The organism is Methanolinea mesophila, assembly GCF_017873855.1.
Taxonomy (GTDB): Archaea; Halobacteriota; Methanomicrobia; order Methanomicrobiales; family Methanospirillaceae; genus Methanolinea_B; species Methanolinea_B mesophila.
Map to the genome: position 1 here is coordinate 1,374,888 of NZ_JAGGKR010000001.1, position 57,182 is coordinate 1,432,069.

A 57,182-nucleotide genomic window follows, 5' to 3' on the forward strand; every position below is an offset into this window, starting at 1 on the left:
GTGGAGATCGGCAAAACGTCCGAAGTACTCGGCAGCCTGACCGATGAGGAACGCGAAGTCATGGGGAAGGGTGAAGCGACGGGTGGGGAATGATCACCGTCCAGGTCGACGGGGAGTTCCGGAAGGTTCCGAAAGGCAGCACGCTTGCTGATATCATCCCCTCCCCGGACCCCGATTGCGTGGTGGCGGTCATCAGGCCCGGCGCACAGGAATCTGCGACCACCAGGAGTTTTCGTATCCTGACCACTGCGGGGGAGGTGGTGGTGGAAGCGCTTCCCTCGGGAAACGAGGTCTTCTCCCTCCCTGCACTCGGCGAGGGAGCCGGGCTCCACTGGACTGACCGGTACGCTGCTGCGTTCGGTCCTTTTCCGCAGCAGTTCGCTCCCGCGAGGAAACCGTTCCTCTACGAGCGGGGGGATGTTATCCTCGGGTGCGGAGGGTACGACCCTACCCGTTCCTACCTCATTTTTGCAAAGATGCGCCATTCTTCCGACCTCGGCGCTCCCGAGGGCGGAGGAGTGCTGGGAAAGGTGACCAGCGGGAGGGGCGTGATCGACCGGTGGGCCACCGGCGACCGGATAACCGGGATCGCCCCGGTAATCAGCTGGGCCGATACCACGCAGTCCTTTACCACCCGGGAGATGGCCACGCCCCTGGAAGAAGGGATGCAGGTGGTGACCTTCGCGGCGATCAATGCGGACGGATACAGGGATGATGAGATCGACACCGGCAGCGCGTCGAGCGTCGAGAAGATGCTCCTGGCCCTAAAAGACGGGCACTTCATCGTTGAACGGGCCGCGAGCACCTACATCGAGGACCAGAGGAGCGCGGGGACCGATGTCCCCGAGGAGAACCCGGTGGGCCGGATGGAGGGGAGCGTGACCCTCCGCACCAGGGGGAAGTCGCGGGGAAGCGTATACATCTATACCACGGACATCCCCTCCGTGCCGAGTCATACCGTCGCAGGCCAGGTCGTCCACGGGATCGAACTGGCAAAGCTCGCCCGGCAGGGGGACACTCTCTGCGTAAGGGTTATGCCGGACCGGTTCGATCTCATCGGAGTGCCGCTGGACGAGGCGATCCGGATTGCGGAAACACGGGGAATAGCTCTTGAATATGAGCCCGCCAACCACCCCCGTGTGGTGGTGGACCAGGATCCCGGAACTACCCTCGAATGCCTCGCCGCCCGGGCGGCCGCACTTACCGCTATCCCGGAGGAACATGTGATCGATATCCGCCTGGACGACGCGAATGCCCCCGAATCGTGCGAGATCTTCCGAAGGATCACCGGTCTCGACCTCCACGGGGTCGGGAGGATCCCGTTCCTGTTCAATTTCGAGGAGGTATATTTATTCAAGCCCTCCTTACCCCATGGAACGAGGATTAATCCGGAGAATGCACCGAAAGAGGTTGTTCCCGCGGGGAGCCTTGCCATCACTAACGATTCGAGGAAAGGCGCCGGCCTTGTAGGGGTCCGGCTTGCGGAAAACCGGGAGTTCGGGCCCACCTCCGAGCCGTTCGAGGGGACGAACCTTATCGGGTGGGTGATCGATACGGAGAAACTGAAAGGACTGAAAGAGAATGAAACGGTGTACATCCGGGAGGTTGTGAATGGCTGAGTACAAACCCCGCTATGTAGGGACAGTGACCAAATATGTCTTTGTCGATTCCCCGGACATGACCCCCTCCGACCTGGCACTCCGTGCATACGAGATCTCCCTTGGGGTGATGATCAAGGAGACCTGCTTCGGGCTGCAGATTACCGGGAAAGAATCCGAGGTAGACGAGATCATCAACCGGCTCAGGTCGCTCGACCCCGTCCACATATTTGTAAAAGACCGCGGGTTCCCTCCGGGGGACCCCCGCAGGTGCAGGGCAAATCTCGGAGGGGCCCGGCCCGGATACTACGGGCACGAGTACGAGTTGACCCTGATAAAAAATGTCTCGAAGGGGCTGGAAAAACTCCCCTCCAGGCCGCCCGGTGCAGTGCCGGAACCTCCCGTGCCGAAGACCGAGAAAAAACTGGATGTCCATACATTGAAGAAGATCATCGAATCCCAGGAGTCCTGAAATGGCAAAAGTGTTCATATATCCCGTAACGAGCCTGATCCTCTCCGACCTGGTGGCCAGGTTCGGCCATAAACCGCTGAGTGCGGCGATGCAGATACGGGAACGCATCCAGACGGCCGGCCTGGAGTCCCCTCCTTTGCAGGTTACCCCGGAAGACCCCAAGAAAGGACTGAAATATGCCGCGGTCGAAGTCCCGTCGGGCGTCCGGGGGAGGATGGCGCTCTTCGGCCCCATGGTCGAGGACGCCGATGCCGCGATCGTGGTGAACGATGCGGACTTTTCCTTCGGGTGCATGGGATGCGCAAGGACCAACGAGCTGCTCGCGTTCCTTATCCGCACCCGGGGGATCCCCGTTCTGGACCTGGTCTATCCCCGTACTGAAGAGGAAGGTATCGAATTCGTGGCTGCCATAAGGGATTTCCTTGCCGGCCTGGAGGGTAAATGACTACGAAGGTGAGGATAGCCCAGCTCTCCTGCGGGCCTGAGTACAGCGGGGTGCAGAAGGAGATCGAGGAGGCGGCGGGCGCGGTGGACGCCGAGATCTTCTTCCCTGACCTTAAACTCTCGGATATCCAGAGGGATAACGCCCTGTTCGGGCTCGACGTCCGGAGCCCCGACCTGAAGCTCTCCATCGCCCGGGCCAGGGCCCTGGTGGACGGGCGGGTCGAGGCCGACGCGGTGTTCATCGCCACGTGCTTCCGGTGTGCCGAGGCCGCCATCGTTCGGAACGAGCTCCGCCGCTATATCCACGAGAACTCGAACCTCCCGGTGGTGAGCTATTCGTTTACCGAACGGACCACGGCGGGAACCCTTCTCACCCGTATGGAGGCCCTCACCACCATCGCACGACGCAGGGCGCTCCTCGCGAGGGAGGTGCAGGAGGGGATCACCATGGGGGTGGACAGTGGTTCGTCTACCACCAAGGCAGTCGTGATGCAGGACAACAGGATCGTCGGTACCGGCTGGCTCCCCACCACCGAGGTGCTCAAGAGCGCCGAGCAGGTCATCGAGCTCGCGCTCCAGGAATCGGGGATTTCCAGGGATCAGATCCAGGCAATAGGAACGACCGGATATGGGAGGTTCCTGGTGGGGCAGCATATCGGCGCCGACCTCATCCAGGAGGAACTCACGGTCAACTCCAAGGGTGCGGTATACCTTGCCGACGCCCAGCACGGCCCCTCGACGGTCATCGACATCGGTGGGATGGACAACAAGGCCATCAGCGTCCAGGACGGGATCCCGGGCACGTTCACCATGGGCGGGATCTGCGCCGGTGCGAGCGGGAGGTTCCTGGAGATGACCGCGAAGCGCCTGGGGGTGGACATCACTGAGCTCGGCCCCCTTGCGATGAAGGGGATGTCCCGGGAGGTGCCGATGAACAGTTATTGTATCGTGTTCGGGACCCAGAGCCTGGTGAACGCTCTCGCCGCGGGAAGCTCGAGGGAGGACGTGGCCGCCGCCGCCTGCCACAGCGTTGCCGAGCAGGTATTCGAGCAGCAGTTGCAGGAGGTGGATATCAAGGACCCGGTGATCATGGTGGGAGGGACCTCGCTGATCAAGGGCCTTGTCAGGGCCATGGGAGACCTGCTCCAGACCGAGATCGTGGTCCCGCACCACTCCCAGTACATCGGGGCGGTGGGATCGGCCCTTCTTGCCTCAGGGTACATCAAAGGAGAATGAATGGATTCGGTGGAGTATTTCGAGGTCGAGTGTCCCGAGGCCGCAGGGAAGGAGTACTACCGGAAGATCGCGGACATCGTCCTTCTCGATCATAACCTGATCAGGGTCATCCGGAAACTTCACATCTTCATCGATCCCCGGGTGCCCCTGTTCATTGCCGTGGGGGTCACCAAGAAACTTCCCGGCCCGGTGAAGGTCAGGGATTTTGCCGACGTCAATATCCAGGACCGCCAGGTGACCATCACCATCGGGGACGAGGCGTACCTCGCGGCCCTGTTACACCTCCTCTGGGAGAAGTTCGGAAAGGAACGGGTCGATCAGCCCGACCGGTTTACTATCCTGCTGGACCTCGCTCCCGAAGAACAGGCCGGGCTCGAGGATCTCGTGGTAATGGACCCGAGTGTTACCCTCTACAAGGACCTGATCTACGCGCTGCAGGTGATACAGCCCGAGGGGTTCAAGGTCCGGAGGCAATATTACGCGGGGGGTAAGTTCTACCTTGTCGCGAGCGAGGATACGCTCCCCGAGGATATCGAGGACCTCGTTCGTCGGAAATTTGCGCTCATGGGGGAGCAACTATGATTCTCGAGCCGGTGACCTACAAGGGCGGCCTTTACCGGAACGACGAGATCGTGGACCTGATCGAGGACGTGGGAGGGTACATCATCCAGAAGCAGATGGTCGCAACGGAGGTGGTGATCCAGGCCCTTGTACCCCGGGACGATATCGCGCTCATCCGGGAAGTGGCCAAACCTCTCGCCGGGGAGATCACGCCCTCACCCCTGGTAGGGACCGAGATTGCGGTGGTCACTCCCAGCCTCGAGATCCACCATCTTCCCCACGCATCCTGCGATGTCGCAGAGTACATCCGCCGGTTCGGTGCCAAGACCAACATGGTAGGGCTTGCCCGGGGTTTTGGGAAACGGATCGCGCAACTGAACGACGAGGAACGGGACGTAATCAACGAGCACGACCTCGCGATTTATCTGCTCGGCGATTTCGAGGAATGTATCCGGCACAAGTTCCCGGTGCTGCGGAGGGGGATCGAGGTCCCCATCGTGGTATCGGGAGGACCCTCGAAGGAGACCCTGCAGAAGATCATCGACCCTCCGGTGGACGGGTATGTAGGTGAAGTGGGGAGGTTCATGCACCGTACCAAGGAGTCGGAGGAGATCGACAAGCTGGAAGAGGTGGTTGCGGAGATCACCCGGGTCGTCTCGAAAAAGAGGGAGGAGATCGCAAAGGACCCCCTCTCCGTATCCCCCGCCAGGCTTATGGATATTATCCGGGAGCAGGTGGAAGAGATCCACCGGGTGCTCTCCCCAACCCCGATCACGGTCCAGATGACCGGTCTCCGGGTAAAACTCCCGTACGACACCTTCTCAACAGTCCTGAAAAAACTGGAGATCGAACGGGGGGTTACCATCGGGGACCTCGCGGATATCAGGCCTTCCAGGATGAGGGATTATATCCTCCTTAAAATTCGCCCGTTCTCCGACACGAACATCATGATCTGATGGAGCTCAAGTCTTTTTTTGTAACGTTCGCGAATCGCGGCTTAATTTTACCGGTGACCTGATGATAACCCTGTGAGTGAACCAAGGAATACTCCCTCAGGCGGAAGTTGGAGAACATCCGCTCAGGGATGTGCTCCTGGCGCTGCCGGAAACGACACAAAATGGAGCCTTAACCGAATCGGTGTGCCGACAGAGCCGGTCAAAAAAATTATGCGGTAAAGATGTCTGCCAGTTCATTGAACTGGTACCCGCTCGCATCGAAACTGTTGGTCCGGAATACCCAGGTCTTTCCGGCGGGGAGGAAATAGGCGCTTGCGACCGCGTTTCCAATGAGCGCCCCATTCGCATTGAAGAGATTAAAAGTCACTTCGATATATTCGACCGTATACTCGCTGTCGTTCTTGATCCTTCCGGTAAGGTAGAGTCTGCCTGAACTATCCGTCTCTACCCTGGTCTCCTGGAGCGTGGCATGGAGTGCCGGGTTGGGAACAAACTTTTCGTAGCCCCATGGCCTGGTCACGAACATCTCGCTCCCCTCGGGGAGCACTATCACACCTTCGGGAGCGGTCCCCGTTCGGGTCGTTTCGGTTCCGACCGGGCTGATGGTGGGGGTCTCTGTCGCCTGTGCCGGACCGCCCGGGACTCCGGGGGCCAGGCATCCGCACACGAGGAGCGTGAAGCTCAGTATCATAATCGCGGAGAATATTCCGGCCCATTTTGTTCTGGCTGAGTTCATTCTAGATTCCTCCTGATGAACACATTCGGAGAGCGTGCTATTTAAGGTATTTCGTGAAATTCTAAAAAAAGCCCGGCCGGGGGGTTTTTAGTTGCCCCCGCGCCGGTTACCGGAAAAGTATCTGGAGTTTCCTGTTTACATGGTCTGAGACCGGAATCGCATCGGACTCGATATGATCGGGACATTCGCGGACTGCCACCATGATATCATGCTCTGTGATACCGAGCAGTTCGTGATCCACCACCTCCGACAGGTAACGGGATTCGGATTCAAGGCATCGAAGGAGAACAGGTTCTCCGTTTCGGTGCCCGATGAAGTACCGGTACGATCCGAGCTGCAGCCCCGGGGGTTCGGTGAGCTGATCTGAGCCCTCCTGGCCCTCCTGAAATGGAGGGGTTCGCGGGGTGATTTCATATACCATTCCCGGGGCCGGTCCTGCCCTTGTCATTCTTTTCACCTCTGAATCTGACTATTCGTAAGGATACGCGGGAATGCCGGGCCATCGAAATGCCCCGGCACGCCAGGATTCGCACAAATCTTCCCTTATGACCGCAGCACCTCCTGTCCCTATATTATGGACGGAAGGATTTATCCTTCTGAATTATTTAAAATTTTTTATAGCGGCATCGTGCATCGGCCCTGGTCTTGCGGAATCACTTTTTAAAATTCCCTGCAAGGGCCATCAATAAAGGTCTAATTTGCTTTGTATAATGCTCCAGATGCCCTGCCCCGCCGCTTTTTCGCTCCTACGAAATATGCCGGGACCATTTTTTAGTCTGGTATCCTTTACCGATGAGTTTTGCGATATCAGCCAGGGTTGAACTTTTCCAGAAACCACCGCACCGCGCTGCCAGAGCGGCGGGGGCGAAGGGCCGGGAACATCAGGAATAAGGATCTCAACAAAGTCGAAAATATGAAAAAAAATAGCCGGGTAAAAAAATTAATGAAGCGGGGGCGCCACGTCGTCCGGCGCATTCTCGCCGACGAGGGTGCCCAGCATCTCGATCAAGGGCTGCAGTGATTCCGGAACTCCGGTATCCACGGAAGTGACGGTTTTTCCTTCATATGTCACCGTGTAGGTGAAATAATCCGCTCCGGGTGCCGCGGGAGGATATTCGGGCAGCAGCGTGCTGAACGCCGCGTCCTGCAGGAGTTGCCGTATCGTCGAGAGCTCCCCGGCAGACAGGGTAATCCCCCGGGTAAACTCCTTCCGGGTCACGGTTGCGGTCCCGTCCTGATAGACGGTGAGCGCGTCATTGAATCCGGCAAACCCTCCGGTCCTGGTAAATTCGACGAGTATGGGTTTTTCTTCTCCGGCGTCGGGAGCTCCTCTCACGAAGTGGAGGATCTCAGTGCCCCTGGCATCGAAGACCTGGAGATCATCCCCCTGAACCCTGAACCCCGCGGCTGCCGAAAGGAGGTCCAGGTATGTGTCCTCCTGTTCCATTACACCGTCCGGGGTGCAGTACATTTCGGTCCTTCCCGCTGCTCCCACGGTCAGTGTGTCCCCCGAGACCAGGTATTCGGCAAAATAATGATTACATCCGGCGGTCCCGGTGAGCCGGTTCTCGCTCCCGAATTCGGCCGAGACTGCAGTCCCGGGGACTACCGTACGCGGTGATCCGTCGGCAATGTACCAGACGAGTGTCCAGACGCCCGAAACGGGGGAGTTCCCCGCGGGTGTGTCGAGCGGCTCAACCGAGAGGAGCGTGACCGGGACTCCCCACATTGCAATTGTGGCGACATCCTCCTCCGTGGCGGTGAAGCGGATCCTCGCCCCGTCCGCGGCATACGCCGCGGGGAGGTTCAACGGATAGTAATGTGCCCCGTCATCCGCGACAATCCCATAGAACCCGCCCTCGAGGTCGAAGTACCGCACCGTCCCGGAGGCAGAGATCCCGCTTCCGGAGGTGCACGGTTCGAGGGAGTTCAGGCGCAGCGGTGTTCCCCACATCCTGACATTGGCCGCGGGTTGTCCTGCGATCCCGGTAAAGGAGACCTTAAGTCCGTCGACCTGGTATTCTTCAGGCAGGGAATCCGGGAGGTAATGCGTACCGTCATCGGCGATGATCCCGAAAAATCCGTCCTCAAGGTCGATGAACCGGATCACCCCGGTTCCGGAGACCACAGTGAACGAGCCCGGGTTTGTTCCCGGCAGAAGGAGACCCGAGAGCCGATTCTCGACAAGCTCACGGAACGACGCTGTCTTACTGTCGCCCTGGAACGGTCCGAAGGACGAGAGTGCGGTGATCCTAAAGATCCCGGCAGTATCTCCATCTGAATTGTGGAAATACTTCACTATTGCCGAATTTCCGGAAAATTCCCGGTTGTTACCCTCATCGAACCGGGAGATTAGGTCCGATGCGACGGTGCCCCGGGCAGCCCCCGTGTTCTGGTGGTATTCCTGAAGCGTTGCAGACGATATTTCGGTAAAAGAACCGCCGCTCGATATAAGAGCCGCCTCTGCGGTGCCGGCGACTCCAAAACAACACGCCAGGACCAGCAGGAGGGCCATGGCGCGGCTGCCTGCGATGTGATATTTCATATTGATCCGATTCCTCGGTTCGCGTGGAACCACGCTTAGATATGAAAGCATTTTGATAAATATCCTTCTTATACTGCGAAAATTTTCGCAACTACGGATCGCACGGTCCGGCCTTGCAGGATGACAAAGTTATGTCAGGGCGAAGAGAGAGATCTGGTACAGGTGAGATCGTCGATGAAGGAGCTGGAAGACTTTGAAGAGACCCTGCACCAGATACTCGAAAAAGGCGGCGAAGATACCGCGGCCCAATGGATGCAGGACATAGAACGGGAATACGGGAGGACCCCCCTGATATTCCAGAGAATGTCGGAGCGTCCCGAGGTCCTTATCTCCCACCTCCTCTATAAGGGAGCGGTTACCAAGACCAGTTCCCTTGATCCCAAGTACGTGGAGCTTATCAGCCTGGCGGTTGGGGCGGCGCTCCGCTGCAAGCACTGCACGGGGTACCATATGCAGGCCGCGATGAAAAAAGGAGCGTCGTGGGAGGAAATTCTCGAGGTAATCCTCCTTGCAGGTCTGATATCGAACTCCTCGGTCCTGGCCAACGCCTACCGGATCATCGATGAAAAGATGTCCCGCTGCATCCCCTGCGCAAACGAGGGCGTGGACCTTCCGCCCTGTGACGACCTGTAAATATTTTTTTGGAACTATGGCTTCTGTTGACATCCTTTCTTCCTAGACATTTCCGGGGGCTTCGCCCCCGCCGCTGCGGCGGCCCCGGCGCGATATCTCTGGCATATGGTTAACCATGACTGATATCGGTTCGATAGCAAAGATAAGAAGATCCCGGACCTGCGCCAGTCCGGGCATATCCCATATTCATCCTCCGATGGAGATCAAGGAATTCAACAGAGCCTGAATATCTACAGATACTTCCCCCGGGGCGCATGATGAGTCCGGTTTGACGTAAGTGCATCGCAGATTCGCATAACGATAAGAGAGAGAGGATCTCAGCATCAAAAAAAATCCTATTTCTTCGCTGTTTTCGATGTACTTCGCCGGATCTTTGCTGTCCCGGGGATCAGGCAATCTGCACCCGGACCAATGAGATCCTCTCTCCCCGCACCCCGGAGCCCTTCCTCCACCAGTGCCCGGTTGGCCGGTTCGCGGTAATGGAGAATCGCTCGCTGGATCTTCTTCTCCCTTCCCCGGGGGATGTGGACCTCCTTCATGGTGAACGGGTTTATCCCCGTGTAGTACATGCAGGTGGAAGGGCTCATAGGGGTGGGGGTAAAATCCTGGACCTGCTCGGTATAGAGCCGGTGGTCCCGGATGTACTCCGCAAGTTCGATCATGTCCTCTATGGTGCATCCCGGATGCCCCGACATGAAGTAGGGGAGAAGGTACTGCTTCTTCTTCCCGCTGCTTCCGATAGCGGAGAAGCGCGCCCTGAACCGGTCGAACACTGCACGGTCCGGCTTGTTCATAAGTTCCAGCACGCGCTCCGAGACGTGTTCGGGCGCGACCTTGAGGTGCCCCGACACATGGTGCCTGCAGAGCTCCTCCAGGTAGGGAGCGGGATCGGCCATTACCAGGTCGAACCGTATTCCGGAACCGATAAAGACCCACCTGACCCCGGGGACCTCCCGCAGTTTCGCCAGGAGCTCCATCTGGGCCTGGTGGGAGAGCACCAGCCCGCCGCAGGCCGGGGAGCAGTGCCGGTCCGGACAGGTCCCGGCGGTTTCCCAGCGACTGCACCGAGCCCCCCACATGTTCGCAGTCGGCCCCCCTACGTCGGTGATCACCCCGGAGAATCCGGGGAGTTTCGCGATCCTCCGGACTTCGCGTTCGAGAGACTCCACGCTCCGGGACTGGATGATCCTTCCCTGGTGATGGGTGAGAGCACAGAAGGCGCATTCCCCGAAACAGCCCCGGTGGCTGGTGACCGAGAACTTTACCGGCTCGAGCGCCGGCACGGGTTCGCGGGATGCCGGGTGTGCCGCCCGGGTGTAAGGGAGTTCGTAGAGGTGGTCCAAACCGGAAGTGGAGAGCGGCCGGGCGGGAGGGTTCTGGATTACCACGGTCTTTGGGTGGACCTGGGCGACGGATCTCCCCCGGAACGGGTCCTGTTCCTGGTAATGCAGGGCGAATGCCCGGGCATACTCCCGCTTATCCCCAGATACCTGCTGGAAGTCGGGGATTGTGACGATATTTTCGTCTATTTGCCGCTTCCATTCATTGATAGCGACGCGATACGCTGTACCGGGAATGTTCCTGATCTCCCCGGCCGCTTCGCCTGCGGCGAGCCTCTCTCCGATCTCGACCACCTGGCGTTCCCCCATCCCGAACACCAGCAGGTCGGCAGGGGCATCCGCAAGTATGGACTGTCTCACCCTGTCCGACCAGTAGTCGTAATGGGCGAACCGCCGGAGGCTGGCTTCGATCCCACCGAGAATAACGGGAACCCCCGGAAAGACGGCATGAAGGCGGTCGGTGTACACGATCGCCGCCCGGTCCGGTCGTTTTCCCGGATGCCCGCCCGCGGTATATACGTCGCGATTCCTTCTTTTCAGGTTCGCCGTATAGTGGTTCACCATCGAGTCCACGTTACCTGGTGCGACCAGGATCCCGAGTTCCGGCGGACCGAAGGTGAGCAGATCCCGGTCGGTCCTCCAGTCAGGCTGGGAAATTATCCCGACCGAGAACCCGGCATCCCAGAGCACCCTTCCGAGGAGTGCAGCGGCGAAAGAGGGATGATCCACGTAGGCATCGCCGGTAACGATCAGGAAGTCCGGCCTGTCAATGCCAAGTCGATGAGCCTCTTTTATGGAGAGGGGAAGAAATGAGGGTTGTTCCATGGTCATAGCGGCGGGTGATGTTCCCCGCGGGGGTTCGGGAGGTCGAGCCCCGTGGCCTGGTCGAAGACCCGCTCCACCGTGCAGCCCCGAATTTCCTGGATAACCGCTTCAACCACGATATAGACTTCCGTTTTACCCCGGATGCACCCGGTAAGAACATTCGTCCCTCTTCCGACGGTACTGTGGAGATGGAGGTGAGGTCCTTCACCGGTCCATGAAACCGTGGCAATGCCGAGTATCTCCCACCCGCCGCTGAACGTATCCCAATGGGGGTCCGGGGGGAGGACAGGGTGTTCGGGGCCGGTCACCATGCTCCCCTCGAGGAGCGCACCAAGGAGCTGAATAACGGCGGAGCGTATATTGTGCGCTTTCACGAACGAAAGAAGCCCGGCGACGAGATCCTCGCCGTGGTCGATCCTCAGATAAAAAATCCTGCCCGGGCGCCCTTCTGCGTACCGCATATTCTTATCCCTGCTATGCTATGGATTTCCGTGGAAATAAAAGGGAGGATAAGGGATCCAAGTTCAGGGGCACCGGACTTCAGCGCCCTCCTACGCCGCCGCCGCCGAAACCACCGCCGCCGCCGAAGGATCCTCCTCCGCCGAAACCGCCACCGCCGCCACCGCGTGACGGGGGGACAAAGAGTAATACCGGGACGAACGCGGTCCGAATCCCCAGGGGAACACCTGCCTCGGGGATATTCACGTCGAGCTCCTTCATTGCCTTCTCGACCCTGTCTCCCACACCGAGCGCGGTTCCGTAGACCAGCCATTCACCCCACATGGCGATATCTGCGGGCGCGTATTTGCGCATGAGCGCCAGGTCCGACAGGAACTTCGCGAACGCGTCCCACTGCAGCTTCTCCTGGTAGCCGTCCCCTTTCCAGTGCCCGAAAAGGGTAGAGGGGAAGGCGAGGGCCACCGCGGATTGTGCGAGGATCAGTGCCGAGAACAACACCGCGGGACCGAGGTATCCGGCCTGGAAGGGAGCAACGATAAGCCCGATTATGCCTATCGCGGTGAATGCCACCCCCACGAACAGGAAGGGAAAGATATGGTCCCTTCCGTCCACGAGGTACCGGGCGATCAGGGCCGGGTCGGAACGGCGGGTCACATCCAGCAGTTCCCTCTGGTAGCGAAGGATCTGTTTCTCTGCAGTAAGATCCGATCTCGCTTTGGTTGCCAGGCGTTCAAGTACGGCAGTGTCAACTACCCCGTCCTCGGATGCATCTTTCAGGAACTCAAGCACCCGTTTCTCGTACGGATCGTCGGTACGCCCTGAAAGAACGGTGATCCTGACCGGTGCCCCCTGGTCACCGCCCTCGATCCTGACCAGCCCCCTCCGGTGCAGGTCAAGCAAGGTAGCATAGTAACCGTCCTTATCGAAATCGACCGCATCTCCCTTGAAGAGCAGGTTGACCTCCCAGGGTTTCATCGCCGGGTTGGGGGTAAAACTGAGATACCCTGGCACTGTAAATTTTTTCTCCCTCCCAAAGCGGTAATAGATGACGAGAAGGAGGAAGGGAGTCGCCAGCATGGCGATTAGGGAGATTACAAACCATGCCTGGGCAAAATAGTACGGCAGGACATCCCACCAGGGATTTGCAGCCTCGGTCTGTGCTTGTACGCCTTCCACGTAAGTGGGGAATCCCGGCGTGGTGTTCAGCGCCTGCTCCCGGAGCAGGAGCTCGATCCCTACCACCTCGTCGGTAGCTGCGCTCCCCGTGACCACGATCGTTTCATCGGACCGTGAGACCGAGAGCGATGCAGGGTGGGGATAGACTGCGACCACGTTCGCGGCAGGGTACGTGATCTCGAGAGCGCGGAACGGGACGTGCTGGTCGACCAGCCGTATGTTGAGGTGGGCATACTGCTCGTCGTACTCGATGGGAGGGTAGACGATATACTGGTACAGGACGGTATACTCCCCTGCCGCGTAGTACGCCGGGTTATAGATTCCCACCTCGTTCAGCTCGGCGAGCTGACGCACTACCGCGGCTGCCGCGGGATCGGTCGAGCCCACCAGGGTGACCGTCCCCTGGTAATCCTTCACGTACCCGATTACGCCAGAAGGTATGGTCATGTCCTGGTAGAGGATGTACGGGAAGGCGAGCGGGGTGAGCGAGAGCGGGGCATTCCAGAAACGGAAGAGCATCCGGTATTGCCCGCTGTTCATGACCTGGTAGGTATAGGTCTCCGAAAGGGTCCCGTTTTGGCCGAAATCCGCGTGATACGAGTCCACTACCAGGTCACCCTCGAGGAGCCCGGGGATCGAGGCGCCTATCAGGATCCCAAGTGCGGCGACTCCTATCGCGACCACAAAAAGAAGGACGATCTGGCGTTCCTCCGACATTCGTACACCTCAGAACTCGATCTTCGGGGGGGTGGAGATCGCTTCTTCAAACTCCAGGTAGGTCAGTTTGGAGAGCCCCATCAGCCGGCCCACGAAGCTCGAGGGAATGACGTCGATCATGGTGTTGAACTGCTGGGAGATGTTGTTGTAGGTATACCGCTGCCGGGCGATCTCCTCTTCGACCCCTTTCACCGCCTCCATCAGGTTCGTCACGGTGGTGCTGGTCTTTAAGTCGGGGTAGTTCTCCGCTACCGCGAAGAGTCTTCCCAGCAGGGAACGGGACTCTTTCTCGATATCGTTCAGGTCGCCCGGTCCGGCCGAACCTACCCGGGCCCGCATGGCCGTGACGTTCTCAAAGGTCTCCCGTTCGAACTTTGCATAGCTCTTTACCGCACCCAGCAGCTGGTCGATCATATCCAGCCGCTTCTTCATCGCTACCCGGATCTGTCCCAGTGTCGCCTCGGATGAGTTCTTCAGGGTATAGAACCGGTTGTAGATGGAGACAAAGTACAGGATCAGCACGACGATGATGAGGAGGATGATTCCTCCCACAATCCAGGGAATGAGGTCTCCCAGTGCCATGGTTCACCACGTACTGATAGGGGCCTGCACGGATAAGCCCTCCCCTGCCCCGGGAACCCTGGCCGCGACGATGGTTCCGTATGCGTGCAGGGTCTGCCCCGCAGAGATGCGAACAACGGGACCCGGATGGAAAAAGGTATTCTGTTCTATTCCGGAAAAATTAATCGCATTTCCGTTTCAGTCGATCCGGAGGGTCCCGACGATTCTCAGTTTTCCCCCTTCCAGGTAGTGGAGCAGGACCTCTGCTTTCGGGGGAAGGACGAGTTCTTTCTCTGACCGAAGCGTCACCTCGGGACGCTTCCAGTCGCCCGCATTATTGACGTAAGCAATCCTCCCGGGGACGAACTGCATCCAGTGCCCGAGGTAGAGTATCATGCCCTCCTTCAGGGGGGTTGGCCAGTATTTCACCAGCGTCGCACGACCGTGAATTGTCCCGGAAGCGGTCAGTGACGGGTCGTTTGAGAGCACGTAACCCCGGTCGAGGGCCTCCACCTCCACGCCCTTCAGTGCGAGGCCGACACGGTCTCCCTCCCAGGCCGCGTCCACGTCGTCATCGTGCTTCTGAATGGACCTGACCAGCGCGGTATGTTCCGTGGGGAACACCTTCAGCGAATCGTGTTTTCTTATCGCCCCCCGGATGACGCCTCCAAGGACCACGACCCCCACACCCTTTACATTGAAGAAGTGGTCCACCGGGACCGCACCCGAGCGGGCGAGTTCCGCCGGGGCGGGGTCCTTCCGGGCGGCGGCTTCCGCAGTGAGATCTTCTCTTAACCGGAACCGGTCGTCTTCAGCGACCCGGTACCCCGCGACGACCGTGTCCCTGATCAGGGGCGCCACCTGGTCGGGGGTGATATAGTTGCGCAGGACCAGGACGCCGTCCTTCATCCCGGCACAGTCGAGCATCAGCACGCACTCCCCGAACTGGGCGTTGATCTCGTCGACTACCAGGACCGCCTTCTGCGCCATGGACACCGCAAAGAAGAGAGATGAGAGTTTCTCCGGGTATCGGCTCGGTTCGATGAACGTGACCGTCGTCTCGTCCTTTTTCAGATTGTAAAAGGTAATATCGGAAACGGTCCCCTTCTTCCCCAGCTCCTTTGCATATTCAATGGGACCGATAACTGCGACATTGAGGTTCGGCATCCAGAAAAGATGGGGTGGGATCGGATATGATGATTGGGGAGAGAACCCCTCGGCAGTCAGAGGGAACCGCGAAGGGAATCAGGACACCCTGATTCCGGTCAGGCATTCTCCCTGCCGGTCGGTCCTTCACGATCCCCGGAGATGCGGACGAAGTGATGGCCTTGCCCCCGGGTGAGTCCTGTTCGGAAAGGGTCTGTCCTTGCACCTCACCTTTTGTAAGAGATCACGAGTGAACCCGGCCCCCGGCCGGAAAAAGGATTGCCTCCGCCTTTCTCCGGTATGCCAGCAGGGCGCATATCGCGAGGACCCCGGTGATGGAAGAGATTATTCCGGCTTTGAAGTCCGGAGGGTCGAACCTGGCGATTGCCCTGTCCGAATCTGCGGGCAGCCTCCCGGTCACAAGGTTCCCAATAGCTTGTGCAGGATTCCCGTTTACGGACCAGCCGGGATAATACGATGTTTTTACCACGATTACGTCCCCGGCACGCAGGTCGCCGGTGACGATCACCTCGTCCGGGGTATACTTTTCAACCGCGACAGGGACGAACTGCTCGTTTCTCACCGCGAATACGTTGGGGAGTACGTCTAAGGGAGCGTATACCGGGACCCCGCCAATGGTATCGTATATTTCCCCGAACGTCGGTGTCCCGCTTTCGAGGTATGCCGTATCCACGATATAATTCGCGGTGGTATAGGTGATGCCCTGGAGCGTGTAGGAGGGGGCCAGGTTGTTCTTCAGGAAATACGGGTAATACCCGTTCAAGGGCTGGATACCCGCTTCGAGGTATGCAACCGTGAAGTCCATGTGCGACCATCCGGGCCCCGTATCGAGGATGAATACCTGGGGGTATCCGGCAGGAGGGATGCCAAGTTCCGTGGCGACATCCCGGGCAGGTCCGGAATCGAGCCCCGGACTGGTATACACAAGGTAACTCATATTTCCGGCGAGAGAGACCAGAAGGGCGATCACAAACAGGAGCGTGAAGGTCCTTCGGGCCCCCCGCGCACTTCCCCGGCAGTAGTACCATGTGGCAGCCAGGATGAGCACGATCGCGATTCCCGCCTGTATCCAAAAATAAGGATTAATTGTTCCCGACAGGAACAGGAATACCCCGTTCACCAGGAGGGATACCAAAACCAGCGCGATGAACACGGAATCCGATATCTTATTTGTATAGAGTAACAGTATAAATACGAACAGAATAAGGACGGAAACGACTGCCGGGAGCGATACCGTATCCTGGTAGGGGATTTCCAACAATTTTAGAAGAACGAGAACCCCGGTCCCCAGGAGTATTCTCTTCTTTTCCACCGGCCCTACCCTGAACAGATCGCTCTTTTCCGCCTGGTCCAGGAGAATGACAAACCCGTAGAGCGCCAGGAACAGCACCAGGGGGCCTATCGTCCCAAGTATTCTTCCAGGGCACCGGAAATTGGCGAACATCGGGAAGAAGTGCACGAACGAGAGCAGCGTATTTCCCCCGTCCGCCCATACGAATGCGAAGATCACCGCGATGAAGGACGGGACCACGAGTTTCTTATCCCCGAACACGAACGCGGTTATCGCGAAAATGAGGGGGACTATCCCAATGAAGACCGCGCTCTCGTGCATCCCGAAGGTCGAATCGATGGGGACGCCGAAAGTATATGCACCGAGATTATTCTCCAGAAACCCTCCCCCCGCGAGGGGATCAATAGGGTCGATGCGAACGATGAACTGGTTGATGGAGAGTTCCGGGAGCAGCTTAATCGCACTGATAGCGATAAAAAAGGCAGCCACGAGCAGGAACACCGTGCCGACCTTCCTCCGGTCCTCGCCCGACAACAGATAATACCCGAAAAAAATCAGTAATACAATGAAATTGAAGACGAAGATGTAAAATCCTCCCGAAAAATACTGGAATACGAGGATGAATACAAGAAAAAAGATGTTTATAACGGAGTATTCACGATACTGGAGGATTTTTAAGAGAAAATAATACATCAACGGCGTCCAGGCGAGGGCGAAGAGGATGACCAGCTGCCCCGCCGCGATCCTGGTCAGCAATATCCCGGAGAACGCGTAGAAAAGGGCGCTGATGGTAAGCAGGAATTCCGACCTGCAGATGAGCGTGGCGAGTTTTCGGAAGGAGAAAAAAGCAATGAGAATGTGGAGAATAACCACGAAATTCAGGATGTATATCGAGTTGGAGAAATAGTAAAAAGGAAAAGAGAACGGGTAAAACCTGGATGAGAGCGGATTTGCGACCTCGGGAAATCCCCCCGGCCAGAGGTTGTTCCACATCCCGAAGAGATTCTGATGCAGGTAGAAATAATCCAGGGTATTGTTGAGGATATCATGGTAGTCTCCGATGAAATAGCCCTTCAATACCAAAACGGGAGTTATTATACCGAGGCACAAAAGGATCGGAATCGTGTAGGAATGACTCCAGAATTCACGAACCGACAGCATAACGGGAGTTCACTACATCGGTATCGGGAAGAGTATATATATCTGTTATCATTTTTGTTTCCGGTTAAAATCCGGGATCGCTGCCCGTATCTTCCTGGGATCGGATCCGCCCTGTCCCTGCGCCAAACTATAAGATTTCCCGCGGAGATATACCTTTAAGTGGCCATTCAATCAACGGAAGGGGCAGAACCCTACGATCTCACCGTAGTGATCCCGACCTTCAATGAAAAGGAAAATATCGGTCCGATGATCCGGGCAGTTCACGAAATCTGCACGGAACACAAAATTTTCGAAGAGATACTGGTGGTAGATGACGATTCACCCGACGGCACCGCCGGGATCGTGAGATCTCTCCAGGAGTCCATGAATAACCTGGAGCTCCTGGTCCGCCATTCCAATCACGGTCTTTCTCCTTCCCTGTACGATGGAATTCTCGCAGCCGGCGCCCCCCTGGTCCAGTGCATCGATTGCGATTTCTCGCACCCTCCCGAAAAGATCCCCCGTTTTTACCGGTGCCTGCGGGAGAACGGGTGCGATATGGTCATAGGAAGCCGGTATGTAAGGGGAGGGGAGGTCCGGAACTGGGCATTCCACCGGGAAATTCTTTCTTTTGGTGCAGCAACCCTGGGAAGGGTGCTTATTCCCCATGTCCATGATTCGGGGAGCGGTTTTTTTGCGATAAAAAAGGCGATCCTTGACGAGGTCACTCTTACCCCCCGGGGGTTCCGGATGGGGTTCGAGATCCTCGGGAAAGCAGGCTGGGCAAGGGTTGCGGAGATCCCCATCACCTTCAAGGACCGGGAGATGGGGGAGAGCAAGTTACGATGGAGGATCCTCCTCCAGTACCTTGTCCAGTGCCTGAGTATCCTTGAATACAACCTCGTGCAGCGGAGAAGCAATGCCATCGCCCGCTCCTGGCGGATCTACCTCGCCCGCGAGGTACCGGAACGGTGCTGATCACCTCCAGGTGATGTTCCGGTTGGTCAGGTAGTTCCATAAGAAACCGAAGAGGATCCCGATGATATTTGCCGTGAGGTAATAGACGCCGAACCCAGCCGTGAGGCCGTAGAGCACAACCATGTTCACTGCCATCCCGCCCAGGGCAAGGAAATTATAACTGGCAAGCCTCTTCCATCTGCGCCGGATCAGCCCCGACCTGCTCTTAAACGTCCAGAACTCGTTGAGAAAGAAATTCGATATGATCGAGAGCTCGATCGCGATCGCACTGGATGCGAGATAAAAGAGCCCTCCCACCTCGGTGAACAGGTATAAAAATCCGGTATTGACGAGGATCCCGGAGAGCCCCACCAGGGCGAAACGGAGTATCTTCCCCATCTCGGTCCGTAACGGGCTGCTCTTCTCGGTAAGGGCATAATACAGGATCTGGCCGAGCCCGGGGAACCAGGAGGTCGCCGGGTAACGATGGCGACTGCCGGGACTATCCGTCGCCGGGACGTCGACCTCCCGAACTCCGTTCCACGGAACCCGGGAGAGAAAGTGGGCGAGCAGGGGGCCCTGGAGTCCGGGCGACGCATAATCCGTGAATGCGCTGTGCCTGACCGCAAATAGACCGGAGAATGGGTCTTTCCACTCCGGAAAGACCACCATCGCCGGGATCTTCTCCCGCAGGGGAACCGATGGCCTGACCGCTATGACGAGGTCGTTTCCGGCATCCAGACCTTTCCAAATCTCCCCGACCAGCGACGGCATTTCCATGAACCGCTGCGGGTCATCGACCCACCAGAGGGACCGGGTCTCTATCTTCCCGGCGGAGACCATCGAACAGAGATCTCCCAGGGTTCCGGCACCCGCGATGTGTTCAGACGCGTCCGCAGGCGGGGTCCCCGGTTTCTCCCCTCCCCCCAAGGGAGCCAGGAATATTCCTGCAGCAAGACGATTGCGGTCGAACAGGGCGACCATCTCGCTGAGGAGTTCGCCGGTATCCGCACATCCCCCGGGAATGATCAGCAGGGCGTCGTACATCGACCTGATCATCCTCGGGTACTCGAGGCAAATACGAAAATACCGCCCTGGTTTGCGATATACATGGTATTCTGGTCGAGCCAGTTGAACGATGCACCGCTCGGGTCCGCCGCGGATATATCGGACGTTACGAGATAGATGATCGTGGTACCGGGATATTTATCCGGGATTGCCTGAAGCTCCCCAAGGCTCGATGCTCCTACGAGGATAGTCCCGTCGGTGGCGTTGGAGTAATAATACTCGAGCGGCATCCTCACGTAGGAGGGAACCGCAACCACGACGTCTCCCGGCTGGGTCGCCCCGGCCAGGTTCATTCCAAGGCCCCGCCAGTCCTCCTTCGACGGGACGGTATAGTAGTGATACAGTTGCGGGATATTGATCGCCAGGATCACGATTATCAGGATATATACGATCTTCGGGGTCTTCGTTATCCGGAAGAAGATATGGTATGACGCGGCGATGGGGACGAAGAAGAAGGGGAGCAGAAAGATGAGATACCGGGGGATCATCGGCATCACGAACGAGAGGACATAGCTGGCCGCGAGGGTGCCCAGAACGGCGAGGACCGAGATGGTAAACGTGTCTTTTTTCACCTTGAAAAGCTGGATCAGTCCCATTACAAAGAGTACCAGGTAGATAATGGTGACATAGAGGGTGAACCCTGAAAACTGGATGAAGGTGAGCTCCAGGGAAGTGAGCCCCTGTGCCCCGTAGGTCGGCGGCGACCCCGTCCTGACGAGGAACAGGTGTACGGTGACCGCAAGGAGGGGAAGCGTGGCGATCAAAAAGACCGCCGCGGAGAGGATCCATTCGGAAAATCCTTTTATATTCCAGCCTTTCTTCTTTCCGACCACATAGAGGGCATATGCATAGAGAATCACCACCCCGATGAATACGTAAAAATGGGTCCAGAACGAGAGGGCCGAAAAGATCCCGAACAAGATCCAGTCTGACCTCTTCCCGGTCTTCAACCCGGACAGGAAGAAGAACAGGGCGATAGTGAAGAAGAAGAGCACGGTGGTGTATGCCCGTGCATCCTGCGAGTAGAGCACATGAAACGGGGAGAACGCGAGAATGGCTGCGGCGATGATCCCGGCATTCCTGTCGTACATCTCCTTCCCAATCAGGTAGAAGAGGGGAATGGTGAAGGCACCGAGCAGCGCGGGGATGAAACGGAGGGTGAATTCCGAGTTTCCGAAGAAAAGCATGACGTGCTCAATCCAGTGGAAGAGGGGCGGGTTGAACTCGCCGTTCGCGGTGATATTCCAGATCTCGAGGAACGAATCGCGGGAGAAATTATAGGTGGCCGCTTCGTCGAGCCAGATGGAATTGAACGTGAGATTGTAGAACCGCAGGAATATGCCTGCAGCGGTGAGAAGAATGAGGAGCTGGATGTATCTGCTCGAAAGTGCCCGGCGCAGTCCCGGACCCGAGAGGAAGGGAACGGATTCCGTGCCCTTCGGCAAAGGCCGGTCCAACGTGCATCGGGTGCTCCAGGATCGTTCCGTCTTTTTCTTCTCCATTAATCACCATTTACCGCTTTTGACCTTAAATATTTGCAGAATACCACGTGCACGGCGATTACGGGGCGGTTTCATGTCCGGCAGCCGAATACTTGCGGGGCCTGAGTGCCCCCGGCATATCAAGCGCGGAAAGCAGTTCCCCGATCGATCCTGCCACCGTCGCGGATTGTTCGAGCATGAGGTTCACGTGCTCGCACCTCCCCGCCATCCTGAAATCCGTCCTTAACGCGAAAACCGGGATTCCCCTCGCAGATGCATATCCCATCTCCCATGCCGTGCCGGAGTCCGCATCTGCCCCGTCGACCACCGCGATGACGGCATCAACGGAACGAAGCGCCTCGACATGGCTCCGGTAGATCTCGCGATGCGATTCGAGGCCCCGGGAGCAACTGTCATCCCCGGTTTCCTGGGGAAGGTAGACCTCGAAAAATCGGGAGGCCAGGATCCCGGATAGTTTCCGGTTGAAATCGCGCTCGGCTTCGGAGAACAGCGGTGCAGCGAGATAGATCCGGTAGCGGGCGAACACCTGCACGTCTATCGCCGGAATCTCAGGAAACCGGCTTAAAAACACACCCCTTTCCGGTTTTTTTCCCCGGGAGCCTGCCGTGCCCGGGCCGTGGTAGGTGGTGTCCACCCCGCAGGTCGGAGACGAGTTCACCCCGAGGATCCCAAACGGAGGCCCACGCTCGCGAATAACCTCCCTGGTCCCCTTCTCCATGCTGTCCAGGAGCGCTTCGAACTCCGGGGTGTCAAGCCGGTCAAGGAAGGTCGCAGGCTCCCGATCCCTGCCCAGGTAGTTCGTTTCCGGGCACGGCAGGGGGACGATCTCGAGGCCGAACCTGCGGCACCGGTCCAATGCCCGTGAGAACGATTCAAGGTCCCGCGGAGTCGTGATACCCCTGGCCCGGAGTCCGGGATCGAGGATACAGGGGCATACCAGTATATACATCGGTTAGGAAATTGGATACTCATTGGAGATAGATGATCCCCCTCTACGCGTACCGGGACAATAGTTGCGACCCCCGCAAATGCACGGTAAAGCGCCTGGAAAAGGCGGGGCTTATCAGGATCGTCCCGAAGATCGCTGCCATCCCACGGAATTCGCTGATCCTCGATCCGACCGCCGAACAAGCACTATCCCCGGCAGATCGCCCCGTCCGGTCCATAACCGCACTGGACTGTTCCTGGGAGGTGCTCGATACGGGGATGATCCGGGGTTGGAGGCTCCGGAGGGCTCTTCCATTCCTCGTTGCCGCAAATCCGGTGAATTTCGGGAGGCCATGGAAGCTCACCTCGGTGGAGGCTCTCGCCGCAGCACTGGTGATCCTGGGGGAGCGTGATCAGGCGGTACTTGTCGTCTCCTCGTGCACCTGGGGAAACAGGTTCCTCGAGCTGAACGAGGAGCCTTTGGGATTCTACGCGGATGCCAGGGACAGCACCGAGGTCCTGGAGATCCAGAACATGTACCTCTAGGAGACTGCTTCCCTGAGCACGAGCATAAACGATCGCTCCCGTTTCCCTCCTACGGGTATCGCAATCCCCTCAACCGGCAGCCGGCTGCCCACCCGCAGGAGTGATGCGGAGAATTGGATCGATCGGTCCGGACCGGCTTTTTTTATCCATTCCAACATCGGCTTTCTCTCTTCGGGTGCACAGAACATGGCGATGTTATTCCCGTCGGGTTCCGCATCCACGCCGACCATCCGGCAGAACGAGCGGCTGCATCTGATGATCCGCCCGGACCGGTCTATCAGGACCAGCGGGTCCACCACATCGGAAAATGCTTCTTCCAGGGGCCTCGCGGCGTTCAGTTTCGCGATCAGCTCTTCTATCTCTTCTTTAGAGGACACAAGGGAAGACTCGAGTTCTTTCACCCGGTCCTCAGGCACGTTCCCCTCGTTCGCCCCGACGGAAAGAATTGACTGGTGCGCTCGTTTCCACTCGGTAATGTCGCGCAGGGACTCGATCGCCCCGATGATATTTCCCTCCCGGTCGATGAGAGGTGAGGCCTTTCCCCAAAGACATGCACCCTGTCCTTCATTCGCACCGGGGATGAACGCTTCCACGTAGATGCTGTCGCCGAATCTCCGCACCGACGGATAGCTGTTCGCAAGTTTATGCGCCGGGAGATCAAGGATATCGATCAGGACCGGGCGAATTTCCCGGAAGAGGGAAAATGCGTGCTGGTAATCACTTCTTCCCAGCACCTCCTCCTTCTTGGTATTCGTGAGGGCTTCGAGCGCGCTGTTCCACGCGATGACTCGTTTGTTCCTATCCACCACGAAGGTGGGGTCTGGCATGAACTCAATGGTATCCTGGAGCTTCTCGACCGTACTCTTCAGGGTTTGCTCAATCATCTTCTGGCCGGTGATATCCAAAAACGAGACCATCCAGCAGAGGAGCGCCTCCCCGGCATCCTGTACCAGGCTAACGGACACGAGAAGGTACAGAAGGTCCCCGTCCACCTTCCTGGTACGGAATTCCCCTATCCACCGGCCTTCTTTTTGGAGGGTCTCCTTGAGTTGGTCAAGGACCGGCTGTTGCACATCGTATCCCGCGACAAAGCCGTCCCAGCTCGTCCCCTGGACCTCGTCATGCGAAGAAAAGCCGAATATGGAGAGGAAGGATTGATTGGCATAAATGATTTTCCGGTCCGCGGAAACGATTGCAATCCCGGTGATCGAGGATTCTATCGCGGTATCCTTTATCATCATCTCCCGTTCGGCCTCTTTTTTTGCGGTGATGTCGACGAACGAGGCCATCATGCAGAGCGGCGTTCCTGCTTCGTCGCGGACCAGCGTGGCCGACAACTGGGCGAAAAATGAGGTCCCGTCCTTCTTTTGGGCTTTCACCTCGCCGACCCAGCTGCCCTTTTCCGAGATCGCAGCCATCACCTGCATGATATCCCGCATGGCATCCACGCTCCCGTGTGCACACTGATCAAGGGGCATACCCAGGACCTCTGCAAGGTCCCGGTATCCGAACAATTCGGTGAATGCCTGATTGGCGTAGGTAATCTTTCGGTCAAGTCCCGCGATCCCTATCCCGTTGACCGATGAATCGATGGCGAGGTTCTTGATCAGGAGTTCTTCCTCTGCCTTCTTCCTGGCGGTGATATCCCTCCCCACCCCCTGGTATTCCACCACCTCTCCCCGGTCATTAAGAATAGCCCGGTTCGTCCACTGGTGCCATAGAATCTCCCCGGAAGGACTGATGAAACGGTGTTCGATGGTGTCCACGGGGTGATCCTTCGAGAGGGACAGGATCCGCTCCTTTATCCATATCCGGTCTTCTGCCGGGATATAGTTCCAGAAGTCTTTTCCTATCAGTTCTTCCCTGGTCTTTCCGAGCGACTGGCACGCCTCGGTATTTACAAATCGTATAAGGAAGTCGGGACCGAAACGGGTGATCATCTCGGTCTGGTCTTCAACTATCCCCCTGTACCGGGCCTCGTTGATCCGGAGCTGCTCTTCGAACTGTTTCGGGAGGGTAATGTCCTCCATGATGATGGTGGTCCCGTCACCTCCGTCCTCGAAGACCGTCGGGATAATCTTGAATCTGAGGTATTTTTCCCCCTCATGGTGGGTAAACCTGGCCTCTGACGAGACCTCGCCCTGTACAGCAGCCTTCTGCAGGAGGGTCTGGGGCGAGAGTTCCCGGAAGGGTGGGAAATCGAGTGATTGTATCCCGTTTCCGACAAGGTCGTCCCTTTTTCTTCCAAAGAAGTCGAGGAAATTATCGTTCACCTCGGTGATCCTCCCCTCGAAATCGAGTACCAGGATCAGTTCCGAGGCGAACCGGAGCATCGAGGAGATGGGGACCCGCGATGAGAGATAATACACCTTTGCATTCCCGAAGATCTTGACCTCGACCTGGCCGGTAATGAGCAGGATCTCCAGATATTTCGCCACAGAATTACGGTTTATCTTCAGTGCCGAGGAGATATCCGAGATGGTCAGCCCTTTCGGCCTTGACTTGAGAAACCTTTTGATCCGGGTTATCTTCTCCTGGTCGAGGATCATGCCTAGGTACTCATCTCGGACGGGTGGTTCTTAAACGTTCTTCCCGGGGGGTCTAGGAGAGAACACTACGCCTCCCGGAAATGTTTCTACCACAACTTTAATCATCAGTCTGAAAAGAGACTTGCATAACCGGGATCGAAAAATTCTGTGTCGCTCGGGAGTCTTGTGGAAAGAATATGCCAAAACAGAGGAAAAACCGGCCGTTTTCTTATTATCTTTTTCTTTCCATACTCACGCTTATCGTAATACTCGTTGTCGGAATCACTATCGGCGATTATTTCATCGCCGAAAAAAATTTTGAGGATAATGCGAACCTGCTCAAGAACGAGACAGAGCATAACGTCCGGGAGAACGTCAAGACCATCGACAACGGCCTCAAGATGTTCGACAACACCCTGAACCGCCAGATGGAAGAGGCATTTGAGATTTTCCGCCAGGCGTACCGCGATTCCGGAGGAGATCCCGCCTCGATGGATCTTGCCGCCCTGAAACGGCAACTCGGGGGGAAGATGGATCTCTATGTCATCAACGAATCGGGCGTGGTGGAGTACACCACCTTCCCCCCGGACCAGGGTCTCGATTTCAAGACCACAGTTCCATATTTTTACGATTATCTCAACGAAATCCGTTATGCCGACGGGGTCTTCAATGATCGCGTCGTCCAGGAGATCTCCACGGGGAATCTCAGGAAATTTGCGTATGCCCCCTCCTACGACCACAAGTACGTACTTGAACTGGGCCTCGCCGCAGAGTCGTTCAAGTCCCAGAGGAATTCTCTGAAATATACCGATTCCATCGAAGCGACGGTGAGCAAGAATCCCCTTGTCAAGGATTTCCGTATCTTCACCACATCAAAACGGCTTGTCCGGAACAAGAGCTATATCCCGGATTCCGAACTTTCAGCGATACTGGACAGGGCTTTTTCTGAACAGACCGATATCGTCATCGACGACCCGGTCAACCATACCTCCCTCAAGTATCTTTATGTCGATCTCAGGGACCCCGATTACGGGGCGGATATGAGCCTCGTGGTGGAATTAAACTACGACAATACGTTCATCACCGATTCCGTAAACCAACTGGTGATCTTCCACCTGTCCGTGGCAGTGATCGCGCTTCTCGCGGGATTGATCATGGTGGTCGGGATATCCCGCTACCTGACCCGGCCTATCCAGTCCATATCCAGGGATATGGATATTATCGCAAAAGGGAACCTCGACCATCCGATTGCTCCGGTCATGGGGACCGAGATCTCCGCACTGGCCGGGGGGATCGACAGGATGGTCGAGGAGCTGAAGGGAATAATCGTGCAGCTTCAGGAGAGCCAGCAGAACCTGTCGAGATCCGAAGAACGGTACAGGACCGTTGTCCAGAGCCAGACCGAATATATCACCCGTTTTCTCCCGGACGGGACCATCACCTTCGCAAACGACGCGTATTGCCGGGCGTTCGGATTGGACTGCGAGAACGCCCGGGGCAGGAAGTTCAGGCCGAACCTTCCTGAGGAGGATAAAAAACTGGTCGCCGGATATTTCTCCCGGCTCACCCCCGACCACCCGGTGGATTTCATCGAGCACCGGGTGATAATGCCGGACGGAACTGTGCACTGGCAGCAATGGAGCGACAGGGCGATTTTCGACCCGGAAGGACACGTAACGGAGTATCAGTCGGTGGGCAGGGACATCACCGAGAAAAAGAGAATCGAGGAGGAGTTGCTGGCTTTCAATGAAAAACTGGAGCAGATGGTATACGAGCGGACTTCGCAACTCGAGAGTGCGAACAGAGAACTGGAATCGTTCAGTTACTCGGTGTCCCACGACCTGCGATCCCCTCTCCGGGCCATAGACGGATATTCCACGATCATCCTCAACGAGTTCGGAGAGGCGCTCACCCCTGCGACCCAGCGGTATCTCTCAAAAATACGGGAGAACGTCCGCCAGATGAACCGTTTGATCGAGGACCTGCTCGGTTTCTCGCGTGCGAGCAGGCAGGAACTGCATATTATCGATGTTGACCCGGAGATTATCGCCCGCGACGCCTACGGTGAGCTCCGCCAGGAGTGGGACGGACGGGAAGTGGAGTTCGTGGCCGGGCCTATGCCCCACTGCAGGGCAGACCCGATGCTCCTTCGTCTGGTTTATATGAACCTCCTGAGCAATGCCCTGAAATTCACCCGGCCGAGATCAGTCGCGAAGATCGAAGTCGGGTCCCTCCCCCCGGAGGACGACCCTGTCTATTATGTCAAGGACAACGGAGTAGGCTTCGACATGGAGTACTCCCACAAGATCTTCGGGGTGTTCCAGAGGCTCCATACCGACGAACAGTTCGAGGGGACCGGTGTCGGGCTCGCCATCGTGCAGAGGATCATCCAGAAACACGGGGGAAAAATATGGGTCCAATCGCTGCAGGATAAAGGCACAACCTTTTTCTTTACTCTGGGTGGAGATCAAGGTAATGAGTAATGGGGGGAAGAACGCCGATATCCTTCTCGTGGAGGATAACCCGAACGACGTGGAACTGATACTTCACGTGTTCCAGTGGTGTAACCTGAGCGACAAGGTCCAGGTGGCATGGAACGGTGAGGAGGCACTCGATTATATCTTCGGTAAGGGTTCGTTTTCAGGGCGTGACCCGAAGGCCAGGCCCAAGGTGATCCTCCTGGACCTGAAACTACCCAAGGTGGACGGTCTCGAAGTACTCAGATCCCTCCGCCGAAACCCCGAAACCCGGACCATCCCCGTGGTGGTCCTCACCTCCTCGAGGGAGGAGCGCGACATCATCGAGAGTTATGACCTGGGCGTGAACAGTTACATCGTAAAACCCGTCCAGTTCGATGAATTTGCAAACGTTATCCGTGAGCTCGGCCTCTACTGGAAGACGATCAACCAGCCCCCGGTCGATCCTGCCGACAAAACCGGGTAACCCCACGCGCTGCCTCCGGGCGGCACAAGGGGCAACGAATATAAAACATAAGAAGAGAGATTTTTTGAGGTTGATTTTTTCCGGATGGGGCTGTTTGACAGAATTTTCGGCACTGTTGAAGACCCTTCCCGGAAGCTTCTTGCAGAGGGGTGCAGCTGTTACCAGAAAGAGCAGTACGAAGATGCGCTGGAATGCCTGGACCAGGCCCTGCAGGAGGACCCGGGATCGTGCGAGGCCTGGAACCAGCGGGGGCTGGTCTGTCTTGCCCTCGGGAGGGTCGAAGACTCCCGGCATTCCTACGACCGGGCGCTCGAGATACGTCCCGCGTATCCCGAGGCATTGGTGAACAAAGGATCACTGCTCCGCCAGATCGCCTGGAAAAGAAGGGAGATGGGCCTGCTCCTCGAGGCGATGATGCTCTTCGATAACGCGCTCGAAAATTCTCCGGATTATGTGCCCGCGCTTCATGAAAAAGGACTCTTGATCTTTGGCATGGGCAAGAAGGATGAGGCACTGATCTACTTCGACCGGGCGTTGTCGGCCGATCCGGGGTATGAATATCCCTGGGCATGGAAAGGGCAGGTGCTGTTCCTCCAGCGGGATTATGAAGGTGCACTTGAGTGTTACGTGCAGGCACTTGAAAAAAACCCGAAGAACGTGACGTTCATCGTTTCAAAGGGTCTCTGCCTCATTCAGCTGGGGAGGCTCGACCAGGCGGAGACCTCCTTCCGTGCGGCGCTCCGGCATGAGCCGGAACATTTCAGGGCGCTCCTGCACCTCGGAGAGGTGAAAAAGCGGCAGAAAAGGTATGCGGAAGCCCTTGACTGTTTTGACCGTGCCGCCCTCTACGTCCCGGACGATCCCCGGTTGAGAAAGAAGCGAGCGGATACGTGGTACGCCATGGGGAACCTGGCCCTTTTCCAGGCCGGGCGGTACGAAGACGCGGAGGGCTACTACGCGAATACCGTCGAACTCATGCCCCGTCACCTCCAGGCATGGTATTGCCGTGCGCTCGCCCTCAAAAAGCTCGGACGCTACGAAGATGCAATCCCCTGTTACCAGAAAGTAATCGAGATCGACCCCGGATTTATCGATGCATGGTTCGACCTTGCCGGCGTAATGGAACGCCTGGGCAGGACCGAAAAGGCGGCCGGCTGCTATCTCCGTGTAACACGGATCGATCCCAGCCACATCGAGGCCCATTACCATGCCGGGATGTGCATGCTCGGGCAGTCCCGGTATCGCGACGCGGTCTCCTGTTTCAACGCGGTGCTCCGGCTCGACCCGGGATATACCCTGGCGTGGTACCACCGCGGCGAAGCGATGAAGCACCTGGACGAACCTGACGAAGCGGATTTCTGTTTTATCAGGGTCTCCGAACTCATGGGACGGGTGTAAAACCGGGTTCCACCACGCATCCCTGGTGATGTGCAGTTACCAGGGAATGGCGTGAACTTCGCGATGACCAGATCCTAGCGCGCCACGGCGGATTTTTACCCGAAAGGGATCATTAAAATATCTCGCCGCCCTCAGTACGAGCGTATGGTGAACCGGGAATTACAGGAGGAGATGGTCCGGAAAATGGAGGGAATATTCTCGTCGTACGGACCTGAACAGTCCGATCTGATACTTGGGGAGCTCGCCTCGCTTGGTTTTGTCAGGGTGGGGGGAAACCCCTCTGCCGTCAGCATGGAGAACAAGGTAATGGAACTCTTCGTGGTGATGGGGCTCGATGAGAAGGGTGCCCTGGTGAGCCATGAGATCCTCCGGTTCGACCAGATCCGGAAATAAAAATTACCCGGAAAGTACTCTGTTCGTAACGGGGGAGAAGGCGAAAAAACCCGCGAAAGTGACGAGGGATAGACGGGATTACTTCTTCTCTTCCTCCATGTACTTCTGGATCTTCTTCTCCTCCCATTCCCGGGAGAAGACGCGATCGTGGAGAATGACGCTCGAACCGTGCCAGATGACGCCGATTCCCCAGAATACCGTAACCCAGTAGAACCACCAGATACCCGGCGAGGTGAGATAGTTTATGGTAAAGAGAAGGAGGTTGACGACTATGTAAATCCCCAGGTGGGTGTAGAACCCTTTCAGTGCATCGACCCGTGCCTTCGCCCGCCGGTAACTCTCTTCGTCAGTGTCCATATGAGTCTGTTCCCGTCCGGGATTATTTCTTTTTCCAACGACTGACTCCCGGGCTTCGCACATTCTTCCGGCATTTCGCAGTGCGGGTACTGGCCGTACAAACTGCGGTTCATGATTTCCGACCCGTAAAACCTGAATTTCATACCGTTTCTCCGTGCCTGGCGGGAATTGCGGGGATTTACGACCGAAAGAGTTCCCGGCGGGACGACATACTGACTCCTGCGGAGGATTCCTTACCTGGTTCATTGCATCCGGGAGCGGGTTCATCGGTCAGGATCCCATAAATCTCGATATCCACGAATTTTCCATTTTTATACACATGCTCCTTCATTGTTCCTTCATGGGAGAAGCCGCATTTTTCAAGTACTTTCGCCGATCCGCGGTTACCACTCATGATCCTGGCGTAGATCCGGTGAAGATCAAGCGTTGAAAATCCGTAGGTAACTACCGCGGCAACCGCTTCGGTCCCGAACCCGCGGTTCCAGAAGGGCACACCGATCCAATACCCAATCTCCGCATGGAAGAACTCCCGGTGTATCTTCTCCAGCCCAACCGCCCCGATGAGTGATTCCGTGTCCTTTTGGGAGACCGCGAAAATCGCGTGCTCCCGGCGTGCCCACCCCCCCGCGTGAGTGGAGATCCATTCACGGGCCATCTCTTCTTGGTAGGGGTGTGGAATCCGTGTGGTACACCTCGCGATCTCCCGAGCGCCTGCAAGCCCGGCGACCGCCGGTGCGTCCTCCATGACGAAAGGCCGGAGCCGGAGCCGTTCCGAAATGAGGACCGTGCCGGATGGGTCCATATGCATCCCTTCTGCACCGGTCCCGTTATGGTTTTTCATCCGCACGAACAGTTACACGTCCAGATGTCCACGACCGGTGATCCATCCGGAATATGATCACGAAACAATCAGGATGTCCTCTTCAACCACGCGGATACCTGAAGGAAACCGATGAAAAAATTGGAACGGAGAAGTGCGTTTATCCTCACAACGGCTTGTGCCCCGGAGGCGAAATACCCGACCACCCGGCAATTATCAGGTAAAACGCGGCAAGGCCCTTCCACCTCCCCCACCGTTTTGCGATACCCCGCGCTTCCTCTCCGGTGATATCATCGCCGTCCCGGTAAAAACGGGAGATAAGTTTCCTGATGCCGAGATCGTCCGCCGGGATCGCCTCGACGCGGTGCATCCCCCGGAGCACGGTGAGTTCCGCCGTCCATCTCCCTATTCCCCGTATTTCCATCAGTTTTCCGATGATCACGTCGATGTCCTCGTATTCCCGCAACCCCTCCAGATCGAGAGTTCCCTCGGCGATAAGGCGGGATGTATCCCGGATGTATTCTCCCTTGCGGGTGGAGAGCCCGCACGCCCTGAACCGTTCAGGGGTCCCCGCCGCGAGCGTTCCCGGAGAGGGATAACAGAAGAACTCCTCACCGTCGAGAACGAAACTGGCCCCGAACTCCTTCACCAGTTTATCTTCCATTTTGCGGGCCGCGGCGAGGGAGATCTGCTGCTCGATGATGGAGTCCGCCAGGGCCTCGAAGACGGTAGGGGTGGTGGGGGATTTCAGCCCTCTCAGCCGCGTGCACAACTCCGTCATGATCGGGTCCTCATGCATTTCCGAGTAAAACGGGCGAAGATCATCCCTGATGTTCAGGATGTTCTCAATGCGGGTCTTCACAAGATCCACCGTGTCAGCCGCCAGCCGGGCGGGTGAGCGAATGGAGAGTTCGAGAAGAGGATCCTCGACGGACCCTCCAGGCCGGACTTCCGCGACCACCCGCAGCCGGTCTTCCAGGCAGAAGGCATGCGTGAAGATTCCGTCCCTGAAACTCCGGATAGCCGGATCTCCTTCTGAAAAGATCCTCGCACTCAGCGGGAAGTCATAAGGAGGTGCGGGAAGAAGGGTGACGATTTTCTTCATGGGATGCCCGAGTTGTGCTCCACGGGGATTTATATTTTTTCGGAGATACGGGCCGGCTCGGTCGTGCTCGCGATATTTCCAGTGGAGATAAGTTCCAGTGGAAACATTGGGGATAGATCGGGACTGGATCTCTCGAACACTTTCCTGGGGGACATCATTCCGAAGGATAACTTTTAATTCCCTTCTGTACGACTCCTTCACCATATGATCAAAGTCGCTATCAACGGGTACGGCACCATCGGGAAGAGGGTGGCCGATGCGGTGGCCGCACAGCCGGACATGCAGCTGGTGGGCGTCTCCAAGACCAGGCCCAGCCATGAGGCCTACATCGCAAAATTCCGTGGGTATCCGCTCTATATCGCCGACATGGCAAAAAAAGACGCCTTTGAAAAGGCGGGAATCCCGGTTGCGGGCAGCGTTGAGGATATGCTCAATGCAGCGGACATCGTGGTTGACGCGACTCCCGGCGGGGTGGGGGCAAAGAACAGGCCACTCTACGAAAAACTCGGGATCAAGGCGATCTGGCAGGGAGGCGAGGACCACGAGGTGGCGGGGTTCTCGTTCAACTCGGACTGCAACTACCGGGAGGCGATCGGGCGGCCGTTCACCCGGGTGGTCTCCTGCAACACCACAGGGCTCTGCAGGATCATCAAGGCCATGGACAATGAGTACGGGGTGGAGAAGGTCCGGGCGGTGATGGTCCGGAGGGGAGGAGATCCCGGTGATATCAAGAGAGGCCCGATCGACGCCGTGGTGCTCAATCCGGTGACAATTCCCAGCCACCACGGGCCCGATGTGCAGACCGTGCTCCCGCACATCAATATCGTCACCCTGGCCATGATCGTCCCGGTTACAATGATGCACATGCACGTGGTCCAGATGGACCTCAAAAAAGAGGGGTCCAGGGAACGGGTCCTGGAGATCATCGAGAAACACCCCCGCATGGGGCTTGTACGGAAGTCTACCGGGATAACCAGCACCGCAGAACTCAAGGAGTACGCCATGGACCTCGGCAGGTGCAGGTCCGATCTCTGGGAGAACGGGATCTTCGAAGAGTCCGTATCGGTACTCGGCCGCGACCTCTATCTCTTCCAGGCCATCCACCAGGAGGCGGACGTCGTGGTGGAGAACATCGACGCCATCAGGGCTATGATGGGAACCGTCACCGACCCGGCACGATCCATCGAGATCACGAACGATGCCCTGAACTTCGTTCCGATCTGATCGAATATTCTCCGAATATTTTTTATTGTCCGAATATTTTTATAAAGGTCCGACGGTATGGAATCTCCGGAGGATCCATTCCATGGGCCGTCAAATCTCCGTTTTTTCCTTCTTCCTTTCATTTCCCCGGCATTTTTCGTCTCCTTCGGGGGGGTCCTCCATGTGGGCCCGGGCACGGCGTTCCTCATGATCCGCACGCAATCCTTAATCCATCCGCATCGCCAAATTATTGCTGATGGATGCCTACTCACTGGTGACGCGGAATACCGTCGAGGTCGTCACCGAGGACGAATTATCGAATCTCCTCGCAAAACCCCAGAAGAAAGTATATGCGGGGTATGAGCCGAGCGGCGAGATCCACCTGGGGCACCTGGTGACCATCAACAAACTGATGGACATGAAAGAGGCCGGGTTCGAGGTGATCGTCCTGCTCGCCGACCTCCACGCGTTCCTCAACAGGAAAGGGACCATGGAGCAGGTACGTGAACTCGCGGATTATAATCGCCGGTGTTTCGAGGGGCTGGGACTCTCCGGAGTCCGGTACGTGCTTGGTTCCGACCTCCAGCTTAATCCCGAGTACGAGTTAAACGTCCTCACCCTTTCGCAGGCGATCACCCTGAACCGGGCCAAAAGGAGCATGGACGAGGTGGGGAGGCAGATGGAGGCCCCCACCGTCTCCCAGATGATCTATCCCATCATGCAGATGGTCGATATCGCGAGCCTTGGAGTAGATGCCGCGGTCGGTGGGATCGACCAGCGCAAGATCCACATGCTGGCCCGGGAATACCTCGTCACGGCGGGATACCCGGCACCGGTCTGCATCCACACCCCCATTCTGAACGGCCTGGACGGAAAGAAGATGTCCTCCTCGAGTGGTAATTACATCTCGGTTGCCGACTCCGTGGAAGATATCGAGCGCAAATGCCAGAAGGCATTCTGCCCGCCGGAGTGCGAGGAAAATCCAGTACTGCAGATCCTGCAGTATCATATATTCCCCCGTGTCACTGAAGTGGTGGTCAGGCGCCCGGAGAAGTTCGGCGGGGATCGGACATTCGAAACCTACGGGGAGATGGAGGATGCATACCGGAAAGGGGAGATCCACCCCCTGGACCTGAAAAAGACCGTGGCAAGGTATCTTTCCGAGGTCCTGGCATGCGTGAGGGACTATATTAACTAAAATCCAGGGAGTGCAGTGAAAAAAGAACAGAACGAGGACCGGTTCGACAGGAAGATCGAGGAGCTGGGTGTTCGGATCAAGGATGTCGATTCGCTGAAAGTGCGGGGCGAAGTATTTGACGAGGTCACCCTGCTCTCCCTGTACAAGCTCGTCCAGAAAAAATGGATCACCGCGATCGGCGGGCCTGTCAGCACCGGAAAAGAGGCGAACGTGTTCTATGCCGAACGGCAGGAACAGCCTGTCGCGATCAAGATCTACCGTATAAGAACCGCCAATTTCAATGCCATGACAGAGTACATCGTAGGCGACCGGCGGTTCTCGGGTATACGGAGGACGAGGAAGGACGTGGTGTTCACCTGGACCAGGAAAGAGTTCGCCAACCTGGCACGCGCACACGAGGTAGGTCTTCCGGTCCCCGAACCGCTCGTCTGGGACAGGAACATCCTTATTATGCAGTTCCTGGGTGACCATGAAGTGGCGTACCCCCCGCTACGAAGCGTGAACCTGGAGGACCCCGCAGCGACCTACGAGGAACTCGTATCCTTCATCAGGGACCTCTATCACAAAGCCCGGCTTGTTCACGCCGACCTGAGCGAGTTCAATGTCCTGATGGGGGACCGGATGTACGTGATCGATATGGGCCAGTCGGTGACCCTGGATCACCCGCGGGCCCTCCAGTTCCTCTTCCGGGACATATCGAATATCACCCGGTTCTTCCGGAGTAAATGTGAAGTGAAAAATGAGAAAGAGCTTTTTTCCGATATCAGCGGAGTTGTTCCCGGAGAGGGAACGAGAGACAAGGTGACAAGAGCATGATGCAGGAGATCAAGATAGCCGCAAACCGGGTGGGAGTCCTTATCGGAAAAGGAGGCGCTACCAAACAGGAACTCGAGGAGAAGACCAGGACCAGGATCACTATAGACAGCACGGAAGGACTGGTCCGGGTAGAAGGGGACGATGCCGTGGGGGCGCTCCGGGCGGTCGAGGTAATTACCGCGATCAACCGCGGCTTTTCTCCGGAAAGGGCATTTTCATTACTGGAAGACGAAGACCTGCTCCTCGATGTGATGGACCTCTCCGGTATCGCGGACAACCCACGGCAGCTCGACAGAATCAGGGGAAGGATCATCGGACGCGACGGGAAATCGAGAGAGCAGATCGAGCATATGACGAACACCATGATCTCGGTCTTTGGAAAAACAGTCGCGCTTATCGGGCTCCCCGAACAGATCAAGGTTGCGCGGGAAGCGGTGGAGATGATCCTGAACGGTATCCCCCATGAAGCGGTGTATTCGTTCCTGGAACGAAAAAAGAGAGAAGCAAAGCAGGAGATGCTGGACTATTATTATTAAGTCCCGGCCTCCGTCTCTCTGCCGGGCTCTATTTCCAGTGGACAGAAATCCGGTTCAGATCGATCAGTTAAGCTAACGCATGAAAATATGAGGGCACTAGAATGGAAATGAGGGGGTTATGGTAAAGGTTGCAGATCTTCCGCTGCCTGCGTCGTTGAAGGAATGTTACCTCCGGGCCGGTATACGGGAACTCTATCCACCCCAATCCGAATGTATAGAGAAGGGCATGTTCGAGGGGAAAAATCTTCTGGTCGCAATCCCCACCGCGAGCGGCAAGACTCTCATCGCCGAGATGGCCATGCATCACCATATCGCCAGGGGGGGAAAATGCCTCTATATCGTCCCCCTGAAAGCCCTCGCAAGCGAAAAATTTGAAGATTTTTCCGGGAAGGCGGTGAAGGTCGGGATTTCCACTGGAGACCTTGACCGCCGTGACGAGTACCTGGGAAGGAACGATATCATCGTCGCTACAAGCGAAAAGGTCGACTCGCTCCTGCGGAATGCTGCCCCGTGGCTTCCGGAGATCACCCTCCTGGTAGTAGATGAGGTGCACCTGATCGACTCCCCCGATCGCGGGGCGACCCTGGAGATGGTCATCACCAAGATGCGAAGCAGGAACCCGGGGATACAGCTGATCGCGCTCTCGGCCACCATCGGAAACCCCGGCTCACTGGCCCAATGGCTCGATGCATCCATGGTGACCAGCACCTGGCGCCCGGTCGACCTTCGGCAGGGAGTGTACTACGACGGGACAATACGCTTCCACGAAGGGGAACGCCCGGTCCGGGTCATCTCGAAGTACGAGGATCTGAACCTGATGATGGACACCATCGAGGAAGGCGGGCAGTGCCTGGCGTTCGTTTCTTCCCGGAAGAACTCCGAGGCATTCGCCAAGAGGGCCGCGAAAGCGATTAAGGCGGATTCCCCGGAGCTCGAGAATTACCGGAAACAGCTTGAAAAACTGGCGGATACGGATGCGGATCGTGTGCTCGCGGTGTGCGTCGGTCAGGGGGCAGCGTTTCACCACGCCGGGCTCCGCAGAGAGGAACGGGCCGTGGTTGAGGAAGGGTTCAGGAAAGGACATATCAAGTGCATCGCCTCCACCCCGACACTCGCCGCAGGGCTCAACCTGCCTGCCAGGAGGGTGATCGTCCGCGACTACCGGAGATACTCCGGCGGAGAAGGGATGGTTCCCATCCCCGCCAGGGAATACCACCAGATGGCCGGGCGGGCGGGGAGACCGCACCTTGACCCCTACGGGGAATCCGTGCTTATCGCAAAGGACGAACAGGAGGTTGCGGCGCTCTTCGAGTATTACATCGACGCGGAGCCCGAGGACGTGAATTCCCAGTGCGCCTCCGAGGCGGCCCTCACCACCCACATCCTCTCCCTCATCGCGTCGAAGTTCACCCGCTCCAGGGTTGAACTCGGGCAGTTCATGGAGCAGACATTCTACCATCACCAGAGGAAGGGACAGCGTATCTTAAACGCGGTGATCGATCGTTCTCTCAAGTTCCTGGAGGACACCGAGATGGTGGTGGAGAACGGCGGGCTGCTCTCCTCCACGGAGTTCGGCACCCTTGTCTCGCAGCTCTACGTTGACCCCCACAGCGCCGAACTGATCGTATCACAGCTGGGGAAGGCGGAGAACTACTCGGATATCGGGGTGCTTCAGACGGTGTGTGCCACCCCGGACATGTATACGCTCTACGTGGCGAACAGGGACCTTCACTACCTTGAGAAGTTCGTTTTCGAACATGACCGTGAGCTGTGGATGGACCTCCCTATCGATGACGAGGAAGAGTACTACCGCACCTTAAAGACCGCGATGGTCCTGAACGACTGGTCAATGGAGGTGCCGGAGGCCATGATCTGCGAACGGTATTCCATCGGACCGGGCGACCTCTACAACCTCGTGGAGAGTGTCAACTGGCTGCTGCATGCCACCGGGAGGCTCGCACAGCTCTTCGCCGCCAGGTATGCCCGGGAGGTCAGGGAATACGAGATCTGCATGAAGAACGGGGTCAGGAGGGAGCTGCTCCCCCTGGTCCGGATCCCCCAAATCGGCCGGGTCAGGGCTCGGCGGTTGTTCAATTCCGGTATTACCGGACCTGATGATCTCAGGGCAGCCGGTGAAGAACGGGTCTCGACCATCCTCGGCAGGGGAGTTGCACGACAGGTATTCCAGGCGCTCACCTCGAAAGAACACGCTTCTCCACGGAAAGATGAGAAGACCGTGAAAGGCCCGGGCAACGTGGATCTCTCCTACTTCGGGGTGGGTGAATGAGCGGGTGCGAATGCGATATCCGCCGGGTCTCCGTCGAGGTCTCCGACCCTGGGGCGTTCCTCAAGGCGATCCGCATGATCGGAGATCGTTGGTGCACACGCCTGATCTTCTTCAACGCTGAGCTCATGGCAGGTGAGGCGCATGTCATGTCCGCATTGTTGCACGCGTTCCGGGCGGAGGCTGCGGGATCCATGATCTCCTCGCGGGTGGAGATGGAGGCCCTCCTGTATGCCGCGGGCTCCCGCCAGTGCCAGACCGGCATGCGGTTCGGGTTGCATGAAGGTCTGAACCGGGCCTATCTCTGTATCTGCCCGCCGAGCTCCGGTGCCCTCGGGGAGCTTCTTCCCCAGGTCGTCGTGGCGGAAACGGGGGATGCCTGGGAGACGATCTCTCCCGAAAAGGCCGGGAAGCTCGCCGAAATTTTTGCGATCACTCCTGCCGAGCTCGAGGCCGCAGGCCCGGGCCGTCTGACCGAACTTGTCCTGGAAAGGGTCGCCCTTCTCGAAGTGTACCGTTAGCTACGTATTTCCGGGATTTTTTCTGGCCGGCACACCATTGAGTCCGGGGACTCCCCCCACGAACCCTGTCGTTATGTGACTCCCGTGTATCCCACATCTTTTCTCCTAATATTTGTCGAAAAAGATGGGGTACCTGATTGCCCGTATTGATGAGATGATGAAATGATGAAACGACTTACTGCCCGGGTATCATCTCAAACATGCTTTTACTTATTTGCGTGGGTGAGGATGTGCCGTATCTCGGGAAGGATGAGCGATCCTACCGCGAGCCTGACCGCCTTGGTCGATCCCGGGATACAGAAGATCACTTTCCCCCCGGTGATCCCTGCAATCGCTCTTGACAGCATTGAGGCGGTCCCGATCTCATCATAACTCTTCATTCTGAACAGCTCCCCGAATCCGTCGATCTTCTTTTCAAGGAGGGGGGTCACTGCTTCGATGGTACAGTCATCGTGCGTCAGTCCCGTCCCCCCGCTTAGCACCACGCAGTTGCACGATTCCAGTGCGGTTATCACCGCTCCCCTGATGGCATCGATCCTGTCGGGAACGATAGTGTAGTACCGGAGGGGTATCCCGTCCGCGGCAAGGAGTTCGTTAATTAATGCCCCGCTCGTATCGTTCGACTCATTCCTCGAAGAAGAAACGGTGATTACCCCTGCAGCGATTGATAAGGGCTGAACGTGTGTGGGATCCATTATGTACAATGTGACCATCGCGTAATATCAATTATGTACTCATGCGCGGTCCCTTGAATGTCCGCCCGGAGAGGGGCGGCCCATATACCGGGAGGGACCCCATCATTTCCACTGGAGCCTGTGGAGGATTCGCGGTATTTTAACAACCGGGGAAGGAGCGGGTGGTGCGTTCCCGTAGTTCCCTCCCTCGAAACCTATAGTGACAGGGCCGGCAAACATAGCTCTATTGAGGCCTGGAGCGGGGTTCTTTCTCCTTCAGGGATTCACGGGTCGGGTCGATCAAGGATGAATACGAACAATCTGCTCCCGGTACATTCTCCTGGACTCCCTTCCCTTATCCGGGTGTACTACTCCCGGATATTGAGTTTTCAGCCCCTTGAGCGCACGGTCTAACCCCTTTATTTCGTGTGGAAAAGTCATTTATAATGACTATTCTATTATTTCAGACCTTTTTTGAGTGTTACGTGACTCTATATCTTTACACGGATAAGGACCTATTGTAGAGAGGTAGAATTGTTTATTGAGATCAAAAGATGGGGGTAATACGGTCTGTTCTGTGATATCACCGCGTTTTACAGGAATGATGGTCTTCAAATTTTAATACGGATTGAAATTAGGCAGCTTCCTCTCTCTATCTCTCACATGAGTGAGAAATGTGGGTAAACCCCTTCATTTCCTATGGAACTACTCATAATTAGCATGTATTATGAATTTTGAATGTAGTTTGCCGGGACATCACTCTCTATAGATTCTCTATCTAATTCATATTAATCCGGTATCTATCATGTGATTTGGCTATATCCCGGATCAATTCAATGCATTTTTATTGAAGAATATTTACAACATACAACAAGCTGCCTTTCCTAAAAAGGGACAAAATATCAAAAGTGCCTTTCCGGATTCTCCAGTGGAAACAATGGGGTCGGGGTGGTCCGAAACAGGAGGTTATTCTTCTAGCGGAAAGACCACAACAGCGCATGAAATGAAATCTCTTCATTTTCATTAGATCTTCATGAAACGGAATCAACGTTGATCCTCCAATGGAAACAAAGGGGTGTTCGGCACCACAAAAGATCACGTTTTTTAGGGAAGTGTGCATATGATCCTCTCCTCAGGGGGTACCCATGCCTGACGATCAGGAAACATCACTAGGACTTTTTAAACGATATCTTGCAAATAACAAGATCTTCAAAAACAGGGAAGTATTGAGACACTCCTACCGCCCCCAAATCCTTCCGCACAGGAGGCCTCAGATCGATCAGGTAGCCTCTATCCTCGCACCTGCGCTCAAGAACGAAACACCCTCGAACATTCTTATTTATGGAAAGACCGGTACCGGGAAGACCGCCTGCGTACGTTACGTCGGTACCGAACTGGAGAATGCGAGCGGTCACATGGGAACGACATGCCGCGTGGTGCACCTCAACTGCGAAGTCATCGATACCCAGTACAGGGTACTCGCCCAAATCTCAAAGAGCATGGTCGGAACAGATGAACTGGCCAGCGATAAAGCACGCATACACATTCCCATGACCGGATGGCCTACCGACCAGGTGTACCAGGAATTAAAAAACCAGTTGGAATCATCGGGAGGGGTCCTCATCATTGTGCTCGACGAGATCGACAAGCTGGTGAAAAAAAGCGGTGACGAGACCCTCTACAACCTCACGAGGATCAACACCGACCTTCGCCGGTCGAAGGTGAGTGTGATCGGGATCTCGAACGACCTGAGTTTCAAGGATTTCCTTGATCCCCGGGTTCTCTCATCCCTGTCCGAGGAAGAGCTGGTGTTTCCCCCATATAACGCCCCGCAGCTCTGCGATATTCTTCAGCAGAGGGCTGAAATGGCCTTCGCGGACGGGGCCCTCGATGAAGGGGTTATTCCCCTTTGCGCGGCCCTGGCGGCACAGGAACATGGGGATGCGAGGAGGGCGCTCGATCTCCTGCGCGTCTCCGGTGAGCTCGCGGACCGGGAGGACGGCGACAGGGTTACCGAGGCCAACGTGAAGATGGCGCAGGCGAAGATCGAGACGGACAGCATGATCGAGTGCATCGCCACGCTGCCGACACAGAGCAAAGTCGTGCTGTATTCCATGCTGCTCCTGGAGCAGATGGGCCAGATCATCTTCACCAGCGGGGAAGTGACCAGGATTTACAAGGAACTGGCCCCCGCGCTCGACCTGGACGTCCTCACCCACCGGAGGATCACCGACCTCATCTCCGAACTGAACATGCTCGGGGTGATCAATACCAGGGTGGTCTCCCGGGGGAGATACGGCAGGACAAAAGAAATGTGGTTCGACGCCAATACCAGTAAGATATGGGGAGTTATCCTCAACGACCCCCGCCTGAACAGCGACGAGCTGGCGGTCCGGGATCTTGAATGGGTAAAGTCCCTTTTCAGGTGAACAAGAATGGACGAGAAAGACCTCCTCCTCCTGCATCTGCTGGAGGACAACAGCCGGCTCTCCATCGGTGAGCTGGCGGTGATGACCGAGCTTGGGCCACAGGACGCAGAGTGCCGGATTGCCGCCCTTGAGGCAGCAGGGATCATCCGGGGCTACAACGCACTGGTGGACTGGGAGCGGGCAGGCACCGGGGAGGTCGCCGCAATCATCGAGCTCAAGGTCAACCCCGAGCGGGACTACGGTTACGATCGTATCGCCGAGCGGATCTCCCGGTTCCGCCAGGTCCGCTCCCTGCGGCTCATAACGGGGGCATATGATCTCCAGATAATCGTAACCGGTAAAAGCATGCAGGACATCGCCAGGTTCGTCTCCGAGTACATCGCGCCTATGGACCGGATCCGGGAAACGGCCACCCATATTATCATGAAGTCCTATAAGGAAAACGGGCATGCATTCCTCGAAAAAGAGTCCGGTGAGCGGATTCCCTTCTCCCCGTAACGGTGATGGCGATGAGGGATTTTGTCTCAGGACGGGCCAGAACTATCCCCCCCTCGGGGATACGCAGGTTTTTCGATCTCGCGCTCACCATGGAGGATGTCATATCCCTGGGGGTGGGAGAACCTGATTTTTCCACGCCGTGGAACCTCTGCGAGGCGAGCATCTATTCAATCGAGCAGGGGGGGACCTCGTATACCTCGAACAGGGGGCTGCAGACGTTGCGTGAAGCACTCTCCCGGTGGCTCGCCCAGAGGTACGGGCTGACCTATAGCCCGGACCGGGAGATGGTAATCACCACCGGGGTCTCCGAAGGGCTCGACATTGCGGTCCGGGCGATCACCGACCCGGGAGACGAGATACTGGTGGGGGAACCCTGCTATGTCTCTTACGCACCCTGTGTCACTCTCGCCGGGGGTACGCCGGTGCCGGTCGCGTGCGGCGAGGAGGACCGCTTCCGTCTCAACCCTGACAGGGTGATGGAACGTCTCTCCCCCCGCAGCAAAGCGCTGATCATGAATTTTCCCAATAATCCCACCGGGGCGGTGATGCGGCGTGAAGACCTGAAGGGGATCGCGGATATCGCCGTCGATCACGATCTCCTGGTGATAAGCGACGAGGTCTATTCGGAACTCACCTATGACGGGGAGCACGCATCCACGGCAACGGTGGGAGACCTCTGGGAACGGACCATTACCCTGAACGGGTTCTCCAAGGCGTACGCGATGACGGGGTGGAGGATAGGGTACCTCTGCGCACCCGAACCCATCTGCGATGCGGCACTCAAGATTCACCAGTATGTCATGCTCTGCGCCCCGGTGATGGGCCAGATCGCCGCACTCGAGGGGATCAGGAAGGGGGAGGCTGAGAAAGACCAGATGGTCCGGGAGTACCGGGTCAGGAGAAACCTGATCGTTGACGGGCTCAACAGGATAGGCCTCTCCTGTCATGTCCCCGAAGGGGCATTTTATGCATTCCCGTCAGTCGCATCGACCGGTATGTCGGACCACGAATTTGCCGAGAGGCTCCTCAAGGAAGAGCATGTAGGGGTCGTCCCGGGAAGCGTCTTCGGTGAGGGCGGAAAGGACCACCTCAGATGTGCCTACGCCGTCTCCCGGGAGGACTTAAAAGAGGCCCTGAAACGGATGGAGCGTTTCATCGCCGCCAACAGTTCTTCATGAGCATTCCTTCCCTCCCCACGTTATTTTGATCACAACCGTTATCACGCGCAATTGCCATCCACTACTCCATGAGACTGGTCACTGTCAATGCCACCGTGGATCTTCTCGCCCTGATCGCATTCATTCCTACATTTATTACGGGTGCGGTGCTCCTGTGGGTCCTTCCCTCCGGAAACGGGGGATTTCTGGGCCAGGGAGGATTTTCAACAGGCGCAAACGTCTTCCTGGGAGTGAACCGCCAGATATGGGTAAACGTCCACGATGTCTGGTCGATGCTGTTCACGCTCCTCCTGGTCCTGCACCTTGTCCTGCACTGGAGGTACTTCCGAAACATCGACCGTTGTTTCCGGGCAAAAAACAAGGAAAAATGCCAGGTGGAGGACGAAACCGGCGGATAATTTCGAACGTGGACACGAGGATATCAAAATCGCTCTGATTTTTGTATGCACATCGTGGGGGAGAGAATGTTCCGGGGCCACATCTCTCCCCAATTTCCCTAATGACCATGCAATATCCGGGGCAGCGGATGGCTGCTCCTGCTCGCAATCAAACCCCGAAAATCCATGAATGGTTAATTACCCGGGACGGGAATGGTAAGGCTTTTTGCCCGGATACAGGATTTTGGAATTCAATTTCATGGGAATAGCATCACCCGGGCATCTCCCTGTTTCCGATAAAATCCAGGCATAAGTCCCTCCCCGGTATGCTGCATTCTCCCGGGTGCGAGGGGGTGTATAATTTTATGGCGTATCTCGTCTCATACTGTACGGTTGCACAATGAGCTGTACGATCATAGTCGGCGGATTTTTTGGGGATGAAGGAAAGGGCAAAATTGTAGCCCATATCGCACATCACGACAGGCCGACCATAATCTCACGCGGTGGAGTCGGCCCGAACGCGGGTCATACCGTCCAGGTGGGAGATAAGGAGTACGGGGTACGGATGGTACCGTCCGGCTTCATCTATCCGGATGCACGACTGTTCATCGGCACCGGGGTACTGGTGGACCCCCGGGTGTTCGCGCACGAGATAGACCTGCTCGGGGTGGGAGACCGGACGTTTGTCGACCACCGGTGCGGCATCATCGAGGAGGAGCACATCCGGAGGGATAAGGGCAGCGAACACCTGGCGAAGACGATCGGGAGCACCGGGAGCGGGTGCGGTCCGGCGAACTCGGACCGGGTACTGCGGACCTCCCGCCAGGCCAAGGACGTCCCGGAGCTGCAGCCTTATCTGATCGATGTTCCCCTGGAGCTGAACACCGCGATGGACCGGGGAGAGACGGTACTCCTCGAGGGGACCCAGGGGTTCGGCATCTCACTCTATTTCGGCACGTACCCCTTCGTGACCAGCAAAGACACATCCGCCTCCCAGATCGCGGCGGACAACGGGGTCGGGCCCACCAGGATCGACGACGTGGTGGTGGTCTTCAAGGCGTTCCCCACCAGGGTCGGCGAAGGACCGTTCTCGACCGAGATGGCGAGATCCGTCTCCGACAGCATGGGGATCCAGGAGTTCGGGACCGTCACCCACCGCCAGCGTAGGATCGGCCAGTGGGACGGGGAGATGGCGCATTACTCAGCGATGATCAACGGCTGTACCCAGGCTGCCATCACCGGGATCGACCGGGTGGACAAGGCCTGCTACGGGATCAGGGAATACTCGAAACTGACCCCCAAGGCGAGGGAGTTCCTGGCGCAGGCCGAAGAGGATATCGGCCATCCCATCACCCTTATCTCCACGGGGCCGGAGATTACCCAGATCATCGATATCCGGGATCAGTCATGAAGAGGAGCCTCCACGCCATACTCTGTTGCCCGGTATGCAAAGGGGACCTGACGCTTGCCGTAACCCAGGAGAACGACGATGAGATCCTCGAGGGTACGCTCACCTGCGCCTCTTGCCGGGTGTCTTACCCGATAGAGGACGGAATACCGGACCTTATCCCCAGGAACGCGGACGCAGGGTGCGTGGATTAACCATAGAATATCGTAGAATGCCGGGATATCTCACCATTCCCTTTATCGTGCATTCTTCCCTCATTTTTATAAGGACATGGCTTCGCCGGTTTCCTGCCCGGTATGCGTGCTACGGTGGGGATCCGGCGGTCTTTCACATCCGGACTGCGGGGTGCTTGACGCGTGGATAACGAGATTATACTGCTGTTTCTTCCGCTGGTCATTCCTCTGGCGCTTGTGGTAGACCGGGTCCTGGGGGACCCGCATTCGGGGTTCCACCCGGTAGCGCTCCTCGGATCGTGCATCGGTGTCTGGGGACGGCCGGATCGTTATTCTCCCGGGTTCCAGCGTGCCGCCGGGGCGATCTTCTGGGTGATCACCGCGGTCGTCTTTGCCCTTCCCTTCTTTCTCGTCCAGTTCTATGCTCCCGCACTCGTGATTCTCATCCTCGGCCCCTTTCTCCTCAAGGTCTGTTTTGCATGGCGATCCCTCGAGGAGCACCTTTATTCGGTGGTGGAGACCACTTCCTCCTCGCTCCAGGAGGCCAGGGGAAAAGCCGGACTCCTCGTGAGCAGGGATACCCTCGGACTCAACGAAGAGCAGGTTCTCTCCGCGGCGTACGAGTCAGTCACCGAGAACCTGGTGGACAGCATCGTCTCTCCGCTTTTCTATTACGGCCTTTTCGGGCTTACCGGGGCCGCGGTCTACCGGGCAGCGAACACCATGGATGCCATGCTCGGATACCGGGACGAACGTGCCCGGATCGGCTGGTGGTCCGCGAGAGCAGACGACATCGCGAATTATATCCCGGCGAGGGTTACGGGAGGGCTGCTTCTCCTCTATTTTGCGGCGAAAGGAAGGTTTGGACCCGCATGGCAGGCTTTTTTGAAGGACAGACATAAACGACCCGGATTCAACGGCGGGATATCCATGTCCATCATGGCGGGAGGAGTGGGGATCAGGTTCGAGAAGCCCGGGGTCTATACCATCGGTCCCGGGGAGCGGTCGCTTAAAGAGGCCGGGATTGAGATAATCAGGGCCGAACGGGCGATAACCATCATATTCGCCACAATACTTACCACACTACTTTTATTGGGATCATTCGCCCAATATATAGGCGTATGAGACTCGAGGAACTGAGGTTCGGCACCGAGTTGATAAAACGCGGTTTTGCGTCCATGCAGAAGGGAGGGGTGATCATGGACGTGGTCAATGCCGAACAGGCGACCATCGCCGAGCAGGCGGGGGCCGTGGCCGTCATGGCCCTGGAGCGGGTGCCGGCCGATATCAGGAAAGCGGGCGGGGTAGCCCGCATGGCGGACCCGGAGAAGATCCTGGAGATCATGGATGCGGTCTCCATCCCGGTAATGGGAAAGGTCCGGATAGGCCATTTTGTTGAGGCTCAGGTTCTCGAGGCGCTGGGGGTGGATATGATCGATGAGAGCGAGGTGCTCACCCCTGCGGACGAGCAGTTCCATATCGAGAAGTCCAAATTCACCGTCCCCTTCGTGTGCGGCGCCCGGGACCTGGGAGAAGCGATGCGCCGTATCCACGAGGGAGCGGCCATGATCCGGACCAAAGGCGAGGCCGGCACCGGCAACGTGGTCGAGGCGGTCCGTCATATGCGGGCGATCATGGGCGAAATCCGTGCCCTCCAGGGACGCTCCCCCCAGGAGATAGTTGACCGGGCGAGGGACCTGGAGGCCCCCGCAGAGATCCTTCTCGAGACGGTGAAACTAGGCAGGCTTCCGGTGGTGAACTTCTCCGCCGGCGGGATTGCCACCCCTGCAGACGCGGCAATGATGATGCAGCTCGGAGCAGACGGGGTCTTCGTGGGTTCAGGGATCTTCCTCTCGGAAAATCCCGAAAGGATGGCCAGGGCGATCGTCGAGGCGGTAAACCACTACGATGAGCCAGGCATTGTCGCCGAGGTGAGCAAAGGCCTCGGAGATGCCATGCGTGGCCTTGACGTGCACACCCTTCGCGAAGATGAGGTGCTCCAGTACCGTGGACGTTAAGATCGGGGTACTGGCCCTCCAGGGCAATGTGAGCGAGCATATCAGGGCTTTCGAAGGAGCGCTCCAAGAGATGGGTTTTCCGGGGGAGAGGGTCGTCCCGCTCCGTAACGCGGACCAAATCCCCGACCTCGATGCCATTGCGATTCCCGGCGGCGAATCGACCACGATATCCAGGCTGATCGATAAGAACGGGATGTATACCCCACTCACTGAGTTCGGGGGGGGGATCTTCGCCACCTGCGCAGGGATGGTGATCATTGCCAGGGAGGTTGACGACCCCCGCGTTCACCCGCTCGGCCTCATCGGGATCGGGGTGCAGCGGAACGCGTTCGGCCGCCAGAAGGAATCGTTCGAGACAGACCTTCCTGTTAAAGGGCTGGAATTCCCGTTCCATGCGGTGTTCATCCGTGCTCCGGTAGCGGTGAGCCATGATCCCGGTGTAGACGTGCTGGCCCGCATCGATGCGGGAATCGTCGCGGTGACCAGCGGGAAGCATATGGCGCTCGCGTTCCACCCCGAGCTGGGGACCGACTACCGACTCCACCGGCTGTTCCTTGAAAACCTGGGGATCTTTTAGTTTTTTTTCCCCCGGGGTTCTTATCGCCAGTTGGACTGATATCTTTTCCATCCAAAACGGAAGAAATCTCTCGAAATTCCTCTTTTTCAGTTAATCAAATTTTGTTTAGTTCTGTTGACAATCCCAATCTCCTTCATTTACGATCCGGTTCTCAAGGGCTTTGCCAGGGTAGTTGACGATTGCAAATTTATGTTGCATGACGCTCCAGGGGCTGCCGCCCCGCCGCTATGGCGCCCCGCACAGGATACTCGTGGAAATTACCTGACTTGTCGAGTGCAGGCAGGTTCTCCGTAGCCAGGGAGGATCAAGTCGAAAGAGTCAGACTATGTTTTCACAAGCCTCTATCTTCACTGAGTAAGATCACAAAATGTGTTCTTAAAAAGCGTAAAAAAAAGATTAGAGCAGGAAGATCGGTGCGAATACCACCGATACGATTGCCATAAGTTTTAACAGGATATTCAGTGCCGGACCGGCGGTGTCCTTGAACGGGTCGCCGACGGTGTCACCGGTCACTGCAGCCTTGTGGGCGGGCGAACCCTTGCCCCCGCAGTGGCCCTGCTCGATGTACTTCTTGGCGTTGTCCCATGCTCCCCCGGCATTGGCCATCATGATGGCGAGCACGAACCCGCTCCCGATGGAACCCACCAGCAGGCCGGCGAGTGCCGACTTGCCGAGGACGATACCCACCACGAGGGGCGAGGCGATTGCCAGGAAGCCCGGGAGGATCATCTGCTTGAGTGCGGCATTGGTCGAGATGGTGATCGCCGCAGCATAGTCGGGCTCCGTTTTGCCCTCCATAAGCCCGGGGATCTCCTTGAACTGCCGGCGGACCTCGGTGACGATGTACCCTGCGGCCTTCCCCACCGCCGTCATTGCGAAACTGGAGAAGAGGAACGGCAGCATCGCACCGATCAGGATCCCCACAAAGGTCAGGTGGTCCAGCATGTTCACGATATCGAGGTTGACCGCCTGCGAATATGCGGCGAACAGACCGAGTGCGGTCAGGGCGGCGCCGCCGATAGCGAACCCCTTCCCGATCGCAGCGGTAGTGTTCCCTACCGAGTCCAGGGTATCGGTGATCTGGCGGACCCCCGGTTCCTGGTGGGACATCTCCGCGATACCCCCAGCATTGTCTGCCACGGGGCCATAGGCGTCAACCGAGAGGGTGATCCCGAGCGTCGCAAGCATCCCGACGCCTGCGATGGCGATGCCGTAAAGGCCTCCCTCGAACGCGGCGATCAGGATTGCGATCGCGATGATGATTACCGGCACAAACGTGCTCTCCATCCCCTTGGCCAGCCCGGCGATTATATCGGTCGCCGCACCGGTCTCACAGGACTTGACGATGGAGAGGGTTGGCGCCCGGTCGTACGAGGTATAGTACTCGGTGATCAGCCCTATGAGGAATCCTGCCACAAGACCCGTCACGGTGGCGATAAAGACTCCCAGGAACTGGGGCCCGAGGAGGGCATCCACCAGGAAGTATGACGCGATGACCGTGATGATCAGGCTCGCGAAGGTCCCCGCATTGAACGCTTTGTGGATCGCGCTGCTCTCGTTCTTCGAGGTCCTCACAAAGAATGACCCGATGATCGAGGCGATGATCCCTGCGGCAGAGATGAAGAGCGGCAGGAGGACCAGGTTGATGATGCTGACTCCAAGGAACTGGGCCGCTGCCGCGGAGGTGACCCCGATAAGCATCGTTGCAACCATTGCGCCCACGTAGGACTCGTACAGGTCCGCGCCCATCCCGGCGATATCTCCCACGTTGTCTCCCACATTGTCCGCGATGACCGCGGGGTTGCGGGGGTCATCCTCGGGAATGCCCGCTTCGACTTTCCCTACCAGGTCGGCGCCCACATCGGCGGCCTTGGTAAAGATCCCTCCGCCGACACGGGCGAAGAGTGCGATCGAGCTGGCTCCTAGGGAGAACCCGGAAACAACGTTCACGCTCGCCGCAAGGTCGAGCGTGGAGAAGGTGCTCACCGCATAGAGCGTGGTGGAGAGGCCGGCGAGGCCAAGGCCCACCACGGTGAGCCCCATGACCATCCCGCTCGAGAAGGAGACCTTGAACGCGGCGGCCATTCCTCTGCGGGCTGCATTGGTCGTCCGGACATTGGCACGGGTCGCGGCGTTCATCCCGATAAACCCTGCAGTTGCGGAGAGGACTGCTCCTACGATGTAACACACAGCAGTGAGGGGGTTGATCACCAGTGTGAGCACGATGGCAAACCCAATCACGAACACGGCAATATACGTATACTGCCGCTTCAGGTAGACCATGGCCCCCAGGTGGATTGCCGATGCGATCTTCTGCATCAGCTCGCTCCCTGTGCCCTCCTTCATCATCGTCCGAAACGAGATCGCGGCGAAGAGAAGCCCGATGAGTGCACAGATCGGTATTATGATAAACATGTCCATTGAAAGACAAACCTCCAGAATATATCCACACACGGTTTTGTTGTGTTAAGGATTATTGTACGTATGACAAGGTTAAAAAATTCACGAATTTATTTTTGACCTCATATCTTTTTCCCCTGCCCCTGGTGCAATTCAGGGCGCATCGCGCTCTTCAGTTAAAATCCAGCACCTTTGTCTGGAGGTTCTCGAGATCGAGGAGCACTGCCTTTGCCGGGGTGGGATGAATATTCATCTGCTTCTGGAACGCCGTCTGGGACTGCCAGGTTCCGGAATTTATGGAGAGCGTGCCCCGGTATTCGGTGATCCCCATGATATGGATGTGTCCGGTGTGGAGCACCTCGGGAATGGGGTCGATAATCAGGCCGTCCTCCCGTGCCGCCGCGATGGGGGTCCTTCTCCCGTACGTGGGCGCGAGGTGCCTGCGCTGGAGCATTCCTTCGAGCATGGGTGCGGCGTGTTCGTAGGACGCACCCGGGATGAGGCTGATCAGGTCGTCGATGGACCGGCCGTGGTACATTTGGACTCGCACACCCTGGAGATTCACGAGTGCCGGGTTCTCCACGAACTCGCAGTTGGAGGGGAATTTTTTCGTGAACTCTTCAGGGATGGCCGGCTGGGGTTCCGCGCTCCGCACCACGTCGTGGTTCCCGGGGGAGACGATGATCCTGATCCGGGAGGGCAGGTCGGAGAGCATCTTCCCGAAGACCTCGTACTGCTCGTAAATATTGGGGATGGTGAGCTCGTGCTCCTGCCCGGGGTAAACCCCGATCCCGTCGACAAGGTCCCCCGCGATCAGGAGGTAAGAGGCATCCGCCCCGTCGAGCCAGTCGGCGAAGCGGTTCCATGCCTCTTCGAGAAAAGTATCGCTTCCCACGTGCACGTCCGAGATCAGCACTGCCTTACCCGGCTCATCGCTGGTGAACGGTGAATGGGAGAGGGGGATGTCCGGCCTGAAGAGCTGGTCCGAGAAGAACAGCCTCCCGTCACCCGAGAGTGTCCCCCTGACTCCGACTACCTCGTCCGGGACCAGCAGCTCCGCATCCGAAAAGCCGGGCCGGTCCTTGTTGAACAATACCGGGATGGTCCCGGTTGCATCCTCGATCTCGGCCATGCGGTGCCCGTTTGTCGTCCCGCGGACATCCACGACGAGCCCGCTGATGGAACAGAGTTCCTGTTTGTACCGTCCGGTCTTCACGAGCGCCTCGATGGGTATGGGATCGATCCTGCTCTTGATCATCGAGCCCAGCCGCGTATACCTGTCCCTGAAGTAGTGAACATAATCGCCCACTACGCAGGGACCCGATGAGGTTCCCGACCTCCCCCGCACCACCTCGCACCGCGGATCGGTGAGGAACCTGCTGCCGTCGCGGTCGTGGGAAAGGCCGGGGATATGGCGCGTCGAGACCACCACCGTATCGTCGGGGACGCTGGCCAGGATACGGTCTATCAACGCGGGATCGTCTTTCTCCGCCAGATACCTGACCACCTCGGGATGGACCTGCAGCCTTGTGTCGAGAAACCGCTGGACGATGGTCTGGGTATCGAGCATTGATCACATATTTCCCGATGCCGGATATAGGGCTTTACGATCCGGCACCCGGTTTATTGGGGGTGTCGTACCGGCCGGTCCGGAGGGGGACCGGAAAAGGTGTATTATAACCACGCGAATAGTGAAGGAGAACGATGACGGCATCTGGCAAGGATAAAGGATCGCCATCCCTCCGGGAACGCTTCAAAAGCGAAAGCAAAGCCGCGGGATGGGCGAGGGAGCTGCTCTGGGTGGTCCTTGTGGTAGGCGGGGTCGCGCTGGGGCTGTTCCTGGTCTCGGGGACCTGGCCCGCGGTGGTCACTATCGAATCGGAGAGCATGGTCCCCCACATGCAGGTGGGAGACCTCGTCTTCGTAGTGGCACAGGACCGGTTCGGACCTCTCCAGGACTGGACAGAGGGAAAAGAGAGCGGGTACATGAAATTCGGGGATTACGGGGACGTCCTCATCTACCGGCCGAACGGGGCGGACAACTCGGTCATCCCCCTGATCAGCGGGGGTGTCCATCCCATCATCCACCGGGCCATGGTCACCACGGACGGGGGGGCGCCGATCCCCCAGTACATCAACCTGTACCGCGGGCTGGCCACCCCGCAGGTATACCTTCCGGCGACCATCGAGAATAACCAGCTGGTGCTCGAGAACGGCACGGTGATCAACGAGAGCACGGCAAACCCGGAGATCGGGTATATCGTCCAGTCCTCCGTCATCGCTGCCAATTCGGGCTACATCACCAAAGGGGACAACAACCAGGTGAGCGACCAGGGAAGTTATCTCTCCAACCGCGACCTTGGAATAATCCAGCCTGTCGAGAAGGAATGGATAGTGGGCAAAGCCCTGTTTACCATCCCGTTCCTGGGATATCTTCCCCTGAATATAGTCCCCGTGGCCATCGTGATCATCCTGATCATGATCGCCTGGGAGTACTATGTCCACCGGAAGAACGCGGAGAAGAAGTCAGGGGGAAAACCCGGAACCTCGAAGAAGAAGAAGAAATAATACTCCGGGTATGAATCACCGCCAGTTACTGGACGACGTCCTCGCCGGCCACCGGCTCACTCCCGGCGAGGCGGAATACCTCTTCTCGCTCCGTGACCGGGAGGTCTTCTCCGTTTTCTCCGCTGCGGACCGGCTCCGGGAGGAGAAGGTAGGGGATGCGGTGACGTATGTCCGGAACCAGAATATCCATATCACCAATATCTGCAAGAACCTCTGCGCGTTCTGCGGGTTCGGCCGGAGGGCGGAGGACGAGGGGGCCTTCTGTGACGACCAGGATACGCTCCGGGAGAAGGCGCGTCTCGCCCGCGAACGGAACGTGACTGAAATATGCCTCCTCTCGGGTGTCCACCCCGGGTTCACGGCCGACACGTACTTCGGAATCCTCGCGGCGGTCCGGGATGCCGCGCCCGGGGTCCACCTCCACGCGTTCTCACCCGACGAAGTGTCCCACGCGTCCTGCATGTCGGGCCTTTCCACCCGCGAGGTACTCCTGGGGATGAAGGATGCCGGGCTCGGGTCGCTCCAGGGAACGGCGGCGGAGATCCTGGTGGACAGGGTGAGGTCGGTGATCTGCCCGAGAAAACTCTCCACCGCCGAATGGATCCGGATCATCGAGGAGGCGCACGGTCTCGGGATCAGGACCACCGCCACCATCATGTACGGCTCGTACGAAGGGGCCGCGGAATGGGTGGAACACCTGGCGATCCTCCGTGATATCCAGGACCGGACCGGTGGGTTCACCGAGCTGGTCCCGCTCTCCTATATTCATGCCAATACGCGGCTCTACCTTGCCGGTCTCGGAAAACCGGGGGCTACGGGAAGGGAAGATCTGCTCATGACCTCGGTCTCACGGCTCTTCCTCGACAATTTCGACAATATCCAGGTCTCATGGGGGAAACTCGGCCAGAAACTTTCTCAGATGGCACTGCTTGCCGGGGGGAACGACCTCGCGGGCACCATGTTTTCGGATGATGTCACCGTCGATGCGGGAGCGGAGGGCGCGGACTACCTCGATCCCCGGGCGATGAAAAGAATGGCGGAGAATATCGGGCGGCGTCTCTGCCAGCGCACGACGGATTACTCCCTGGTCCCTTCCTGCTGACCCCTGCAGGAGAAAAATATCCCCCGCTCCTCCCTTTTTGAGATTATCCGCCCCTCGATCTCGAATTCCCTTAAGAATTTGGCGATCTCCCGGCGGTGAAAGCCTGTCGCTGCGGCAATATCGTCGAGAGTACACGGCCTTCTTCTCAATACCGCCAGGATATGGTCGGCGATCTCACCGCAGGGGACCGCATGGGAGAATCCGTAGTGGATCGACTCCACGGCTTCGGTCCCGGGCAGGCCCAGAAACCGGGCGATACGGCTGAGTTCTGCCGGTGGGGCAGGGTTGACCCACTCTTCGGTCCCCGGCCGGTCCAGGGTGTTGAGCTGGATCCTGTCGGGATCGATCAATTGAATGGCCTTCCGCAGGGCGGCAAGTTCGACATCCGTAGTGTTGAGACCGGGGATGATGAACACCTCGAGCCAGATCTCTCCCGGGAATTCCTGCCGGAAGCGCGATAATCCGTCGATGATCTCCAGGATGTCCTGCCCCTGCGCCGGCCGGTGGATCTTCGCGAAGGTTTCCGGGACCGCGGTGGAGAGCGTGGGGAGGACCATGTCGGCCCCGACAAGGTCGGCCCTGACCCCGGGGTCGTGGAGAAGGCCGCCGTTTGTCAGCACGGCGACCCTGTAACCCGGGAATCTGTCCTTGAGAAACCGGATGATCCTCCCGATCGAGAGGGAGAGGGTGGGTTCTCCCGATCCCGAGAAGGTAATGAAGTCGAGGTCAGGTCCTGCGGAAAGGTAATCGGTCAGTTCCGCGATCGCCTCTTCGAAGGGGAAAAAGTCCTGCCGCTCCAGGGTTTTCCTCGTCGTGGCCCCGCACTCGCAGTATACGCAGTCGAAGGTGCAGACTTTGAACGGTACCAGGTCGATACCGAGGGATCTTCCCAGCCGACGGGAGCACACGGGGCCGAAAAGGTGATGGTACTGCATTGCTGCATACCTCTTGGGCCCGGGCCGTTAAAGTAGTCCCGGAGACTGCACCGGGCGGTCGTGTCGCCGGCCGGCGGACTTATGGGTCAGCAAAGGAGTTCCAGGGCCTGCATTCCGCTCATCCCCGGCGTAATTCCCAGTCCTGACGCGGACGGGTTCGCTTCCCTGATCTCACCTTCAAGGAGGTCCCGGATAGTGGCGATCGAATCCCCCCTCGTCGGCCTCACCCTTGCCGCGGGATACCCGAACCGCTCCAGTGCCTGGACGTCGATGGCCCCGCAACCGACAATTCCCCGGGGGGCGACAGCCCCCACCAGGTTCACCGGCCCGAGAGGGATTACGAAACCCCTCGCGGTCCCCCGGTCCAATGCGATCTGTTCTTCCTGCATGTTTATCCACCATCCCGTCTCCGGGAGAGAAGAAAAGACCCGCGGTTATAACGAATCGCCCCCGGTTCGGGATTGCACCGCCGGGAGGACCGCAGGGGGATACCTGCACGGAACGGCAGAGGGTGGGTGGAAGATGGATATTCGGGCTGGTAACCGGCTCCACAGCCAAAACCGGAAGGGTATTTAAAAAAATCTGCTCAGTTGACGCCCTCGATTTCATTCATGTATGTCCAGTCTAAGGGTTTCTTTAAGGCCAGTCTGAACACAATTCGTAGCATATGAGGCTCCAGGGGCGAAGCCCACAAGAGCGTCACGTGGTAAGGTTATCAACAAAGTAAAAAAAATTCAAACGAGGCAGGAATTTTACCGGGTCCGTGCCCTTCCGGGTATTCTGCATTTTCACGCCACACGACTACTTTTTTTGTATTTCACGGTGCCAGATACCTTCAGGAGCCTCTCCATGATCCCGGAAGTTATCATTCATACGGCAGTCAGCCTTGACGGGCGGATCACCAATTTTCCTGCAGATCTCGATCTCTATTATTCGCTTGCCGCCAAATGGGAACCGGATGCGGTCCTGTTCGGGAGTGAAACCGTCCTGGCCGCGGTCCGTGACAATCCAGCACTCCAGGTTCCCCCGGAGCATGACGCGATATTTACACCTCCGGAAGGCGCCCCCGACACCCGTCCCCTGCTTGTCATTGCCGACAGTCGCGGAAGGGTGCGCTGCTGGGATGCGATCCGGAAGTGGCCGTATATGAGGGACGTCATCGCAGTCTGTTCGGAGAACACGCCTCCGGAGTATCGGACATACCTGGCGGAGAGGAAGATAGGCACGATCGTTGCAGGGCAGGATCGGATCGATATCCGTGCGGCACTGGAACTGCTGAACGGACGGTATGGTGTAACGAAAGTCCGGGTTGACAGCGGGGGGACGCTCAACAGCGTCCTTTTGCATGCGGGCGTTGTGACCGAGGTGAGCGTGCTCATTCACCCGTACCTTGCCGGGGGCAGGCCGGAACCGACTCTGTTCGACCCGGATAGGGCTGGCTTCAAGGACTTTTTGGTCCCCCTCGTTCACCGATCCACCGAGATGATGAGGAATGGTATCGTCTGGGTCAGGTACGCGGTAACGGCATCGTGCGATGCACAAGACCCGGAGAGGGGGGTATCGGTACCTGATCGGCCATAATGCCAGCGAATTATATATCACACGAAAATCTGCCGGTGGTTCAGATTGGGACCGCGGGCCTTCTCCACTGAATTTATCTCTCCTCCCACCGATTCAGATCTACCGTGTCAACCTTTAGCAAGGCAGATGCAGGGTCTCCCTCGGGCAGGACCATACGGGAAATTATCGATACCGCGCGATCGGGCGGGCGATTGGAAGAGTCGGACCTTTTCGCGCTCATGCGCTGCAACGATCGTGATATCTGGGATATATGTGCGGCAGCAGACGAGCTCCGATCGCGGACCGTCGGGAACGCGGTGACGTAT

At 57.6% G+C, this 57,182-nt stretch carries 54 protein-coding genes (2 of these 54 cut by a window edge); 34 read left to right on the plus strand and 20 right to left on the minus strand.

The window, feature by feature from the left end; translation table 11 throughout:
- The 7 genes in view from atwA to J2741_RS06570 are tightly spaced (at most 1 nt apart) and all read left to right on the plus strand, a layout consistent with a single transcriptional unit that may run on beyond the window.
- Positions 1-93, plus strand: the 3' end of a protein-coding gene (gene atwA, locus J2741_RS06540; RefSeq protein ID WP_209674192.1) for a methyl coenzyme M reductase system, component A2. It extends 1,530 nt beyond the left edge of the window; the window shows 93 of its 1,623 coding nt (coding positions 1,531-1,623); the start codon falls outside the window, past its left edge; the stop codon is at positions 91-93.
- A complete protein-coding gene (gene mmp3, locus J2741_RS06545) occupies positions 90-1,619 on the plus strand; it encodes a methyl-coenzyme M reductase-associated protein Mmp3 (RefSeq protein ID WP_209674193.1) in 1,530 nt (509 codons plus the stop codon). The genes atwA and mmp3 overlap by 4 nt, the downstream gene beginning before the upstream one ends.
- Complete coding sequence (locus J2741_RS06550) at positions 1,612-2,070, plus strand: methanogenesis marker 6 protein (RefSeq protein ID WP_209674194.1); 459 nt, start codon at positions 1,612-1,614, stop codon at positions 2,068-2,070. Before mmp3 ends, J2741_RS06550 begins: the two co-directional genes overlap by 8 nt.
- Position 2,071: 1 nt before the next feature.
- Positions 2,072-2,515, plus strand: a complete 444-nt coding sequence (locus tag J2741_RS06555) for a methanogenesis marker 5 protein (RefSeq protein WP_209674195.1) — start codon at positions 2,072-2,074, stop codon at positions 2,513-2,515.
- Positions 2,512-3,750: a methanogenesis marker 15 protein gene (locus tag J2741_RS06560; protein ID WP_209674196.1), complete on the plus strand. Its 1,239-nt coding sequence runs from the start codon at positions 2,512-2,514 to the stop codon at positions 3,748-3,750. Before J2741_RS06555 ends, J2741_RS06560 begins: the two co-directional genes overlap by 4 nt.
- Positions 3,751-4,332, plus strand: coding sequence for a methanogenesis marker 17 protein (locus J2741_RS06565; RefSeq protein WP_209674197.1), 582 nt, complete (start codon positions 3,751-3,753; stop codon positions 4,330-4,332).
- Entirely contained in the window at positions 4,329-5,267 is a 939-nt protein-coding gene (locus tag J2741_RS06570; RefSeq protein WP_209674198.1) for a methanogenesis marker 7 protein, read from the plus strand. Before J2741_RS06565 ends, J2741_RS06570 begins: the two co-directional genes overlap by 4 nt.
- 208 nt (positions 5,268-5,475) lie before the next feature.
- On the opposite strand, the gene J2741_RS06575 is transcribed toward J2741_RS06570, so the two are convergent.
- A complete protein-coding gene (locus J2741_RS06575; RefSeq protein ID WP_209674199.1) occupies positions 5,476-6,003 on the minus strand; it encodes an FxLYD domain-containing protein in 528 nt (175 codons plus the stop codon).
- Positions 6,004-6,175: 172 nt separating this feature from the next.
- Between J2741_RS06575 and J2741_RS06580 the strand changes: the two genes are divergently transcribed.
- Complete coding sequence (locus J2741_RS06580; RefSeq protein WP_209674200.1) at positions 6,176-6,370, plus strand: hypothetical protein; 195 nt, start codon at positions 6,176-6,178, stop codon at positions 6,368-6,370.
- Between the two features lie 573 nt (positions 6,371-6,943).
- Here the strand turns inward: J2741_RS06580 and J2741_RS06585 are convergent.
- Positions 6,944-8,548, minus strand: a complete 1,605-nt coding sequence (locus J2741_RS06585; RefSeq protein WP_209674201.1) for a protealysin inhibitor emfourin — start codon at positions 8,546-8,548, stop codon at positions 6,944-6,946.
- A gap of 174 nt (positions 8,549-8,722) precedes the next feature.
- On the opposite strand from J2741_RS06585, the gene J2741_RS06590 reads away from it, so the two are divergent.
- Entirely contained in the window at positions 8,723-9,181 is a 459-nt protein-coding gene (locus J2741_RS06590) for a carboxymuconolactone decarboxylase family protein (protein ID WP_209674202.1), read from the plus strand.
- A gap of 335 nt (positions 9,182-9,516) precedes the next feature.
- Here the strand turns inward: J2741_RS06590 and J2741_RS06595 are convergent, their stop codons facing one another.
- The 6 genes from J2741_RS06595 to J2741_RS06620 all read right to left on the minus strand — a co-directional run bounded on the left by J2741_RS06595 (position 9,517) and on the right by J2741_RS06620 (position 17,794).
- Positions 9,517-11,352 (minus strand): YgiQ family radical SAM protein, encoded by a 1,836-nt coding sequence (locus J2741_RS06595; RefSeq protein ID WP_209674203.1) that lies wholly within the window; start codon positions 11,350-11,352, stop codon positions 9,517-9,519.
- Positions 11,349-11,807 carry a PPC domain-containing DNA-binding protein gene (locus J2741_RS06600; protein WP_209674204.1) on the minus strand — a complete coding sequence of 153 codons (459 nt, stop codon included), beginning with the start codon at positions 11,805-11,807 and terminating at the stop codon, positions 11,349-11,351. Before J2741_RS06600 ends, J2741_RS06595 begins: the two co-directional genes overlap by 4 nt.
- A 79-nt stretch (positions 11,808-11,886) precedes the next feature.
- The gene (locus J2741_RS06605; protein ID WP_209674205.1) at positions 11,887-13,698 is read right to left on the minus strand and encodes a DUF2207 domain-containing protein; all 1,812 of its coding nucleotides are present in this window, start codon (positions 13,696-13,698) and stop codon (positions 11,887-11,889) included.
- 9 nt (positions 13,699-13,707) lie between these two features.
- On the minus strand, positions 13,708-14,280 hold the full coding sequence (locus J2741_RS06610; protein ID WP_209674206.1) for a LemA family protein: 573 nt from the start codon (positions 14,278-14,280) through the stop codon (positions 13,708-13,710).
- Positions 14,281-14,457: 177 nt separating this feature from the next.
- Positions 14,458-15,426 carry an EF-Tu/IF-2/RF-3 family GTPase gene (locus J2741_RS06615; protein WP_209674207.1) on the minus strand — a complete coding sequence of 323 codons (969 nt, stop codon included), beginning with the start codon at positions 15,424-15,426 and terminating at the stop codon, positions 14,458-14,460.
- Positions 15,427-15,649: 223 nt separating this feature from the next.
- On the minus strand, positions 15,650-17,794 hold the full coding sequence (locus J2741_RS06620) for a hypothetical protein (RefSeq protein WP_209674208.1): 2,145 nt from the start codon (positions 17,792-17,794) through the stop codon (positions 15,650-15,652).
- 243 nt (positions 17,795-18,037) lie between these two features.
- Between J2741_RS06620 and J2741_RS06625 the strand changes: the two genes are divergently transcribed.
- Positions 18,038-18,835, plus strand: coding sequence for a polyprenol monophosphomannose synthase (locus J2741_RS06625; protein WP_342452240.1), 798 nt, complete (start codon positions 18,038-18,040; stop codon positions 18,833-18,835).
- Here J2741_RS06625 and J2741_RS06630 read toward each other — a convergent pair whose 3' ends face one another.
- From J2741_RS06630 to J2741_RS06640, 3 genes are read right to left on the minus strand one after another with little or no spacing between them, the layout of a single operon-like run.
- Positions 18,836-19,873 carry a GtrA family protein gene (locus tag J2741_RS06630; RefSeq protein ID WP_209674209.1) on the minus strand — a complete coding sequence of 346 codons (1,038 nt, stop codon included), beginning with the start codon at positions 19,871-19,873 and terminating at the stop codon, positions 18,836-18,838.
- A complete protein-coding gene (locus J2741_RS06635) occupies positions 19,870-21,384 on the minus strand; it encodes a glycosyltransferase family 39 protein (RefSeq protein ID WP_209674210.1) in 1,515 nt (504 codons plus the stop codon). Before J2741_RS06635 ends, J2741_RS06630 begins: the two co-directional genes overlap by 4 nt.
- Positions 21,385-21,442: 58 nt before the next feature.
- Positions 21,443-22,333 (minus strand): nucleoside 2-deoxyribosyltransferase, encoded by an 891-nt coding sequence (locus J2741_RS06640; RefSeq protein ID WP_209674211.1) that lies wholly within the window; start codon positions 22,331-22,333, stop codon positions 21,443-21,445.
- A gap of 32 nt (positions 22,334-22,365) precedes the next feature.
- Here J2741_RS06640 and J2741_RS06645 point away from each other — a divergent pair, with 32 nt between their 5' ends.
- A complete protein-coding gene (locus J2741_RS06645) occupies positions 22,366-22,857 on the plus strand; it encodes a DUF367 family protein (RefSeq protein ID WP_209674212.1) in 492 nt (163 codons plus the stop codon).
- On the opposite strand, the gene J2741_RS06650 is transcribed toward J2741_RS06645, so the two are convergent.
- Positions 22,854-25,406: a PAS domain S-box protein gene (locus tag J2741_RS06650; RefSeq protein ID WP_209674213.1), complete on the minus strand. Its 2,553-nt coding sequence runs from the start codon at positions 25,404-25,406 to the stop codon at positions 22,854-22,856. The genes J2741_RS06645 and J2741_RS06650 overlap by 4 nt on opposite strands.
- A 176-nt stretch (positions 25,407-25,582) precedes the next feature.
- On the opposite strand from J2741_RS06650, the gene J2741_RS06655 reads away from it, so the two are divergent.
- The 4 genes from J2741_RS06655 to J2741_RS06670 all read left to right on the plus strand — a co-directional run bounded on the left by J2741_RS06655 (position 25,583) and on the right by J2741_RS06670 (position 30,119).
- Positions 25,583-27,868, plus strand: coding sequence for a sensor histidine kinase (locus J2741_RS06655; RefSeq protein WP_209674214.1), 2,286 nt, complete (start codon positions 25,583-25,585; stop codon positions 27,866-27,868).
- The gene (locus J2741_RS06660; protein ID WP_209674215.1) at positions 27,861-28,328 is read left to right on the plus strand and encodes a response regulator; all 468 of its coding nucleotides are present in this window, start codon (positions 27,861-27,863) and stop codon (positions 28,326-28,328) included. Before J2741_RS06655 ends, J2741_RS06660 begins: the two co-directional genes overlap by 8 nt.
- Positions 28,329-28,412: 84 nt before the next feature.
- A complete protein-coding gene (locus J2741_RS06665; RefSeq protein ID WP_209674216.1) occupies positions 28,413-29,726 on the plus strand; it encodes a tetratricopeptide repeat protein in 1,314 nt (437 codons plus the stop codon).
- A 144-nt stretch (positions 29,727-29,870) separates the two neighbouring features.
- Entirely contained in the window at positions 29,871-30,119 is a 249-nt protein-coding gene (locus J2741_RS06670) for a hypothetical protein (RefSeq protein WP_209674217.1), read from the plus strand.
- Between the two features lie 78 nt (positions 30,120-30,197).
- Here J2741_RS06670 and J2741_RS06675 read toward each other — a convergent pair whose 3' ends face one another.
- The 3 genes from J2741_RS06675 to J2741_RS06685 form a co-directional block, all read right to left on the minus strand.
- Positions 30,198-30,476 (minus strand): 2TM domain-containing protein, encoded by a 279-nt coding sequence (locus tag J2741_RS06675; RefSeq protein ID WP_209674218.1) that lies wholly within the window; start codon positions 30,474-30,476, stop codon positions 30,198-30,200.
- 178 nt (positions 30,477-30,654) lie between these two features.
- Positions 30,655-31,278 carry a GNAT family N-acetyltransferase gene (locus tag J2741_RS06680; protein ID WP_209674219.1) on the minus strand — a complete coding sequence of 208 codons (624 nt, stop codon included), beginning with the start codon at positions 31,276-31,278 and terminating at the stop codon, positions 30,655-30,657.
- Between the two features lie 184 nt (positions 31,279-31,462).
- Entirely contained in the window at positions 31,463-32,401 is a 939-nt protein-coding gene (locus tag J2741_RS06685; protein WP_209674220.1) for a DNA-3-methyladenine glycosylase family protein, read from the minus strand.
- A gap of 204 nt (positions 32,402-32,605) precedes the next feature.
- Between J2741_RS06685 and J2741_RS06690 the strand changes: the two genes are divergently transcribed.
- From J2741_RS06690 to cgi121, 6 genes are all read left to right on the plus strand, one after another.
- Positions 32,606-33,625 (plus strand): type II glyceraldehyde-3-phosphate dehydrogenase, encoded by a 1,020-nt coding sequence (locus J2741_RS06690; RefSeq protein WP_209674221.1) that lies wholly within the window; start codon positions 32,606-32,608, stop codon positions 33,623-33,625.
- Between the two features lie 235 nt (positions 33,626-33,860).
- Complete coding sequence (locus J2741_RS06695) at positions 33,861-34,802, plus strand: tyrosine--tRNA ligase (protein WP_209674222.1); 942 nt, start codon at positions 33,861-33,863, stop codon at positions 34,800-34,802.
- Positions 34,803-34,817: 15 nt separating this feature from the next.
- Positions 34,818-35,618, plus strand: a complete 801-nt coding sequence (locus tag J2741_RS06700) for a serine protein kinase RIO (protein ID WP_209674223.1) — start codon at positions 34,818-34,820, stop codon at positions 35,616-35,618.
- On the plus strand, positions 35,615-36,154 hold the full coding sequence (locus tag J2741_RS06705; RefSeq protein WP_209674224.1) for a KH domain-containing protein: 540 nt from the start codon (positions 35,615-35,617) through the stop codon (positions 36,152-36,154). Before J2741_RS06700 ends, J2741_RS06705 begins: the two co-directional genes overlap by 4 nt.
- A 118-nt stretch (positions 36,155-36,272) precedes the next feature.
- Complete coding sequence (locus J2741_RS06710; protein ID WP_209674225.1) at positions 36,273-38,441, plus strand: ATP-dependent DNA helicase; 2,169 nt, start codon at positions 36,273-36,275, stop codon at positions 38,439-38,441.
- On the plus strand, positions 38,438-38,959 hold the full coding sequence (cgi121, locus tag J2741_RS06715) for a KEOPS complex subunit Cgi121 (RefSeq protein ID WP_209674226.1): 522 nt from the start codon (positions 38,438-38,440) through the stop codon (positions 38,957-38,959). Before J2741_RS06710 ends, cgi121 begins: the two co-directional genes overlap by 4 nt.
- A 206-nt stretch (positions 38,960-39,165) precedes the next feature.
- On the opposite strand, the gene J2741_RS06720 is transcribed toward cgi121, so the two are convergent.
- The gene (locus tag J2741_RS06720; protein ID WP_209674227.1) at positions 39,166-39,654 is read right to left on the minus strand and encodes a MogA/MoaB family molybdenum cofactor biosynthesis protein; all 489 of its coding nucleotides are present in this window, start codon (positions 39,652-39,654) and stop codon (positions 39,166-39,168) included.
- A 1,124-nt stretch (positions 39,655-40,778) separates the two neighbouring features.
- Here J2741_RS06720 and J2741_RS06725 point away from each other — a divergent pair.
- The 9 genes from J2741_RS06725 to pdxT all read left to right on the plus strand — a co-directional run bounded on the left by J2741_RS06725 (position 40,779) and on the right by pdxT (position 48,291).
- Complete coding sequence (locus J2741_RS06725; RefSeq protein WP_209674228.1) at positions 40,779-42,062, plus strand: ORC1-type DNA replication protein; 1,284 nt, start codon at positions 40,779-40,781, stop codon at positions 42,060-42,062.
- Between the two features lie 6 nt (positions 42,063-42,068).
- Complete coding sequence (locus J2741_RS06730; protein WP_209674229.1) at positions 42,069-42,560, plus strand: Lrp/AsnC family transcriptional regulator; 492 nt, start codon at positions 42,069-42,071, stop codon at positions 42,558-42,560.
- Between the two features lie 11 nt (positions 42,561-42,571).
- On the plus strand, positions 42,572-43,738 hold the full coding sequence (locus J2741_RS06735) for an aminotransferase class I/II-fold pyridoxal phosphate-dependent enzyme (RefSeq protein WP_209674230.1): 1,167 nt from the start codon (positions 42,572-42,574) through the stop codon (positions 43,736-43,738).
- Positions 43,739-43,806: 68 nt separating this feature from the next.
- Positions 43,807-44,136 carry a DUF4405 domain-containing protein gene (locus J2741_RS06740; RefSeq protein ID WP_209674231.1) on the plus strand — a complete coding sequence of 110 codons (330 nt, stop codon included), beginning with the start codon at positions 43,807-43,809 and terminating at the stop codon, positions 44,134-44,136.
- Between the two features lie 379 nt (positions 44,137-44,515).
- Positions 44,516-45,526, plus strand: a complete 1,011-nt coding sequence (locus J2741_RS06745; protein ID WP_209674232.1) for an adenylosuccinate synthetase — start codon at positions 44,516-44,518, stop codon at positions 45,524-45,526.
- Complete coding sequence (locus J2741_RS06750) at positions 45,523-45,717, plus strand: methytransferase partner Trm112 (protein ID WP_209674233.1); 195 nt, start codon at positions 45,523-45,525, stop codon at positions 45,715-45,717. Before J2741_RS06745 ends, J2741_RS06750 begins: the two co-directional genes overlap by 4 nt.
- Positions 45,718-45,879: 162 nt before the next feature.
- On the plus strand, positions 45,880-46,821 hold the full coding sequence (gene cbiB, locus J2741_RS06755) for an adenosylcobinamide-phosphate synthase CbiB (protein ID WP_342452241.1): 942 nt from the start codon (positions 45,880-45,882) through the stop codon (positions 46,819-46,821).
- Positions 46,818-47,714 carry a pyridoxal 5'-phosphate synthase lyase subunit PdxS gene (gene pdxS, locus J2741_RS06760; protein ID WP_209674234.1) on the plus strand — a complete coding sequence of 299 codons (897 nt, stop codon included), beginning with the start codon at positions 46,818-46,820 and terminating at the stop codon, positions 47,712-47,714. Before cbiB ends, pdxS begins: the two co-directional genes overlap by 4 nt.
- Positions 47,704-48,291, plus strand: a complete 588-nt coding sequence (pdxT, locus tag J2741_RS06765; protein ID WP_209674235.1) for a pyridoxal 5'-phosphate synthase glutaminase subunit PdxT — start codon at positions 47,704-47,706, stop codon at positions 48,289-48,291. The genes pdxS and pdxT overlap by 11 nt, the downstream gene beginning before the upstream one ends.
- Before the next feature lie 396 nt (positions 48,292-48,687).
- Here the strand turns inward: pdxT and J2741_RS06770 are convergent, their stop codons facing one another.
- Together J2741_RS06770 and J2741_RS06775 are read right to left on the minus strand one after the other, a co-directional pair.
- Positions 48,688-50,712 carry a sodium-translocating pyrophosphatase gene (locus tag J2741_RS06770; RefSeq protein ID WP_209674236.1) on the minus strand — a complete coding sequence of 675 codons (2,025 nt, stop codon included), beginning with the start codon at positions 50,710-50,712 and terminating at the stop codon, positions 48,688-48,690.
- Positions 50,713-50,863: 151 nt separating this feature from the next.
- Entirely contained in the window at positions 50,864-52,261 is a 1,398-nt protein-coding gene (locus J2741_RS06775) for a DNA-directed DNA polymerase II small subunit (RefSeq protein WP_209674237.1), read from the minus strand.
- A gap of 134 nt (positions 52,262-52,395) precedes the next feature.
- Here J2741_RS06775 and J2741_RS06780 point away from each other — a divergent pair, with 134 nt between their 5' ends.
- The gene (locus J2741_RS06780; protein WP_209674238.1) at positions 52,396-53,259 is read left to right on the plus strand and encodes a S26 family signal peptidase; all 864 of its coding nucleotides are present in this window, start codon (positions 52,396-52,398) and stop codon (positions 53,257-53,259) included.
- A 10-nt stretch (positions 53,260-53,269) separates the two neighbouring features.
- Positions 53,270-54,361 (plus strand): 5-amino-6-(D-ribitylamino)uracil--L-tyrosine 4-hydroxyphenyl transferase CofH, encoded by a 1,092-nt coding sequence (cofH, locus tag J2741_RS06785; RefSeq protein WP_209674239.1) that lies wholly within the window; start codon positions 53,270-53,272, stop codon positions 54,359-54,361.
- Here cofH (J2741_RS06785) and J2741_RS06790 read toward each other — a convergent pair.
- Entirely contained in the window at positions 54,337-55,296 is a 960-nt protein-coding gene (locus J2741_RS06790) for a radical SAM protein (RefSeq protein WP_209674240.1), read from the minus strand. The genes cofH (J2741_RS06785) and J2741_RS06790 overlap by 25 nt on opposite strands.
- A gap of 86 nt (positions 55,297-55,382) precedes the next feature.
- Positions 55,383-55,685 carry a YunC family protein gene (locus tag J2741_RS06795; protein WP_209674241.1) on the minus strand — a complete coding sequence of 101 codons (303 nt, stop codon included), beginning with the start codon at positions 55,683-55,685 and terminating at the stop codon, positions 55,383-55,385.
- Between the two features lie 460 nt (positions 55,686-56,145).
- Here J2741_RS06795 and J2741_RS06800 point away from each other — a divergent pair, with 460 nt between their 5' ends.
- Positions 56,146-56,877 carry a dihydrofolate reductase family protein gene (locus tag J2741_RS06800; protein WP_209674242.1) on the plus strand — a complete coding sequence of 244 codons (732 nt, stop codon included), beginning with the start codon at positions 56,146-56,148 and terminating at the stop codon, positions 56,875-56,877.
- Between the two features lie 104 nt (positions 56,878-56,981).
- Positions 56,982-57,182, plus strand: partial view of a 5-amino-6-(D-ribitylamino)uracil--L-tyrosine 4-hydroxyphenyl transferase CofH gene (cofH, locus tag J2741_RS06805; protein WP_209674243.1) — the 5' portion only. Its footprint extends 924 nt past the window's final position; 201 of the gene's 1,125 nt are visible here — the first part of the coding sequence; it begins with the start codon at positions 56,982-56,984; the stop codon falls past the right edge of the window.

What these genes read in the sequence shown, in the direction of transcription:
- mmp3 (WP_209674193.1), top strand. Translation starts at nt 90, where the DNA reads ATGATCACCGTCCAGGTCGACGGGGAGTTCCGGAAGGTTCCGAAAGGC.
- J2741_RS06550 (WP_209674194.1), top strand. Translation starts at nt 1,612, where the DNA reads ATGGCTGAGTACAAACCCCGCTATGTAGGGACAGTGACCAAATATGTC.
- J2741_RS06555 (WP_209674195.1), top strand. Translation starts at nt 2,072, where the DNA reads ATGGCAAAAGTGTTCATATATCCCGTAACGAGCCTGATCCTCTCCGAC.
- J2741_RS06560 (WP_209674196.1), top strand. Translation starts at nt 2,512, where the DNA reads ATGACTACGAAGGTGAGGATAGCCCAGCTCTCCTGCGGGCCTGAGTAC.
- J2741_RS06565 (WP_209674197.1), top strand. Translation starts at nt 3,751, where the DNA reads ATGGATTCGGTGGAGTATTTCGAGGTCGAGTGTCCCGAGGCCGCAGGG.
- J2741_RS06570 (WP_209674198.1), top strand. Translation starts at nt 4,329, where the DNA reads ATGATTCTCGAGCCGGTGACCTACAAGGGCGGCCTTTACCGGAACGAC.
- J2741_RS06575 (WP_209674199.1), bottom strand. Translation starts at nt 6,003, where the DNA reads ATGAACTCAGCCAGAACAAAATGGGCCGGAATATTCTCCGCGATTATG.
- J2741_RS06580 (WP_209674200.1), top strand. Translation starts at nt 6,176, where the DNA reads ATGATCGGGACATTCGCGGACTGCCACCATGATATCATGCTCTGTGAT.
- J2741_RS06585 (WP_209674201.1), bottom strand. Translation starts at nt 8,548, where the DNA reads ATGAAATATCACATCGCAGGCAGCCGCGCCATGGCCCTCCTGCTGGTC.
- J2741_RS06590 (WP_209674202.1), top strand. Translation starts at nt 8,723, where the DNA reads ATGAAGGAGCTGGAAGACTTTGAAGAGACCCTGCACCAGATACTCGAA.
- J2741_RS06595 (WP_209674203.1), bottom strand. Translation starts at nt 11,352, where the DNA reads ATGACCATGGAACAACCCTCATTTCTTCCCCTCTCCATAAAAGAGGCT.
- J2741_RS06600 (WP_209674204.1), bottom strand. Translation starts at nt 11,807, where the DNA reads ATGCGGTACGCAGAAGGGCGCCCGGGCAGGATTTTTTATCTGAGGATC.
- J2741_RS06605 (WP_209674205.1), bottom strand. Translation starts at nt 13,698, where the DNA reads ATGTCGGAGGAACGCCAGATCGTCCTTCTTTTTGTGGTCGCGATAGGA.
- J2741_RS06610 (WP_209674206.1), bottom strand. Translation starts at nt 14,280, where the DNA reads ATGGCACTGGGAGACCTCATTCCCTGGATTGTGGGAGGAATCATCCTC.
- J2741_RS06615 (WP_209674207.1), bottom strand. Translation starts at nt 15,426, where the DNA reads ATGCCGAACCTCAATGTCGCAGTTATCGGTCCCATTGAATATGCAAAG.
- J2741_RS06630 (WP_209674209.1), bottom strand. Translation starts at nt 19,873, where the DNA reads ATGATCAGGTCGATGTACGACGCCCTGCTGATCATTCCCGGGGGATGT.
- J2741_RS06635 (WP_209674210.1), bottom strand. Translation starts at nt 21,384, where the DNA reads ATGGAGAAGAAAAAGACGGAACGATCCTGGAGCACCCGATGCACGTTG.
- J2741_RS06640 (WP_209674211.1), bottom strand. Translation starts at nt 22,333, where the DNA reads ATGTATATACTGGTATGCCCCTGTATCCTCGATCCCGGACTCCGGGCC.
- J2741_RS06645 (WP_209674212.1), top strand. Translation starts at nt 22,366, where the DNA reads ATGATCCCCCTCTACGCGTACCGGGACAATAGTTGCGACCCCCGCAAA.
- J2741_RS06650 (WP_209674213.1), bottom strand. Translation starts at nt 25,406, where the DNA reads ATGATCCTCGACCAGGAGAAGATAACCCGGATCAAAAGGTTTCTCAAG.
- J2741_RS06655 (WP_209674214.1), top strand. Translation starts at nt 25,583, where the DNA reads ATGCCAAAACAGAGGAAAAACCGGCCGTTTTCTTATTATCTTTTTCTT.
- J2741_RS06660 (WP_209674215.1), top strand. Translation starts at nt 27,861, where the DNA reads ATGAGTAATGGGGGGAAGAACGCCGATATCCTTCTCGTGGAGGATAAC.
- J2741_RS06665 (WP_209674216.1), top strand. Translation starts at nt 28,413, where the DNA reads ATGGGGCTGTTTGACAGAATTTTCGGCACTGTTGAAGACCCTTCCCGG.
- J2741_RS06670 (WP_209674217.1), top strand. Translation starts at nt 29,871, where the DNA reads ATGGTGAACCGGGAATTACAGGAGGAGATGGTCCGGAAAATGGAGGGA.
- J2741_RS06675 (WP_209674218.1), bottom strand. Translation starts at nt 30,476, where the DNA reads ATGGACACTGACGAAGAGAGTTACCGGCGGGCGAAGGCACGGGTCGAT.
- J2741_RS06680 (WP_209674219.1), bottom strand. Translation starts at nt 31,278, where the DNA reads ATGGACCCATCCGGCACGGTCCTCATTTCGGAACGGCTCCGGCTCCGG.
- J2741_RS06685 (WP_209674220.1), bottom strand. Translation starts at nt 32,401, where the DNA reads ATGAAGAAAATCGTCACCCTTCTTCCCGCACCTCCTTATGACTTCCCG.
- J2741_RS06690 (WP_209674221.1), top strand. Translation starts at nt 32,606, where the DNA reads ATGATCAAAGTCGCTATCAACGGGTACGGCACCATCGGGAAGAGGGTG.
- J2741_RS06695 (WP_209674222.1), top strand. Translation starts at nt 33,861, where the DNA reads ATGGATGCCTACTCACTGGTGACGCGGAATACCGTCGAGGTCGTCACC.
- J2741_RS06705 (WP_209674224.1), top strand. Translation starts at nt 35,615, where the DNA reads ATGATGCAGGAGATCAAGATAGCCGCAAACCGGGTGGGAGTCCTTATC.
- J2741_RS06710 (WP_209674225.1), top strand. Translation starts at nt 36,273, where the DNA reads ATGGTAAAGGTTGCAGATCTTCCGCTGCCTGCGTCGTTGAAGGAATGT.
- cgi121 (WP_209674226.1), top strand. Translation starts at nt 38,438, where the DNA reads ATGAGCGGGTGCGAATGCGATATCCGCCGGGTCTCCGTCGAGGTCTCC.
- J2741_RS06720 (WP_209674227.1), bottom strand. Translation starts at nt 39,654, where the DNA reads ATGGATCCCACACACGTTCAGCCCTTATCAATCGCTGCAGGGGTAATC.
- J2741_RS06725 (WP_209674228.1), top strand. Translation starts at nt 40,779, where the DNA reads ATGCCTGACGATCAGGAAACATCACTAGGACTTTTTAAACGATATCTT.
- J2741_RS06730 (WP_209674229.1), top strand. Translation starts at nt 42,069, where the DNA reads ATGGACGAGAAAGACCTCCTCCTCCTGCATCTGCTGGAGGACAACAGC.
- J2741_RS06735 (WP_209674230.1), top strand. Translation starts at nt 42,572, where the DNA reads ATGAGGGATTTTGTCTCAGGACGGGCCAGAACTATCCCCCCCTCGGGG.
- J2741_RS06740 (WP_209674231.1), top strand. Translation starts at nt 43,807, where the DNA reads ATGAGACTGGTCACTGTCAATGCCACCGTGGATCTTCTCGCCCTGATC.
- J2741_RS06745 (WP_209674232.1), top strand. Translation starts at nt 44,516, where the DNA reads ATGAGCTGTACGATCATAGTCGGCGGATTTTTTGGGGATGAAGGAAAG.
- J2741_RS06750 (WP_209674233.1), top strand. Translation starts at nt 45,523, where the DNA reads ATGAAGAGGAGCCTCCACGCCATACTCTGTTGCCCGGTATGCAAAGGG.
- pdxS (WP_209674234.1), top strand. Translation starts at nt 46,818, where the DNA reads ATGAGACTCGAGGAACTGAGGTTCGGCACCGAGTTGATAAAACGCGGT.
- J2741_RS06770 (WP_209674236.1), bottom strand. Translation starts at nt 50,712, where the DNA reads ATGGACATGTTTATCATAATACCGATCTGTGCACTCATCGGGCTTCTC.
- J2741_RS06775 (WP_209674237.1), bottom strand. Translation starts at nt 52,261, where the DNA reads ATGCTCGATACCCAGACCATCGTCCAGCGGTTTCTCGACACAAGGCTG.
- J2741_RS06780 (WP_209674238.1), top strand. Translation starts at nt 52,396, where the DNA reads ATGACGGCATCTGGCAAGGATAAAGGATCGCCATCCCTCCGGGAACGC.
- cofH (WP_209674239.1), top strand. Translation starts at nt 53,270, where the DNA reads ATGAATCACCGCCAGTTACTGGACGACGTCCTCGCCGGCCACCGGCTC.
- J2741_RS06790 (WP_209674240.1), bottom strand. Translation starts at nt 55,296, where the DNA reads ATGCAGTACCATCACCTTTTCGGCCCCGTGTGCTCCCGTCGGCTGGGA.
- J2741_RS06795 (WP_209674241.1), bottom strand. Translation starts at nt 55,685, where the DNA reads ATGCAGGAAGAACAGATCGCATTGGACCGGGGGACCGCGAGGGGTTTC.
- J2741_RS06800 (WP_209674242.1), top strand. Translation starts at nt 56,146, where the DNA reads ATGATCCCGGAAGTTATCATTCATACGGCAGTCAGCCTTGACGGGCGG.